The organism is Mycobacterium scrofulaceum (assembly GCF_001667885.1).
GTDB classification, from domain to species: Bacteria; Actinomycetota; Actinomycetes; order Mycobacteriales; family Mycobacteriaceae; genus Mycobacterium; species Mycobacterium scrofulaceum_C.
On the sequence record NZ_LZJW01000177.1, the window covers coordinates 1 to 56,049 of the forward strand.

Sequence of the window (56,049 nt, forward strand, 5' to 3'; positions counted from 1 at the left end):
GCACCCCCCGACGACGACCCCCCACCCTTCTAGGGCGCCGGCGCTGTCAAGGCCTGCGCGGGTTCATCATTCGCCCGCAGCCCATCATGGCGGGCATGCCCTGCTCCACGAAGCCGGTGACCTCGCGCGCATGCGCACGAATGACGTCGGCGAGGGCCGGGTCGTCGGTGGTCTCCTCGGCGATCACACCTTTGGCGGTGAAAGTCAGCTGGCGCCGGTAGCCGCCGGCGCGGCGGAAAAGCGTCGGCAGCGTTTGGCTCATGCAAGTGATTTCGCTTCCCTGGTCCAGGTGGGCGTACATGCTCGAGACGTGCTCCTGCAGCTGGGCGGCCAGGTCCGGGGATGCCGATTCGGTGGTGGTTCGCACGCCACCGGGAATGTCCTCGACCACCCGGCTGATCTCGCTGTGCCGCATGAACATCTCCATGTAGCGGCTCATGTCCATCTGACCAGCGCCCATGAAGCCGCCGCAGTCGGTGAGCCGGATTGCCGTCGCGGGCAAGACACCGCGACGGACGTATCGCAGACCCAAGATGCCGCCCGCGCCCAGCGCGCCGAACGCGGTGAGCGCCGCGCGCCGCGTCCAATTAGCCATCGCCACGTCCCTCCAGGGCAGGTTCCACGCAACAAGCCAAGCTGACCAGACCCGCAAATCCCTTTCTAGGGCCAATGGTCCCTACCCCCGGTGGGTATATCTGTGACATCGTTCGGGGTATGACGGAAACTCCTGAAACCAGCGTGGGAACCGTGGCAGGCCATCACGGGGACCCGTACGCGCGCAGCCGGCTGGCCCACGTGGCCGCTTGGGTGGTCATCGTGGCCGGTGTCGTGTTCGTGGTCGGGGCCATCTTCTTCACCGGGCTGTTCTTGGGCTGGTCCTCGGGTGATCACTACGGCTGGCGCCACGGTTATGGCGGCGGGCGTGCCGGCACCTGCCCGATGATGCAGCCGGGCGGAATGATGGGTCCGGGCATGATGGGCCCGGGCGGAATGATGGGCCCCGGCGGGATTGGCCCCGGCGGGATGGGCCCCGGGGGCACGGTCGGCCCGGTCGGGCCTCAGCAGACGCCCGCACCGACGGCGCCGCGCCCCTAGCGGACAGCGCCTCCGGCGGCGTCGTGGAATTCGCTATTGCCGTGGCACAACCCGTCCGGCGTTTCTCGTTCGGCAACCGGTAAGCCGCGCGCAACCGCGCGCCCACGCGGGCGGCGCGGGCGTCCGACCGGGTTTTCATTCGGCCTGTCATAGTTAGCCGACCGCTCTAGAATGAGACGCTTTGGTCTGCCCTGTAGCCGGTCGGGATGAGGTTGGTATGAAGAGCCGTGCGCGCACTCGACGTCAGCCGGCCGGTGGCCGCCCGCGCAGGGCGGCCGCCTTGCTGAGGGCGGCGTTGGGCTGCGCGGCGGCGGCAATCGTGGTGGCGGGGTGCACATCCTTCGTCGACGGGCGGGCGCTGTCGATGCTCAACGATCCGTTCCGGGTGGGTGGCTTGCCCGCCACCGACGGGCCCAGCGGCATTCGCTCGAACGCACCCGCGGCGACCGGCACGGTGGTCAACACGGACGATGGCGCGATCGACAAGTTGTCGTTGCTGTCCATCAACGACATCGAGGACTATTGGAAGTCGGTGTACGGGCAATCCCTGAAGGGAAGTTTCGTCCCGGTCGGCAAGATGGTGTCGTACAACTCCAAGGATCCGTCCAGCCCCATCGTTTGCCACAACGACACCTACAAGCTCGTCAACGCCTTCTACACCTCGCGCTGCAACCTGATCGCCTGGGACCGCGGGGTGTTCATGCCCGTCGCGCAGCGGTACTTCGGCGACATGTCGGTCAACGGCGTGCTGGCGCACGAATTCGGTCACGCCCTGCAGAACATGGCGCATCTGGTGACCAAACGCGACCCCACGATCGTGCACGAGCAGCAGGCCGACTGCTTCGCGGGCGTGTACCTGTTCTGGGTTGCCGACGGCAAGTCGCCGCGGTTCACGCTGAGCACCGCCGATGGGCTCGACCATGTGCTGGCCGGGATCATCACTACCCGCGACCCCGTGATCGACAGCGAGAGCGAGAACGACGACGAACACGGGTCCGCCCTGGACCGAATCAGCGCCTTCCAAATGGGTTTCATCGACGGAGCCTCGGCATGTGCGGGGATAGACAAGAAGGAAATCGAGCAGCGCCGCGGCGATCTGCCGAACGCGCTGCGCGTCGACAGCAGCACCGGAAACCCCGAGACCGGTGAGGTCCCGATCGACCAGGACACCTTGTCGACATTGATGGAACTGCTCGGAAAGATCTTCTCCCCGAAGAACCCACCGGCGTTGTCCTACCAGCCCGCCGATTGCCCCGACGCCAAGCCCAGCCCGCCGGCGTCCTACTGCCCGGCCACCAACACGATCGTGATCGACCTGCCCAAGCTCGCCACGATGGGCAAGGTCGCCGACGAGAACGAACAAACCCTGCCGCAGGGCGACGACACCGCCCTGTCGGTCGTGATGTCGCGCTACGCGCTCGCCGTGCAGCACGAGCGCGGGCTGGTGATGCAGAGCCCGTGGACCGCGCTGCGCACGGCGTGCCTGACCGGCGTGGTGCACCGCAAGATGGCCGAACCCATCGAGCTGTCGTCGCAGAAGCAGCTGCTGCTGACGGCCGGTGATCTCGACGAGGCGGTAGCCGGGTTGCTCACCAACCACCTCGTCGCCAGCGACGCGGACGGCACCAGCGTGCCCGCCGGTTTCACCCGGATAGCGGCCTTCCGCGGCGGCGTGGCCGGCAACATGGACGCCTGCTACTCCCGCTATCCGGGCTGACCGAAAAGCCTCCGGGGTCAACCGATTTCGGCGAGCCTGGGAATCACCTCGTCGCCGAGGCGGCGGATGAAGCCGACGGGATCGGGATTGCCGGGGAACGGACCGGCGTTGACCAGCTCGACGCCCAGTCCGGCGAAGGCCTCGACCGTCCCGAAGTACCCGTCGAGGTCATCGAACGGATTGACGAAGAGGCCCACGGTCTTGCGGATTTCGCCTGGGTCCCGGCCGACGGTGTCACAGTGCCGGTGTAGCACCTCGATCTTGTGCTGGAGCTCGTCCGGCTCGGTCACGGTGCTGTTCCAGATGTCGGCATACTGCGCGACCAGTCGCAGCGTCTTCTTCTCGCCATCGCCACCGATCAGGATCGGCGGGCGCCGAATCGGTTGCGGCTCACAGATTGTCTCGGCCAGCTGGTAGTGCTTGCCCCGGTACGGCCCGTTGTCCGCGCTCCACATCTGACGGCAGATCTGCAGCGTCTCCTCGAGCATCTCGAAGCGCTGGCTGACGGGCGGATAGGGGAAGCCCAGGGCGGCGTGTTCGCGGTCGTACCAGGCCGCGCCGAGCCCCAGCGCCGAGCGGCCCTGTGACAGCACGTCCAGCGTGGTGACCGCCTTGGCCAGCAGTCCCGGATAGCGATAGGTGACGCCGGTGACCAGCAGGCTCAGGTCGATCTTGGTCGTCTGTCCGGCCAGAAAGCCCAATGACGTGTAGCCCTCGAGGAACGGGTCCTCCGCGCGCCCCACGGCTTCCATCTGAAAGAAGTGGTCGGCGAGTGTGAACAGCGTTGCGCCGCCCTGTTCGGCGGCCTTGGCCGCGTCGGCCAGTGTCGGACCCAGTGCCGCCGGGTTGCCGGGCAGAAAATCGATGAAGTGGATTCCTAGTTCCATTGCAGCTCTTGCCCTTTCATTACTCGGTCAAGCGCTCGAGCAGCGTTAGCGCATCGAGGATGACTCGACGCTCGGGTTCCGAATACCGCTCGTGGATGGCGCGAGCCAGCCACTCCTCACGGACCTGGCGGTTGCTCTCGGCGCGCCGCCGGCCCGCCGCGGTCAACGAAATCAATTGTCGTCGGCCGTCTTCCGGATCGGGCGTGCGCTCGATGAGCCCCCGCTGCTCGAGGGCGGCCACTATCGTGGCCATGGATTGTGGACGCACCCGTTCGGCCGAAGCCAGGACGCTCGCCGATGAGGCCCCCTCCTTCCAGAGCCGGTTCAGCACCGCGGTCTGCGAGGGGGTCAGGTCGTCGTCGGTGGCGAGTTCCCTCAACTGACGCCGCAGCCGGCTGAACATCACCCGCAGGTCGCGGGCCGCCGCCGCCGCGGACTCTGTCACGCCGTCCACAATGACAGTCTAAACTGATCAGTCCAAACTGTCTAATTTCGCCCGAGCAGCTGCAGGGCGGCGTCGACCGCCAGCGCCGCCACGTTGAGGGTCTTGGATCGCAGATCGTGTCGCGCGCCGGCGATCTCGACGACGGCTGTCGTGCCGGTGACCAGCGCGGCGGCGGCACGCAGTTCGTCGGGCGTGCCGAAGGGATCCGAGGTCCCGTGCGTAAAGACGGTCGGCACCCTGATGTCGGGCAGGTGCTCGGTGCGGGCGCGCTCGGGCTTCCCCGGCGGATGCACCGGATACGAGAACAGCGTCAACACGTCCACGGCCACCTCCCGGTCGGCCACCACCATGGACGTCTGCCGGCCGCCGTAGGAATGGCCGCCGGCGATCAACGGACCGTCCACGAGACCCCGGCACAATGTGATCGCCTCGACGATTCCGGCCCGGTCGGCGGCCCCCGAGCCGGACGGCGGTCCGCTGGGGCGCCGCCGCCGGTAGGGCAGGTTGTACCGGACAGCGAGCCAGCCGCGGCGCGCCCACTCGTCGCAAACCTGTTGCAGCAGCGGTGAATCCCGGTTGCCACCCGCGCCGTGGGTGAGGACCACCACCCCGGCGGGCGGCGCGTCGGGTTCGTGCGCCACACCGGCGATCTGGTCCAGGTTCAAACTCATGACAGCCGAAACAGCGGTGAGACGGGGCCGTGCCCATGGCCCAGTGGATAGGAGGCGCGCAGGCACTCGGTGACCCACCGCTTCCCGAAGCCGACCGCGTCGGGCACGGTGTATCCGTGCGCCAGCGCGCACGCGATCGCGGTGGCCAGCGTGTCGCCACCGCCGTGGTCGTTACCGCCGGGCAGTCGCTCGGCATCGAACTCGTAGAAGGACGCACCGTCGTAGAGCAGGTCGCAGCTGCGATCGGAGGACCGCAGGTGGCCGCCCTTGACCAGCGCCCACCGCGGCCCCAGCGCGTGCAACGCCTTGGCCGCCTGGCGCTGCGACCCCGCGTCCACCACGTCGATGCCGACCAGCAGCCGCACCTCGTCGAGGTTCGGCGTCACCAGCGTGGCCAACGGAAACAATTGGCTGCGAAGCGAATCCAGCGCCGATGCGGCGAGCAGCGCGTCGCCGTGCATCGAGGCGCACACCGGATCGACGACGAGCGGCACCGTCAGACCCAGCCGGTGCCAGGTGGCGGCCACCGCCGCGATGATGCCCGACGACGCCAGCATCCCGGTCTTGGCGGCCTGGACGCCGATGTCGGTGACGACGGCTTCGATCTGGGCGGCCACCACGTCGTCGGGCACCTCGTGAAAGCCCTTGACGCCCACGGTGTTCTGCACGGTGACCGCGGACACCGCGACGCAGGCGTGCACGCCCAGCAGTGCCATGGTGCGCATGTCGGCCTGAATGCCGGCGCCGCCCCCCGAGTCGGACCCGGCGATGGACAGCACGCGCAGCGGGGTGGCGCCCGGCGGCGGCACAGGCAGAAACGTCACCGGGGCCGCGTTGCGCTTGCGATCACTGCTGTGCGATCGGCAGGTACACCCGGTTGCCGTGCTCGGCGAACTCGCGCGACTTCTCGGCCATGCCCTCGTTCATGACCGCCTCGATCGCCTCCTCGCTGTCGAGCCCGTGCTCGGCGGCGTAGGCGCGAACGTCGGCGGTGATCCGCATGGAGCAGAACTTGGGCCCGCACATCGAGCAGAAGTGGGCCGTCTTGGCCGGCTCGGCCGGCAGGGTCTCGTCGTGGAATTCCCTTGCGGTGTCGGGGTCCAACGACAGGGCGAACTGGTCGTTCCAGCGGAACTCGAAGCGAGCGGTGCTCAAAGCGTCGTCACGCTCCTGGGCGCGGGGATGACCCTTGGCCAGGTCGGCGGAGTGGGCGGCGATCTTGTACGCGATCACCCCGTCCTTGACGTCCTTGCGGTCCGGCAACCCCAGGTGTTCCTTCGGGGTCACGTAGCACAGCATCGCGGTGCCGGCCTGGGCGATGATCGCCGCGCCGATCGCCGACGTGATGTGGTCGTAGGCCGGCGCGATGTCGGTGGCCAGCGGACCGAGGGTGTAGAACGGCGCCTCCTCGCACAGCTCCTCTTCCAGCCGCACGTTCTCGACGATCTTGTGCATCGGGACGTGCCCCGGCCCCTCGATCATGACCTGCGCGCCATGGGCTTTCGCGATCTTGGTCAGTTCGCCCAGCGTGCGCAGCTCGGCGAACTGCGCCGCGTCGTTGGCGTCGGCGATCGACCCGGGCCGCAGCCCGTCACCGAGCGAGAAGGTGACGTCATAGCGGGCGAAGATGTCGCAGAGCTCCTCGAAGTTGGTGTAGAGGAACGACTCCCGATGATGGGCCAGGCACCAGGCGGCCATGATCGAGCCGCCGCGGGACACGATCCCGGTCACCCGCTTGGCGGTCAGTGGCACATACCGCAGCAGCACGCCGGCGTGCACGGTCATGTAATCCACGCCCTGCTCGCACTGCTCGATCACGGTGTCGCGGTAGATCTCCCACGTCAGCTCGGTCGGGTCGCCCTTCACTTTCTCCAGCGCCTGGTAGATCGGCACGGTGCCGACCGGCACGGGGGAGTTGCGCAGGATCCACTCGCGGGTCTCGTGGATGTTCTTGCCGGTGGACAGGTCCATGATGGTGTCCGCGCCCCAGCGGGTGGCCCACACCATCTTGTCGACCTCCTCGGCGATCGAGGACGTCACCGCGGAGTTGCCGATGTTGGCGTTGACCTTCACCGCGAAGGCCTTGCCGATGATCATCGGCTCGCTCTCGGGGTGGTTGTGGTTCGCCGGGATCACCGCGCGGCCGCGGGCGACCTCGTCGCGCACCAGCTCGGCGGGCATGTCCTCGCGGGCGGCGATGTATGCCATCTCGGCGGTGATCTCGCCGGCCCGGGCCCGCTGCAACTGGGTGCCGCGGTCGCGGACCACCCCGGGCCGCGGCGGCAGCCCCGCCGTCACATCGATCACCGCCTCCGGGTCGGTGTAGGGGCCGGAGGTGTCGTAGAGATCGAAGTGGTCCCCGGTGGACAGGTGCACGCGCCGGAAGGGCACGCGCGCGCCGCCTTCCAGCTCGCGGTAGACCTTGCTGCTGCCCGCGATGGGTCCGGTGGTGACGGACGCGTCGACGGCCTTGGAAAGGACGGGGGTTTTTGCCAAGGTCATTTCTTCATCTCCCTACGCCGGCATTACCCGGTCAGGTTCGTACGGTCGACGGCCGCAAGCCGTCCTCTCAGCGCATTCGACGTGCGCTCCCGCGTATGTGGATGTTCCGCACGCGACGTTACCCCCACCCCGGGCCACTCGGCAGGCGGGCGGCGAATCTCCCGGGCCGGTAGCCGGGTGTATCCCCTGAATGGAAAAATGCAAACGTGCAAGAGCAGGAGGAGATGGACGGGTCGGCACCCGCCGGTGCCCGCGGCCAGACGCTGGGCCCGGTCGAGGCGGTCGCCCGTCATCTCAACGTCGGCGCCTTCCGGTTCTGGTTCATCGGTGAGCGCTGGGAATGGTCCGACGAGGTGGCCAGGATGCATGGCTACGAACCGGGGACCGTCGAGCCGACGACGAAACTGTTGTTGTCGCACAAGCATCCCGAGGACCGTCAGCACGTGCAGGAGGTGCTCGACTACGCCCTGCAGTCGGCGGAGTCGTTCTCCAGCCGGCACCGGTTCGTCGACACCGCGGGCAACGTGCACGACGCGATCGTGGTGGCCGACCGCATGCACGACGAGTCGGGCGCGGTGGTGGGCACGGCCGGCTACTACATCGACCTGACGAACACCTTCGACGAGACCCGGCAGGAGGTGCTCGACGAGGCCCTGCCGGATCTGTTCGAGAGCCGCGCGGCGATCGAGCAGGCCAAGGGGGTGCTGATGTACGTGTACCGGGTCAGCGCCGCGCAGGCTTTCCGGGTGCTGCAGTGGCGGTCGCAGGAGACCAACGTGAAGCTGCGGTCGCTGGCCCGGCAACTACTCGCCGAGGTCACTTCTTTGGACGGCGCCACATCCGCGCTGCAGAGTCAGTTGGATCACGTGCTGCTGACGGTGCATGAACGGATATCCGACGAGTCCTCTGGGTAACCATAGGAATACGCGAACGGGGCAGCCCGCAAACAGTTAGTGTTCCTAGACACTGCGAGCGGCGCGCGCCGCCTCCGGAACGGCTGCGAAAGGCAGAAGGAAGTTGTTGGCGGTGGAACACGAGGCTCTCGATGACGCGGTGGTGGTGCGCGTCAAGGGCGGCGTCGACTCAAGTACCGTCGGTGAGGTCACCGCCCACCTGAACGCCGCGCTCAAGCTGGCCGAGGCCCATCCGGCCCGGTTGGTCGTCATCGACCTGCAAGCGGTCGACTTCTTCGGCAGCGCCGCGCTGAACGCGGTGCTCGAGTGTCACGACGACGGCAAGGAAGCGGGCACCGGCGTCCGGCTGGTCGCGGACCACGACCCCGTGCTCCGCCCGATCCAGGTGACCGAGCTGGACCGCATCTTCGACATCTACCCCACCATGTCCGAGGCGCTGCAAAACAAGCGACAGCAATGAACCCGGCGCTGCCGGCCGACCTCGCGGCTGCGGCCGCGTTGGGCGGGGAGATGGGCCGCCGGTTCGCCGAATTCGACTGGGCCGCCCACCCGTTGGGCTCCCCGCGGGAATGGTCGGTCGAAGTGCGGGCTGCCGTGGCGGTCGCCCTGACCTCGCGGTTCCCCATCGTGCTCTGGTTAGGGCCCGGGAACCTGTTCCTGATGTACAACGACGGCTATGCGCAGATCCTGGGGGACAAACACCCCGCGGCCCTGGGTCGCCCCGCGGAACAGGTGTGGTGGGAGATCTGGGAGCAGATCTCCCCGATGCTCACCAGCGTGATGGAGACCGGCGTCGCCACCTGGTCCGACGACCTGATGCTGCCGCTCATCACCGGCGGTCAGTCCCAGGAGCGGTATTTCACCTTCACCTACAGTCCCATCATCGGCGGCGGCGGTGCGGTCACCGCCGTTTTCTGCGCGGTGATCGAAACGACCGACCGGGTGTTGAGTGAGCGTCGGCTCCACCTGCTCAACGCGGTGGCGACCGCCGTGATGGACACCCACGCCATCGACGACGCGGTGAGCAGCACCATCGCGATATGCGGGGCGCAGCCACTGGACTTGCCGTTCATCGCCGTCTACATGGCGGACGACGAGGCCGCGCGCGACAGCACGTTGCGGGGGGCCACGCCGTCGATCCTGCCGCTGCTGCCCCGCTCGCTGTCCGAACTCAGCGGTTGGGGCACGACGCCACGCGCCCGGACCGCGCGCGTCATCGACCGGCTTGAAGACGTAATCCCTGGCATCACAGAGCGATTCGGCGAGAACTGTCCCCAGCGGGCGCTGGTGTTGCCGCTGGGTGAAACGTCGAACGCCGGGGCGGTGGTGATCGGGGCGAACCCGCGGCGCCCCCTCGATTCGATGTACCGCGGATTCTGCCAACTGCTGGCCGACCAACTGTCCGCCGCGTTCGCCTCCGCCCTCTCCTACGAGCAGCAGCGGCAGCGGGCCGACGCGCTGGCCGAGCTGGACCGGGCGAAGACGGCGTTCCTGACCAACGTCAGCCACGAATTCCGCACGCCCCTGACCCTGCTGCTCGGGCCGCTCGACGACGCGCTCGCCGAAGCGGCGCCGGAAAGCGCGCTGGCGGACCGGCTGAGCACGGCGGCCCGCAACGCGCGGCGCCTGCAGCGCCTGGTCGACTCGCTGCTCGACTTCTCCCGCATCGAAGCGGGCCGAGCGAACGCGAGGTTGGCGTGTACCGACGTCGGCGCGCTGACCGCCCACATCGCCTCATCCTTCACCGAGCTCTGCCGCCGGGCGGGGCTCGAACTCGTTGTGGACTGCTCCCCGGTGCTGGCCGACGTCGACCCCGGCATGTGGGAGACGATCATCCTGAACCTGCTGTCGAACGCGGTGAAATACACGCTGCAGGGCTCGATTTCGGTCGAGGTGCGCGCCGAGCCGGGGTACTGCGTGGTGGCCATGCGCGACACCGGGGTCGGGATCGCCGCCGAGGACCTCGACCGGCTGTTCGACCGCTTCTACCGGGCGGACAACCTGCGCGGCCGCAGCGTGGAGGGCTCCGGCATCGGGCTCTCGCTGGTGCGCGGGCTCGTCGAGCTGCACAACGGGACCGTGGAGATCGACAGCGAACTGGACCGCGGGACGACGGTCACCGTCCGGCTGCCGCAGTCGATCGGCACCGCTGCCGACCAGTCGACCGCCGGCCTGCTGGACGAGACCAACCCGTACGTGGCCGAGGCCCGGCAATGGCTGACGCCCGTCTCGGGCCGCGGCGGGCCGCCCCCCGCGCCCGAGAGATCGCGCCAGCTGGTGCTGATCGCCGACGACAACGCCGACATGCGACACCACCTCGATCGGGTGCTGTCGGCCCATTGGGAGACGGTGCTCGCCGCCGATGGGGAGTCGGCGCTGGCGGCGACCCGACAGCTGCGCCCGGACGCGGTCGTCACCGACGTCATGATGCCCGGCATCGACGGGTTCGCCTTGGTGGCGGCCATCCGCGCCGACCCGGACCTGGCCGCCACGCCGGTCCTCATGCTGTCGGCACGGGCCGGGGCCGAGGCGGTCGACGAGGGCTATGCCGGTGGCGCCGACGATTACCTGCCCAAGCCGTTCCGCTCCCAGGAACTGGTCGACCGGGTCAAGTCGCGGCTGGCCGCGGTGGCCCGCGAGCGCGACCGCCAGCGGCGCGCGGCGGCCTCGGATCTGGTGCTACTCGACTCCGCCCTGCAGGCCACCGACTCGGTCGCCGGGATCCTGGATGCCTTGTTGCAGTCGTCATTCGGCTCCGCGGACGCCGCCACCGTCACGATCGGCGTCTTCGACGGCGAACGCCACATCCGGTTTGAATACGCCGGTCACCTGCCCGGCGAACTGCGCGACCGCTACCACGTGACCACGCTTGACTCGCCGGTCATCGGAGCCGACGTGGTGCGCACCGGCGAGTCGATGGTCGTCACCGACACGTTGGACCTGCCCGCGCGTTATCAGCACGCGGTGCAGGACACCGCGGACAGCGTTCGCGCCTGCGTCGCCCACCCCTTGCGGGATCACTCCGGCCGTGTCGTCGGCGTGCTGCTGCTGCTGTGGCCGACGCCGCGCGAGTTCGACGCCGCCGAACTGGACGCGTTCAGCCGAATGGCCGACCTGACGTCCGCCGCCCTGGACCGGGTCCGCGTCATGGCGCGCGAACACCGGATCGCGGTCGACTTCCAGGAACAGCTGCTGGACCTGGACCGCCACTCGACGGCCGCGGTGGTGGCCGCCGTGTATCAACCCGCGGGTGAGGCGATGCGCGTCGGCGGGGACTGGTACTCGGTCACCCCGCTGGATCGCACCCACCGCCTCGGGATCTCGGTGGGCGACGTCGTCGGGCACGGGCTTGCGGCCGCGATCGTGATGAGCAGGCTGCGCGCCGCGGTGGCGGCCTCGGCCCTGACGGCGGGCGAACCGGGCGCGGTGCTGGGCGCGCTGGACCGCTACGGCGCCAGCGTCGCGGGCGCACGCTGCGCGACGGTGGCCTACGCCCTCGTCGAGACCGAACCGGACACCGGCTGCGCGACCGTCAGCTACAGCTGCGCCGGCCACCCCTACCCGCTGCTGGTGTTTCCCGACCGTCGCGCGGTGTTCCTCACGGCCGGCCGGCGCCTCCCGGTCGCCATCAAGGAACACGACGCCGAGAACTACCCGTCCGACGCCACCGCGACGGCCAATGTGCCACCGGGAACCCTGATCCTGCTGTACACCGACGGACTCATCGAGCGGGCCGGCGAGACGCTGGACGACGGCCTAGCCCGGCTGCAGTCCGCGGCCGCGGAGTGCGTCGACCTTCCGGTCGAGTCGGTCTGCGCCGAGCTGTTGTCCCGAATGGCGCCGCCGGCCGGCTACCGCGACGACGTCGTCCTGCTCGCGCTGCGCGCGAGCCACGAAACCCCGCGCAGCTTCGCCACCGTGGTGACGGCCGCGCCGGGGCAGATCCCCGTCGCCCGCGAACGGCTGCGCAAGTGGCTGGCCGGCATCGCCGTCAACCCGAAGCGCGAGATGGACATCCTGCTGGCGGCCGGCGAGGCCGTGACCAACGCGATCGAGCACGGCAGCGACGGCGAGGCGCGCCGGACGGTGTCCGTGGAGGCCTTCCTGCGCGAGCGGACGGTGGCCGTCACGGTCAGCGACACCGGCCGCTGGGTGGGCGATTCCTCGGCCAGCCTGCGCAGCCGCCGCCGCGGCCGCGGCCTGACCCTGATCGGCGGGCTGGCCGATCACGTCGACACGCTGCGCACCGCGGGAGGGACCCGGGTCACGTTGCGGTTCGAGGGCGTCGTCCCGACGCCCTAGGCGCGGTTAGGCCTCCTCCATCGCCTCGCCGAGCTCTTCCAGCAGCTTGTTGTGGTGGTTGGCCGCCAGGAAGTGCCCCGCGGCGATCACCAGGGCGACCGGCCAGTCGATGAGTTCGAACGCGGCCAGCGCGGCCAGGCCCCCGAAATAGGCCAACTGCTCCGGCCGGGGAATCTCCATCTGGCCGACGACCGGAAGGTTCACGACGAACGTCTCGCCTTCGCGGATCTTTTCCACCGCCTCGCGCTGCGACGTCCCCCTGCGCGACTTCTTTTCCGCCATCATTTGCCTTTCAGTAACGAAGGGTTTGCCGCCTCGCCGGGTGCTGCGGCCACCGTCGGACCTATGTCGACGATGACCGACGCCGGGGGCGATCCGCTAGTTTCCTCTATTGCTCGGGTGCTGAAGGTGCCGTTACAGGAACTCTATGCGCTGCTGTGGCGGGCCGGGGTCGTAGAGGTTCACCCGCCCCGACGGGCGCCGCGCCAGATTTGTCCGGACCCGTCAGCGCACGATTCGCGATCCCGATCGCGACGGTCGCCGCAGCGGCGGATCCCAGCCCCTGCGCCCAGCCGACTGGACCCAGCGGTGTGCATCCCAGCAGTTGGCTGACCACGGGGATGCTGATCAGCGTTCCCATCGCGGCCAGCGAGCCCACCGCGGTGAACACCACCAGCGGGGCGTGTGAATCGAGCAGCGTCTGACCCAGCTCGGCGCCCACCAGGGCGACCAGCGCCACGGTCGACGCGCGCTGCGGGCGGCCGGTGACGCTGCCCATCGCCCACGCCGCCGTCGTCGCGGCGGCGGTGGTGACGCCCCGGATGGCGACGGCGCGCCACAACGCGGGCTGATCCGGGCCCCGGATGCCCGGGTCGACCGGGCCGCTGGGCTTGCTCACCGCCAGGGCCGCTGCGGGCAGCGCGTCGGTCATCATGTTCACCAAGAGCAGCTGGCGGGTGTTCAGCGGCGAGGTCCCGGTGATCGCGCTGCCCACGATGGCAAACAACACCTCGCCGGCGTTGCCGCCGAGTAGCACCGACACCGCCGCCTGCACCCGTTGCCAGAGCTGGCGTCCTTCTTGGATGGCGTGCAGCAGGCCCTCGATGCGCGCGTCGACGAGCACCACGTCGGCGGCCATGTGCGCCGGGTCGCTGCCGCCGGCGACGACACCGATGCCGACCGTGGCGGCCCGAATGGCGGCGGCGTCGTTGGCCCCGTCCCCGACCATCGCGGTGCGCACGCCCGCACTCTCCAGGGTCTGAACGACCTGGACCTTATTCTCCGGCGTCATCCGGGCGAAGATCACCCGCTCGGTCACGACCCGCTCTTGGTCCTTGCGGGACAACGCATCCCACTCGGCGCCGCTGATCACCTGCGCGGCGGTCACGCTCAGCCCGAGCTCCTCGGCGATGGCCTGGGCGGTGATCGGATGGTCACCCGTGATCAGCTTGACGCCCACCGAAAGCCGGCGCAGATCCGCGAGCAGGTCCGCCGCCTCGGCGCGCGGGGTGTCGGAGAGGCCGAGGAACCCGGTCAGCGTCAGCCCGTCGCGGGCGAAGTCGGCGATGTCGTCGGGTTCCTGCCGAATGGCCTGGGCCTGATCGGGACTCAGCTGCCGCCGCGCCACCGCGATCACGCGCAGGCCGCGGCCGGCCATCTGCGCGACCGTCCCCTGAAGGGCGGGCCCCACACCCCCGCACGCGGCCAGCACGACTTCGGGGGCGCCCTTGACGGCCAGCTCGGTGTCCGTCACGGAGGCCGAGAACGACCGGCCGGAGCGGAACGGCAGGTGCGCGACGGGCGCGCTCGCGCTGTGGCCATTAGGGGACGGGACGGACGCGGCTGCCTCGACGATCGCGACGTCGGTGGCGTGCGCGTGTGGGCCGCCGTTGGACGGCGGGGCGGCGTGCGCGGCGCAGCGCAGCACCTCCTCGCGCGAAGTGCCCGGCGCCGCAACCACTTCGGCCACCCGCAACCGGTTCTGGCTGAGCGTTCCGGTCTTGTCGAAGCAGACCACGTCGATGCGGCCGAGGGCCTCGACCGAACGCGGGACGCGCACCAGCGCGCCGAATTTGGTGAGCCGCCGCGCCGACGCGGCCTGCGCCAGGGTCGCCACCAACGGCATGCCCTCGGGCACCGCCGCGACGGCGATGGCGATCCCGCTGGCCACCGCCTGGCGCAACACCGAGCCCCGCAGCAGGGCCAGCACGCTGACCAGCGCGCCGCCGGTCATGCTGACCGGGAAGGCGCGGTTGGTGAGCTGGCTGAGCTGATGCTGCAGGCCGATGTCGGACGGGAGGTCACCGGACACCAGCTCGGCGGCGCGGCGCTCCTGGGTGTCGGCCCCGACCGCGGTCACCACCGCCACCGCGGTGCCCGCCACCACGGTCGTCCCCGCGTACAGCATGCAGCGGCGTTCGGCGAGCGCGGCGCCCGGCGTCGGCTCCACCTGCTTCTCCACCGACAGCGACTCACCGGTCAGCGTCGACTCGTCGACCTCGACGTCGACCTCCTCGATGATTCGGGCGTCGGCAGGCACCACCTCGTGGGTGCGCACCTCGATGACGTCGCCGGGCTGTAGCTGCGCCGCGATGACGTCGGCGTACGCCCGTTCCCCCGCACCGTCGGAGAGGACCTTGCGAGCGGGTGGAATCTGTTGCGCTAGAAGGTGATTCAGGCGGTTTTCGGCCCGCAGCCGCTGGCTGGCCGCCAGCATGGAATTTCCGGCCAGCACGGAGAAGACCAGCACGGCGTCCACCGGCGAGCCGAGCACCGCGCTGGCCGCCGAGCCGAGCGCCAGCACGGGGGTCAGAGGGTCGGTCAGCTCGGCGCGGACGGCGGCCACGAATTGCAGGAAGGCGTGCGCGCGCGACTCGGGCTGCGGGGCGCCCAGGGTGGCCAGGGCCAGGCGCCTCGGGTCGCCGGCCGGCTCCGAGTCGGGCGGCGGCAGCGCCCGCCGGACGTGCTCGACGGCCATCGCATGCCATTCCTGCACGGGCGCCGGGCGGGGGGTGTCCGCCCGGATGATCCCGCGCGCCAACAGGTATCCCGACAGCGCGCCGGCCGCCGCGCCACTGGCCACCGGGCCGCGCCCGATGCCGCGGACGCCGGGGATCATCAGCAGCGAGCCCATCGCCGTTGCGCCGGCCGAGATCCCGACGCCGCGTTGGGCGGCGGCCCGGGCCGCCGGCAGCGCGTGCAGCACCCGCCAGGCCGCGGCCAGGTCGGGCAGGAGCAGGTCGGCGTACCACGGCGGGGGACCGTCGCCGGGCTCGGGCATCATGCCCAGCGCCACGTCGGCCGACCAGATGGCTTGCGCCCCCGGCGACGACAGCACGGCGACGGTGCGGCCCGCCTCTTGCAGGTCCGCCACGGCGCGGCCCAGCGCATCGTCGATGGAACCCCGCCCCAGCGGCCGGATCTCGTCGAAGGCCGGCCGCAGTTCGCCCAGTGAATCGTCCTCGACCGACACCAATTCGGATCCCGTCCGGTGCGCCTCGCCGACCACGGCCGACGCCAGCGGATCGTGCGTGAAGCAGAACAGCGCCTCGACCGCCGTGTTCGGCTTGCTGGGCGATATCGCGGGCACCGGGTGCCAGCCCGGGCGCAGCCCACTCTTTTCCAGCATCAGCTGGGCGCGCGACCACGCGGCGGGCAGCTCGGCTTCCCGCGCGCCGCGAATCAGCGACACCCGCAGGCTTTTGGTGCACAACACCCGGGGATCGATGACGATCGCGTCGACCCGGTCCAGGCGGCGCAGCGCCTCCGGCCGCAGCGACAGGACCGCGTGCCGGTCGGCCAGCCCCTGGCCCAGCGCCGCGGCGAACGCCTCCGGCGTGGTGCGGTTGGCTGCGGGCGTGGTCACCAGGACAGCCAGGGCGGCCTGGTTGAGGTTGCGGGTGGTGGCGCCGACGATCCCGGCGCTGATCGCCTGCACGAGCGCGAACCGGCCGGCGTGGTGGTCGTTCGGCCGGCCGCGCGGCGGCTTGGCCGCCGCCGACGGGTCGACGCGCGGGTGGTCGGCGTGGCCGGCCAGCTGAGGTTCGTGGCGCACCCAGGCGCGGGCTTCCGCGCGGCATTCGGCGGCCTTGAGCGATTGCATCAGCAGGCCCACGGACAACGAGGCGGGGGACTGGGTGACGGTTTCCGCGGCCGTCAGGGCCAGGGTCAGCATCGTGTCGGTCGCGGGTCGGCCGATGCGGTCCTCGAGCACGCGGCGCAGCCACGGTTGATAGTCGACGGCGACCACGCCCGCCAGGACGACGATCGGCATGCGCGGCCAGCGCAGCGCGCGGCCGGTCAACGCGATGCCCAGCCCGGCCGCGCTGGCGGCCGCGGTGGCGGCCCGGGTCGCCAGCACCACGCCGTCGCCCGGCAGGCTCGTCGGGGGCGCCAGTGGCTTCGCGGGTTTGTTTGGCGCGCAACGCTTCTCGGCGGCGTCGACGATGCGGCACAGGTCGCGCAGCGAGGTGTCCGCGCCCCCGACGGTGACCACCACGCGCGACAGCGGGTAGTTCAGCCCGGCGGACGCGACCCCGGGATGGGCCAGCAGCGCGTCGAGCACCGCGCGTCCGAGTTCGTCACCGGACGCGCCGTCGAGCCCCCGCACCTCGATCCAGGCGCGTTCGGCGCCGCGCCAGCACCGTCGGCTCAGTGTCGCCGGGCTCTGCTGGGGCAGTTCGCCCGAGATCGCCCGCGCGCCCTCGCGCAGCGGAATCGCGGCGATGGTGATGCCGGCCTCGACGAGCGAGGTGGTGGCCTGGATGCCCGTCGCGACGGCGCGCAACGGCATAGATCGTTGTATCGCGGTCGCAATGCTCAAAGCGGAGTCGAACAGACCCGTTAGTTGGTGCTGCGCAGCGCGGTGCCGCCGGCCCGGCGCCCCGCGGCCTTCTTGGCCGTCGACTTGCCGGCCGTCTTCTGCGCCGAGGACTTTTGCGGCGCCGGCTTCTGCTCCGCCGGTTCGGCGGGCACGGCCTTGAGGCTGGCCTTCGGCGCCGAAGGGCCCGATCCGTTCCGGTGGCTCAGCCGTTGCAGCAACAGGGAGCCACCGCCGACCGCCAGCAGCACCGGCCACTCGACCAGGCCGGCGACGCCCAGCGCGCCGAGGGCCACCGCGGCCGCCGGCGTCGAGTGGCTGCCCGTGCTGATGCCCTTTTTCACGCCCTCGGCGGCGCCGGTGACGCCGCCGACGACGCCGTTCACCGCCGCGCCACCCACGGCGCCGGCGGCGGCGGTCGTCGCGCTCGCCGCGCGATTCACCGCTTGACCCACCCCTCGGACTGCCCCGCCGATGACACTCATCATGACTCCTTGGCTTTCCTGCCCTTGCCGCGAACCCGCGCCACTAGCGAGGTGTACCCGCTGAACGCGTCGTTAACAGCAAAAAAACAACGTTTGTCGCCTCTGACAAAATCAAAGCCTGCCACCTTGCAAACCCGCAGACAACGAGCAGCCGCATTTAATTTGCCTGAGCTTAACCTGGTAAAGGGTGCGGCGTGAACGAGTCAATCCGATTTAGTCTCGCCTAATGTCGATTTGCACGGGTGCGTGATCGCTGGCGGCCTTTCCCTTGCGCTCGTCTCGGACGATCTGAGCGTCGGTGACGCGGGCGGCCAATTCCGGTGAGGCCAGGATGAAGTCGATGCGCATGCCCTGCCGCTTCGGGAACCGCAACTGGGTGTAGTCCCAGTAGGTGTACACCTCCGGGCCGGGCGCGAAAGGCCTTACCACGTCGGTGAATTGGGCGTCGACGATGGCGCCGAACGCGCGGCGTTCCGGCTCGGAGACGTGGGTGGAGCCGACGTAGAACTCGGTGCTCCAGACGTCGTCGTCGGTCGGGGCGATGTTCCAGTCGCCGGCCAGCGCGATCTGCGCGGCGGGGTCGTCGCGCAACCAGCCGGCCGCCGTATCGCGCAGCGCCGCAAGCCATTCCAGCTTGTAGGTGTAATGCGGATCACCCAGCGCGCGGCCGTTGGGCACATAGAGGCTCCAGACCCGGACGCCGCCGCAGGTGGCGCCGAGCGCGCGGGCCTCGGCCGTCGCGGCCACCTCCGGCTTGCTGCTCCAGCTGGGCTGGCCGTCGAAGCCGATCCGCACGTCGTCGAGGCCGACGCGAGAGGCGATCGCCACGCCGTTCCACTGGTTGAAGCCGACATGCGCCACTTCGTAGCCGAGTTCGAAAAACGGCAGGGCGGGAAATTGGCTGTCCGAACATTTGGTTTCCTGCATGGCCAGCACGTCGACCTCGGCGCGGGCCAGCCAGTCGAGGACCCGGGGCAGGCGGCTGCGAATGGAGTTCACGTTCCAGGTGGCCAGCCGAAGCTGCGGGTCGCCGCCGCCAACCAGCGGCGATCGCGAGCGCGGCGAAGCCGGGCGCTGCGGGTCGCCGCCGTCAATCAGCGGCGATCGCGAGCGCGGCGAAGCCGGGCGCTGCGGGTCGCCGCCATCAAGCATCGCTAGACGGTATCCCAGGCGGGCGAACGGGCAGCAAAGTAGCGGCGGCTGTGGTGCGCCCGGAAACCCAGGGCGTCGGCGAGCGGCAGCACGCCGGTGCCGTCAGCGACCAGATAGGCGCGCGTCGCGCCGCGCGCCGCGGCCCCGGCCAACAGCGCTTCGCACGTGGCCGCCGTGGCCGGGTCGTTCCCGGCGGCCGACAGGCCCACCCAGCGCGTGCCGTCGGGCGCGTCGCTCAGGGCCGCGCGGGCGAGCGTCGTGGGGCAGGGTTCGGGCCCGTCCGGCGCCGGTGCCGCGACATCGCGCACCAAAACCCGTTCCGTGCGTTCGGCGCTCAGCCCCGGCGGCAGCGGCAACAAGCGGTCGGGAATCGCCAGTCGCGGCGTCAGGCCGCGGCGCTCGTACCAGTCCGCGATCGCCGCGACGGTGCCCGCCCGGGCCGAAACGTCCAGCGGGACGGCGTAATCGACCCCGTCCCCGGCCCGCAGCAGCCAACCCTCGAGCCACACCCGTTCGGCGCCGGGGGTCGCCGCCGCGGCCGCGTGCTCGAGGGCCCGGATCTCGGAGGTGCGCACCGGCGCGTCGGTCAAAACGCGCAACGCGACCACGTCTTCGGGTGACACCTCGACGACCGCGCCCGTCTTGGTCCGGACCCGAACCACCGGGTCGACCGCCACCAGGTGTCCCACCGCGTCGGTCAGGGGCGGGACCGAGCCGGGGGGCCGCCGGTAGCGCAGCGTCACCCGCGTGCCCAACTCCGGCCACGAGAACATCAGTGACCGAAGGGGTCCGGCCCTTCGCCCGGCAGCCACGACAGCCCCGGCACACCCCAGCCGTGCGCCTTGACGGCGCGCTTGGCGCTGCGGGCGTGGCGACCGATCAGCCGGTCCAGGTACAGGAAGCCATCCAGGTGCCCGGTCTCGTGCTGCAGCATGCGCGCGAACAGGCCGGTGCCCTCGATCTCGACCGGCTTGCCGTCGGCGTCCACACCCGTGACCCGCGCCCAGGTGGCGCGGCCGGTGGGAAACGACTCGCCGGGAACCGAGAGGCAGCCCTCGTCATCGTTGTCCGGGTCGGGCATGGTCTCCGGTATGTCGGAAGTTTCCAGCACCGGGTTGACGACCACGCCGCGGCGCCGGTCCGTCCTGCCCCGGTCGTCGGCGCAGTCGTAGACGAACACGCGCAAGCCGACGCCGATCTGATTGGCGGCCAGGCCGACTCCGTGCGCGGCGTCCATGGTGTCGTACATGTTGGCGATCAACTCCGCCAGGTCCGCGGGCAGCGAGCCGTCGGCGCCGACGGGCACCGGCTGCGTCGGGGTGTGCAAGACCGGATCACCGACGATCCGGATCGGTACGACTGCCATGGTCGGCTAAGCTACCGCACGCGCCGCGCGCCCAGGCCGGCCATGTTCTCCTCGGGCAATCTGAGCCAATCGGCCGACTCGCGGGTCTGGATGACGGCTTGAGGGTTTGCGCCGTGGTTCAATATTCGCCGAAACACGCCCTCAGGTAAGTCAAGTCATCTACAGCAGCCGAGAATCGCCGGAAGGGTCCAGGGGAAGCTATATGGACAGCGCCATGGCGCGGGCAAATCGATCGGGGGACGATGCCGAGATCGCAGATGGCCTCACCCGCCGCGAACACGACATCCTCGCCTTCGAACGTCAGTGGTGGAAATTCGCGGGCGTAAAAGAAGAAGCGATCAAAGAGCTGTTCTCAATGTCGGCGACGCGCTACTACCAGGTGCTCAACGCGCTCGTCGACCGGCCGGAGGCGCTGGCCGCCGACCCGATGCTGGTGAAGCGCTTGCGCCGGTTGCGGGCCAGCCGCCAGAAGGCGCGGGCGGCGCGGCGCCTCGGCTTCGAGGTGACCTGACTCGCTACAGTGGGCTCGATGAAAGAGCGAGTCCCCGACTCCACGGGGCTGCCCCTGCGGGCGATGGTGATGGTGCTGTTGTTCTTGGGCGTCATCTTCCTGCTGCTCGGCTGGCAGGCGCTGGGCTCGTCCGGCAGCTCCGACGACGACTCCGCGTCGGCGGTCTCCACGTCCACGTCCACCAGCACCTCGGCCACGCCGACGAGCGCTAAGCCCGCGGCCGGCCGGTCCGAGGTGCAGGTCTACAACATCTCGACCAAAGAGGGCGTCGCCTCCCGCACCAAGGACCAGCTGACGGCCGGCGGTTTCAACGTCACCAAGGTCGACAACCTGACCGTGCCCGACGTCTCGGCCACCACGGTGTATTACACCGACGCCGACGACGAGCACGCCACCGCCGACGCGGTCGGCAAAATCCTGGGCGCGCCGGTCGAACCGCGCATCCCGGCCCTGAGCGGACAACCGCCCGGGGTCATTGTCCTCGTTACGGGTTGACCCGTCAGCGGCTAGGCTTCCGCTATGCCTCAGCTCGCTGGTTACCGCACTGCCGCCGTCACCGTTTCCGCGCTCTCCGCAGCAACTTCGGTCGCCCTGCTCGGCGCGTGCTCGTCGCCGCAGCACGCCTCGACCTCGCCGGGCACCACGCCGGCGGTGTGGACCGGTTCGCCGGCGCCGGCGGGAACCGGGACGCCCGAGGGCGGGCCGGTTGCCGCGCCGTCGGGGCCGAGCATCGTCACCCACCTGAAGGCGCCCGACGGCACCCAGGTCGCCACCGCCACGTTCCAGTTCAACAACGGCTACGCCACGGTCACCATCGAGACGACAGCCAACGGCGTGCTCTCGCCCGGCTTCCACGGGGTGCACATCCACAAGGTCGGCAAGTGCGAGCCCAACTCCGTCGCCCCGACCGGTGGCGCGCCGGGCGATTTCCTGTCCGCCGGGGGACACTTCCAGGCGCCGGGGCACGCCGCCGAGCCCGCCAGCGGTGACCTGACCTCGCTGCAGGTGCGCAAGGACGGGTCCGGGATGCTGATGACCACCACGGACGCCTTCGCCATGGACGACCTGCTCAGCGGGCAGAAGACGGCGATCATCATCCACGCCGCCGCGGACAACTTCGCCAACATCCCGCCGGAGCGGTACAACCAGACCAACGGCACCCCCGGCCCCGACCAGATGACGATGAGCACCGGTGACGCCGGCAAGCGGGTCGCGTGCGGTGTGATCGGTGCCGGCTAACAGGGCCAACGCGCGCATCGACTTCGCCCGGTCACCGCGGCCGACCCTCGGTGTGGAGTGGGAGTTCGCGCTCGTCGACGCGCAGACCCGCGACCTGAGCAACGAGGCCACCGCGGTGATCGCCGAGATCGGCGAAAACCCGCGCGTGCACAAGGAGTTGCTGCGCAACACCGTCGAGGTCGTCAGCGGTGTCTGCAGATCCGCGCCCGAGGCGATGGAGGATCTGCGGGAAACGCTCGGCCCGGCGCAGCGCATCGTCCGCGACCGCGGCATGGAATTCTTCAGCGCGGGCGCGCACCCGTTCGCCCAGTGGTCCACCCAGAAGCTCACCGACGCGCCCCGCTACGCCGAACTGATCAAGCGCACGCAGTGGTGGGGCCGGCAGATGTTGATCTGGGGCGTGCACGTGCACGTCGGAATCTCCTCGGCGCACAAGGTGATGCCGATCATGACGTCCCTGCTGAAGTACTACCCACACCTGCTGGCCCTGTCCGCGTCCTCACCGTGGTGGACCGGCGTGGACACCGGCTACGCCAGCAACCGCGCGATGATGTTCCAGCAGTTGCCGACCGCCGGCCTGCCGTTCCAGTTCCAGACCTGGGCGGAGTTCGAGGGCTTCGTCTACGACCAGAAGAAGACCGGCATCATCGACCACGTCGACGAAGTCCGTTGGGACATCAGGCCTTCCCCGCACCTGGGCACCATCGAGGTGCGGATCTGCGACGGCGTGTCCAACCTGCGCGAGCTGGGCGCGTTGGTGGCGCTGACGCACTGCCTGGTGGTGGACCTGGACCGCAGGCTGGAAGCCGACGAGACGTTGCCGACGATGCCGCCGTGGCACAACCAGGAGAACAAGTGGCGCGCCGCCCGCTACGGGCTGGACGCCATCATCATTCAGGACGCCGACAGCAACGAGCGGCTCGTCACCGAGGACCTCGACGAGGTGCTGAATCGGCTTGAGCCCGTGGCGAAATCGTTGAACTGCGTCGACGAGTTGGCCGCGGTGGCCGACATCCCAAGGCTGGGCGCCTCGTACCAGCGGCAGCGCCGGGTGGCCGAAGAAAACGACGGCGACCTGCGGGCCGTGGTCGACGCGCTGGTGGCCGAGCTGGAGATCTGATGGAGTTGGCGATGTTCCCGCTGGAGTCGGCGCTGCTGCCCGACCAGGATCTGCCGTTGCGGATCTTCGAGCCGCGCTACGGCGCGCTGGTCCGGCACTGCCTGGACACCGGCGACCCGTTCGGCGTGGTGCTGATCTCGCGGGGGCGTGAGGTCGGCGGCGGCGAGGGGCGCTGCGACGTCGGGGTGTTGTCGCGGATCACCGAATGCGTCGACCACGGCGCCGGCCGGTACTCCATGCGTTGCCGGACCGGGGAACGGATCCGGGTCTCCGAATGGTTGCCCGACGATCCCTACCCAAGGGCGACGGTGACCACGTGGCCCGACGAGCCGGGCGAAGAGGTCACCGCCGCCCAGCTGATCGAGGTCGAGGACAAGGTGATGGCCCTGTTCGAGCGCATCGCCGACGCGCGCGGCATCGACCTGCCCGACCGGGCGGCGCTGCTGGGCGAGGACCCGGCCGCTGACCCCGGACAACGCCTGTACGTGTTGGCGTCTCGCATCCCGATCGGCACGGCCGACCTCTACGCGGTGCTGTCGGCGCCGTCGGCCGGCGAGCGCCTGGCGGCGCTGCGCGAGGCGGTCGACGCGCTCGCCGAGGTGGTCGAGTTCCAGCTTTCCGAATAGTTCGACAGGGGACCGGATGAAGGTACATCTGCAGGTCAGCGGTTCACCGGTGGACGCGACGGCCAGCGCCGCCGAGATCGCGGCGACGGGTGCCGACGGCCTGTTCACCTTCGAGGGCCAGCACGACGTGTTCTTCCCGCTGGTCCTCGCCGCCGGCACCACCCGCCTGGACCTGATGACCAATGTGGCGATCGCGCCGCCACGCAGCCCGCTGCACCTGGCGCACGCCGCCTACGACCTGCAGCTCTACAGCGGGGGACGATTTCGGCTCGGCCTCGGCTCGCAGGTGAAGGCCCACATCGAAAAGCGTTACGGCAGTAGGTGGGAGCGGCCCGCGGCCCGGATGGCCGAAACGATCGCGGCCATCAAGGCGATCTTCGCGGCCTGGGAAGGCCGCGGCCGCTTGGACTTTCGCGGAGAGTTCTTCACCCACACCATCATGGCGCCCAACTTCAACCCCGGTCCCAACCCGTTCGGGCCGCCGCCGGTGCTGCTGGGAGCGCTGGGCCCGGTGATGACGCGCACCGCCGCGGAGGTGGCCGACGGGCTGCTGGTGATGCCGTTCAACAGCGCCCGCCACTTCGCTGAACGCACCCTCCCCGCCGTGGACGAGGGGCTGCGGCGCTCCGGGCGATCCGCCGAGGACTTCGAGATCATCGTCGCGGCGATGGTGGCCGTCGGCCGCGACGAGGCAGACCTGGCCGCCGCGATCGACGGTGTGGCGTCGCTGATTTCGTTTTACGGCTCCACGCCCGCCTACCTGCCCGTGCTCGAGGCCGAGGGCTGGGCCGACGTCCAGCCCGAGCTCAACGCCCTGTCCAAACAGGGCCGCTTTCCCGAGATGCGCCGGCTGATCAGCGACGACATGGTGGCCCGCATCGGCATCGTCGGCACCCCCGAGGAATGCGCCCGGCAGATCGCCGCCCGGTTCGGGGAGCGCGCCGCCGAGGTGTGCTGCTATTTCCCGGGTTACACGCCGGCCGCCGCGGACATCGCTGACCTGATCGGCGCCCTGCACCGCGTCCCGGCGCTGCGATGAGCCCCGATCTCACCGTCGACGTCGACGCGGGCGTCGCGGTGCTCACGCTCAACCGGCCCGAGCGGCTCAACGCCTACACCGCCGAGATGGGTGCGCTGCTGAGCCGGACGTATTCCGATTGCGACGGTGACGACGACGTCCGGGCCATCGTCGTGACCGGGGCCGGGCGCGCCTTCTGCGCGGGCGCGGATTTCTCCGGCGAGACAAGCCCTTTCGACGCGCCCGGCGAGCAGTTCTCGGCGTCGCCCATCACCCCGGCCGCCTTCGAGCTGCGCAAGCCGGTGATCGCCGCCGTCAACGGCCACGCGATCGGCATCGGCTTGACGATCGCCCTGCAGGCGGACCTGCGCATCGTCGCCGACGACGCGAAATACGGTGTGGTGCAGGTCCGCCGGGGAGTGCTCCCCGACTGCATGGCGCACTGGACGCTGGCGCAGCTGACCACGCTGGGGGTGGCCGCGGACATCCTGCTGACCGGGCGCACCTTCGGCGGGGCGGAGGCGGTGACGCTCGGCATCGCGAACCGGGCCCTGCCCGCCGCCCAGGTGCTCGACCACGCGGTGGCGGTGGCCCGCGACATCGCGGTCAACGTCGCGCCGATGTCGGCGGCGCTGTGCAAGCGGCTGCTCTGGGACACCGCGATCAACGGCTATGCCCCGCGGCAGGTCGCCGCGCTGGAAACCCAGCTGCACCAACGAGTGATGGGCACCGCCGACGCGGCCGAGGGCGTGGCGGCGTTCGTCGAGAAGCGGCCGCCGCGGTTTACCTCGAAGGTGTCCCGCGAGTGGGAGCCGCTGCCGCCGAGCCGGTAAGGGTGGGCGATCAGCTCGCGCACAACCGCTCGGAGAGCGTCCACCAGTCGGCCGCGCGCTCGTCATCGCGGGCGTGTGGGGCGAGCCCGTCGCTGATCCGGCAGTCTTCCAGGTACAGCCCGCCCCGGCCGTCGAGCTCGGGGCCGACCGCGGCCCAGACCTGTGTGGCCGCACCCTGGTCCGGTGTGAGGAAGTGGAGGTGGCCGTCGCTCGGTTCGCCGTGCGCCGCGCTGTTGGCGGCGACGAGCCTGCGCAGGTCGGAAAAATCCTTGCGGGACATGTAGCGCGCCAGCGAGGTGGCCACGGTGCCGGGATGGACGGCGAAGGCGCGAACACCCGCGTCGCGCAGGCGGCGGTCGGCCTCCCGGGCGTGCAGGATGTTGGCCGTCTTGGACGCCCCGTAGGCGACGAACTTGTCGTAGTCGCGGCGCTCCCAGTTGGGATCGTCGAAGTCGACGTCGCCCATGACGTGCCCGCCGGAGGACAGCACCACCAGCCGGGCGCCCTGCGCGGCGGCCAACTGAGGGGTCAGCAGCCGGGTGAGCTCGAAATGGCCGAAATGATTTGTGCCGATCTGGGTTTCGAAGCCGTCCGCCGTCCGCCCGAACGGGGTGAACATCACGCCGGCGTTGTTCATCAAGACGTGGATCGCCGGCGCGACGTCGGCGCTCGCCCTGGCCGCCGCGCGAACGCTCGACAGCGCGGTCAGGTCGAGCCGCACGGTCGACGTGTATGCGCCGGGTACGTCCTGCGCTATCCATCCGACGGATTCGGCCAGGGCGGCATGGTTGCGCGCCGCGAGGACGACGTGCGCGCCGGCGGCGGCCAACGCTCGGGCGGACTCGCGGCCCAGCCCGCTCGACGCGCCGGTGATCACACATGTCTTGCCGGACAGGTCGATTCCTTCGACGACATCGGATGCGGTGCGTCGTTCGATCATGCGGCCAGAGTGTATGCGGTCAGGCCACGCCGACGGCGACTTTGCCGGGGACCTCTTCGACGGGATGGATGCGGCCGGTGACCACTAGGCCGGTCACCAGCGCGCCGACGAAGTACAGGCCGGCGGCGACGTGTAGCAGGCGCGCGAAACTGGCGTCGGTCATGGTGCCGGCCGCGATCAGGCCCACGCAGGCAACGGAACTGAGCGCCGACGTTCTGCCCACGGCGTTTTGCAGCGCCGCCGCGACGCCGCTGCGGGCCGCGTCGACCGAGGACAGATTCAGCGCGGCCAGCGGCGTCAGGGTGAGCACCGAACCGATGGCCACCACGATCGTCCCGGGCAGCAGGTGCGTGAGGATGTTGAACCCGTGACCGGGACGAATGAGCAGCAGCCCCAACCCGGCCAGCAGCGGGCCCGTCGTCAAAAAGATCCGAGGCCCGATGCGCGCGGCCAGCCTGCCGACGCGTTTGGCGAACAGGAACGAGATGATCGGTGTGGGCAATGTGGCCAATCCCGCGACGGTCGCGCAATAACCGGCGACCTCCTGGGTGTACAGAGCGACCGCCAGGGCGCCCATCGTGATGGCGCCGTAGACGAAGCCGGTGGTCACGTTGGCACCCGCGAAATTGCGAATCCGGAACAGCCCGAGCGGCACCAGCGGGTGCGGGGCACGGCGCTGCCAGGCGGCGAACGCGACCAGCGCGGCGACGCCGACACACAGCGAGGTGGCGACGCGGGGATCCGACCAGCCGTGCTCGCGCGATTCGATCAGGGCATACACCGTGGCGGCCAGCCCCACGGCCGACAGGACGACACCGGCGACGTCGAGGCGGACGCGCTGGGCCGGCCGCGGCGTCGAATGCAGCCAGAACGTCAACGCGAAACCGATGACCATCGGAACGGCCGACAAGACGTAGATCCATCGCCAACTGAGCAAGTCCACCGCCAGGCCGCCCAGCAGCGGGCCGAGCGCGAACGCCGTGCCCGTCCAAGCGGTCCAGGTGCCGATGGCCGTCGCGCGCTCCGCGCGATCGAACGTCGAATTGATCAACGCCAGTGACCCGGGCACCAGAAACGCCGCGCCGAGACCCTGGACGACGCGCCCGGCGATCAGCATGACCGGCGTGGGGGCGCCGGCCGCGAGCACCGAACCCGTCCCGAACGCCACCAGTCCCAGGCGGATCACCGGCACCCGCCCGAACAGGTCGGACAGGGAGCCGCCGGGCAGGATCGTGGCCGCCTGCGCCAGCAGATAACCGTCGACGATCCACTGCTGCAGGCAGAGCCCGCCGCCGAGGTCGCGCGCGGTGGCCGGCAGCGCCAGGTTCACCACCGTCGTGTCGAGGAAGGCGACCATCGAGACCATGGTTGCCACGACCATGACCCGGGTCGTCGGAGCGACGTTCCTCAGCTTCGGCAGCGGGGCCGCGGGCGCGGCCAGAACGACCCCAGGAGACGGCTGCATTGCGATCATGTCGGTCTCACGGTGCGGCCGCCGTCGTCGTTCATATGAATCCTCCCTCGACGGCCGCCGAATCCGGTGATCCGGCAACCTTCTTCGAGAAGATGTATTCGACGGGGTTACAACCCGACCGGGAATCAGCTGTGGTGCGCGTGTGCCCGTCGTCCACCGTCGCGGGCGGCCCGTTGCACCAGCTGCGGTGCGATGGCCCTATGCAGGGGACCAACGACGGCCCAGACCGCTCGGCCCGCGAGTCTGCGGTGGTAGTGCACGCGAGTGGTGAGTGTGGCCCGCAGGCCGTCCTCGCGTCGCAGCGCCAGTTCACCTCGCATGAGCGGCCCGCTCGCCGCAAGGACGATCTCGTCGTGATCCGAGCGGGCGACGGACCAGCCGATCGGGTGGTCGGTCGACGGATGCGGCGCGAGGTCGAAACTCAGGACGTGGCGATGGATCCACCGCACGGCGCCTCCGCCGGATTCGCGGCCCAGCGCGTCGCGGAACATCTGCTCGGCCGAGCGCGTGTCGCCGGGCTGGATCGTGGCCTCGAAGACGTCGGTGTAGTCGGACGCTGTCCCGCTGGACCGCTCGTTAAACGCCGCAGCCGCAACGCGTTTCAGCGTCGCGCGGGTCACCACCGCGTGACCGCCGGTGCCGATGACGAGGCGGCGGTAGATCCGTCCGTGCAGGCCGGGAAACGCCGCCCACGTCGTGGCGCGTAGCCGGGTGCGGTCCCGCGATTGTTCATCCAGCTCGAACACCCACCGATACACCGCGAACGGGTGACGGCCTTTCAGCGCGAGCCGCTCCGGCGGCCTTGCCTCGTCGAGGACGAAACCGATTGGCACGGTGGCGGGGTCGTCCGGATTGCGGCACAGCACCCGCAGCAGCGCCGACCACGTGTCGGCGCGATTCGCGTCGATGGTTATGGCATGCTCATCGATATAGGGTAATCGTTCCATATAGAAGGACCATACTAGATCGTGGCACCTCCGCGGAAGCATGAAACCGATGTGATCCTCGACGCCGCCCGGGCGCTGGTGCTCGACGGCGGTCCGCGCGCGGCCAGCGTCGCGGCGATCGCCAAGGCCAGCGGCGCGCCCGCGGGCACCCTGTATCACCGGTTCGGCAACCGCGACGGGATCCTGACGGCGGCGTGGCTGCGCGCGCTCGAACGCTTCCAGGCGCGCGCCCTGGCCGCGGACGGCCCGACGCCCATGGACACCGCCGTCGCAATGGCGGTGTCCGCCGTCGGCTTCGCGCGCGAGCTGCCCGAGGACGCCCGGCTGTTGCTGACGATCCGGCCCGGTGACCTGCTCGACGACGAACCCGACGCGCAGTTCCGGGAGACGCTGGCGACGATGAACGCGCCGCTGACCGAGCGGGTCGCGGCGTTGGCCCGGCAGCTGTACGGCAACAGCAGACCCCGCTCGGTCGACGCCGTCGCGCGGGCCGTCGCGGACCTGCCCTATGCCGTGGTCCGCCGGCACGCCCACGACGATCCGATGCCGCGCTGGCTCGAGGACGACGTCGCCGCGTCGGCGTTGGCGGTGCTACGGAGCTTTGGCGAACGCCCGTAGCGAGTCCACCTGCGCGGGATCCAGTGAGGGGCGCACGATTTGGCGGGCCGCCGCGATGTCGGCGGCCGTCACGTCGGTGGCATCGATCGAGCGCCGCATCGCGGTCAGCGCCGCCTCGCGCAGCAGCGCCACGCAGTCGGCGGCGCTGTAGCCGTCGAGCCCGGCGGCCACCTCGTCGAGGTCGACGTCGTCGCTCAGCGGGACCGATTTGCCCGCGGTGCGCAGGATTTCGCGGCGGGCGGCGGCGTCGGGCGGTTCGATGAAGACGTGCCGCTCCAGCCGGCCCGGGCGCAGCAGCGCCGGGTCGATCAGGTCCGGCCGGTTGGTGGCGCCCAGCACGACGACGTCGCGCAGCGGGTTGACGCCGTCGAGTTCGGTCAGCAGCGCGGCCACCACCCGGTCGGTCACGCCCGAGTCGAAGCTCTGCCCGCGCCGCGGCGCCAGCGCGTCGATCTCGTCGAGGAACACCAGCGACGGCGCGGAGTCGCGGGCGCGCCGAAACAGTTCGCGGACGGCCTTTTCCGAGCTGCCTACCCACTTGTCCATCAGCTCGGAGCCCTTGACCGCGTGCACGGACAGCTGCCCGGTGCTGGCCAGGGCGCGCACGACGAAGGTCTTACCGCAGCCGGGCGGCCCGTAGAGCAGCACCCCGCGGGGCGGTTCGACACCCAACCGGGCGAAGGTGTCGGGGTGCTGCAGCGGCCACAGCACGGCCTCGGTCAGCGCCTGCCTGGCCTCCGCCATGTCGCCGACGTCGTTGAGGGTGATGTTGCCGACGGTCACTTCCTCGCTGGCCGAGCGGGACAGCGGCCGGATGACCGTCAACGCGCCGACGAGGTCCTCCTGGTTCAGCTCGGGCGGGCGCCCGTCGGCGCTGGCCCGCGACGCCGCCCGCAGCGCCGCCTCCCGCAGCAGCGCGGCCAGGTCGGCGACCACGAAACCCGGTGTGCGAGCGGCGATCTCATCGAGGTCGAGGCTGCCCGCGGGCACCGACTTGAGCAGCGACTCCAGCAGCGCCTTGCGGGTGCCGGCGTCGGGCAGCGGCAGGCTGAGCTCCCTATCGCACAGGTCCGGCGCCCGCAGCCGGGCGTCGAGCTGGTCGGGCCGCGCGGAGGTGGCGATCAACGCGACGCCCTCGGTCGCCACGGCGCTGCGCAGCTCACCCAGGATCAGGGCGGCGACCGGCTCGGGGGTGGCCGGGAGCAGCGCGTCGACATCGGTGATCAACAGAACGCCGCCGCCGTCGCGGACCGCCCGCACCGCCGAGCTCACCGTCTTGAGCCGGTCCTCCGGCGTCAGGGCGCCCACCTCCGGGCCGTCCAGCTTGACCATCCTGCGGCCGTCGCACACCGCGCGCACCAGCGTCACCTTGCCCACCCCGGCCGGGCCGGACACCAGCACGCCCAGGTTGGCGCCGGCGCCCAGGGACTTGAGCAGGTGCGGCTCGTCGAGCGCCAGCTTGAGCCATTCGGTGAGCTTGGCGGCCTGCGGCTGCGAGCCCTTCAGTTCCTCGAGGACCGTCTCCGGGCTGGCGACGTCGACCAGGTCGGTCGGCAGTGTCGCGCCGGCGGCCGGCACGCCGGCGCCCCAGGTGACCAGCGAGTTGGGCTGCACGCTGACCGGCCCCGGCGGGTCCACGCCGGTCACCGTCAACAGCTCCGAGGTCCAACTGATGCCCACCGAGGCGGCCAGCGCGCGGGTGGCGGCCGCCGTCGAGAAGCCCGGGCCCAGATCGCGGGGCAGCAGCGACACGGCGTCGCCGACGGTCAGCACCTTGCCGAGCAGGGCCTGCCGCAGGGTCACCGGCGAGATGGACTGGCTGGCCAGCGACGAGCCGGACAGCGTCACCGACCGGGCGCCGTAGACGGTGACCGCGCGAACGATCACCGCGGTGTCCTCGCGCAGCCCGGCGTTGGACAGCGTCACGTCGTCGAGCAACGCGGTGCCGACCGGAGTGTCCGGCCCGGCCAGGCCCGCCACCGCCGCCGTGGTCCGCGAGCCGGTCAGCGACACCGCGTCCCACTCCCGAATGCCAAGGGCCGCAACCACGCTCGGGTGCAGCCGGACGACGCCGCGGCGCGAGTCGACGGCGGAGGTGTTCAACCGCGCGGTGAGCGTGAGCTGACGGGCCGCATCCTCGCCCGGCCGGCTCATGGCAGGCGCCCGCCCGGTTTGCGCAGCCCGAGCCGCGCCATCGACCGGCGGTGCGGCTGCGCCCGGCGGATCGCGCGGCGCGCGGCGCGGCGCTGCTTGGGTTCGTCGGCCCACGCCTCGGGGTGCGCCGCCAGCCAGCGCTGGTTGCGGACCGCGAACGGCACGTGGCACAGGTAGGCGACGATGATGACCCAGATCAGGACGTAGGGGGCCAGCACCGCCGCGGCCGCGCAGATAGCCAGCAGCGCCAGCAGCGGCGCGGCCCAGCTGGGCGGCACCGCCGCGGCGTGCATCTTGCGCATCGGGATCTTGCTGATCATCAGCATCGACGTCCCGGTGATCCAGATGCACAGGAACGTCGTGGACGTCCACCAGCCCTCGCCGAACTGCAGCTTGAGCCCGATCAGCCCGATCATCGACACCGCGCCCGCCGGCGCCGGCATGCCGACGAAGAACTCGTGGGTGTAGGCGGGCTGGCTGCCGTCGCTTTGCAGCGCGTTGTACCGCGCCAGCCGCAGCACGACGCACACCGCGTAGAGCAGGATCACCACCCAACCGGCCGGCGACTTCGTCAGCATCGTCACGTAGAGCACGATCGCCGGCGTCACGCCGAAGTTCACCGCGTCGGCCAGCGAGTCGATCTCCTCGCCCATCCGCGACTGGGCGTCCAGGATGCGGGCCACCCGGCCGTCCAGCCCGTCCAGGATGGCCGCCGCGGCGATCAGCGCCATCGCCGCCTTGGGCTGGTGTTCGAGGGCGAACCGGATCGAGGTCAGGCCCGCGCAGATGGACAGCACCGTCATCGCGCTGGGCAGGATCTGCAGGTTGACCGACGGCCTGCCGCGCGGCTTGCTGATCATGGCAGCTCGGCCAGCACGGTCTCGCCGGCGATCGCCCGCTGGCCCTCGCGGACCAGCGGTTCGGCGCCCGCCGGCAGATAGGTGTCGAGCCGGGAGCCGAACCGGATCAGGCCGTAGGTGTCGCCGATCGTCAGCTTGTCGCCCACGCGCGCGTCGCAGATGATGCGGCGCGCGAGCAACCCGGCGACCTGCACCGCCACCACCTCCGCGCCGGTGGGCGTCCGGATCCGCAGGCTGGTGCGCTCGTTCTCGGTGCTGGCCGCGGTCAGGTCGGCCGAGCCGAACCGGCCGGGCCGGTGCTGCATGGCGATCACCTCGCCGCTCACCGGGGCGCGCTGCACGTGGGCGTCGAGCAGCGAGAGGAAGATGCTGACCCTGGGCAGCGGCGCGTCGCCCATCCCGAGTTCGGCCGGCGGGGCGGCGGCGTCGATCACGCACACCAGCCCGTCGGCGGGTGCGACGATGGCGCCCGGCCGGGTCGGCGGCACGCGCGGCGGGTGGCGGAAGAATCCGGCGCAGGCGCCCGCCGCCAGCAGGCCGGCCCGCCGGATCCACCGGTGGCGGCGGCCGGCCAGCGCGACCGCCAGGCCGCCCGCGATGAACGGACGGCCGGCCGGATGTACCGGCGGAACGGTCGAGCGCACCAACTCCAACGCGTGCTGCGGGCTGAAGGATGGGTCCTCGGCCGTAGGGCCGACAGGGCGGGGGCGTCGTGCCACGCGGCCATCTTACGAAAGCGGCGGCCGGTTGGTTCGGGCCCGCAGCGGGAACGTTCACCTTCGACATGCATCCGAATGAGGACCGGGCGCCGCGGTTGCGCCGCGCGAAGATCGCCGTCACCGCCGTGTTCATCGCCCACGCCGTGGGGTTCTCGTCGTGGGCCGCGCACATTCCGGCGGTCAAGGCCGGGCTCGGCCTGTCCGACGCGGCGCTGGGGTCGGCGTTGTTCGGCGCGCCGCTGGGCTCGGTGTTGGCCACGGTGGCCAGTCACTGGGCGTTGCCGCGCTGGGGGAGTCACCGGCTGATCCCGGTGACGGCCGCCGGCTACGCCCTCGCCGGGACGACGGTCGGGCTGGCCCGCTCCGGGCCGGAGTTGTTCGTGGCGCTCGCGTTGTGGGGGACGTTCCAGGGCGGCCTCGACGTCGCGATGAACACCCAGGCCGCCACGGTCGAGCGGCTGGCGCACGCCCCGATCATGGCCCGCTTCCACGGCATGTGGAGCCTCGGCGCGTTGCTGGGCGCCGTGATCGGCGCGGCGTGCGTCGGGGCCGGCATCGGGCTGACTCCGCAGCTGGCGGTGGTCGGCCTGGTCGTCCTGTTCGTCGTCGGGGCGCTGGCGCGCGGGCTGGTCCCGGACCCGGCGGCCGGCGCCGCGGCGTCGCCCGCCAAAGGGGCGTGGCTGACGCCGACGGTGGCGATCCTGGCGGCGGTGGCCTTCGTGTCGTTCCTGTGCGAGGGCGCCGCCACCGACTGGTCGGCCAACTACCTGCGCAACGTCGTCGGCGCCGGGCCCGGGGTGGCGGCGCTGAGCTATGCGGCCTACACGCTGACGATGGTCCTGACCCGGCTGGGCGCGATACGCCTGCACTCGCGGGTGTCGGCCCGCCGGTTGCTGCCGGCGCTCGCCCTGTTCGCCGCGGCGGGCATGGGTGTGACGCTGGCGACCGCCAATCCCGTTGTCGCCCTGGCCGGTTTCGCCGCCCTGGGGGTCGGCGTGGCGCTGTTGGTGCCGACCGCGTTCAGCGCGGCCTACGGCGCGGGCGGGGCGGGCTCGGCGATCGCGATCGTCGCCGCGACGGGTTGGCTGGGTTACCTGCTGGGGCCGCCGCTGATCGGGCACCTGGCCGACCGGGTCGGCCTGTCGGCCGCCCTGGTGACGATTCCGGTGCTGATGTCGGTCATCGCGGTCGCCATCCGCTGCGCAGCCGCGTTCGACCGGGCCGACGATTTCCATCGGCAGGTCGCCGCCCCCGCCGGCTAGGTCAGGTCCCAGACCTGCAGCTCGGTCCCCTCGGGCACCTCCACCACGTCCTCGGGGATGTCCAGCAGCGCGTTCGCCGACGCCAGCCACCGCAGGTGGTGCGAGGCCGGCGGGCCGTAACTGGTGACGGTGGCGGTGTCGCGGTCCAGCACCGCGCGGCGGAACTGGCGCTTGCCGCGCGGCGAGGTCAACGATTCGGTGAGCACGGCCGCCCGGGGCGGGCGCTCCGGATCGGGCAGGCCCATGGCCCGGCGCAGCGCGGGGCGGATGAACACCTCGAAGGACACCAGGGCGCTGACCGGGTTGCCGGGCAGGGTGACGATCGTCGCGCCGCCCACCCGTCCGATGCCCTGCGGCATGCCGGGCTGCATCGCCACCTTGACGAACTCGACGCCCTGGTCGCCCTCGCGGCCGAAGGCGTCCTTGACCACCTCGTAGGCGCCGGCGCTGACCCCGCCGCTGGTGATGATCAGGTCGCAGTCGGACGCGTAGCGATCGAGGATCGAACTGAACTGCGCCACATCGTCTTCCGCGGTCGCCACCGCGATCACGTCGGCGCCGGCGTCGCGGACGGCCCCGGCCAGCATGATCGAATTCGACTCGTAGATCTGCCCCGGCCGCAGCGGATTGCCGGGCGCCACCAGCTCCGACCCGGTCGACATCACCAGCACCCGCTGGCGGGGCAGCACCGGCAGCTCGGCCATCCCGAGCGCCGCGGCCAGGCCGAGCACGGCCGGCGTCACCACCTGGCCGCGCCGCAACACCGTCGTGCCGGGGGCGACGTCCTCGCCCGCGCGCCGGATGTGCCTGCCGGCCTCGCGGGCCGCGCGGATCGACACGACATCCACGCCGCCGTCGGTGTCTTCGACCGGCACGACGGCCGTCGCACCCGCGGGCAGCGGCGCGCCGGTCATGATGCGGTGCGCGGTGTTGGGTTGCAGCGTCAGCTCGTCGGTGCGCCCGGCCGGAATGTCCTCGGCGACTTTGAGCGTCACCGGGTGCTCGGGTGTGGCGCCGGACGTGTCTTCGGCGCGCACTGCGTATCCGTCCATCGCGGAGTTGTCGAAGACCGGCAGCGCCAGGCGCGCGATGACGTCGTCGGCCAGCACCAGCCCCTGCGCCTCGGCCAGCGCGGCGGTGGCCGCCGGGCGGGCACGGATCAGTTCGGCTACGACGCGCTGATGTTCTTGGACCGACCGCACCGGGCCATTATCGGCCCGCCGACGGTTCGGGCCGACGTAGAGTCGAGAACGTGATTACCGGGATGGCCCACACCGGGGTGTGTGTTCCGGATTGCGAGGCGGCCGTGGCGTTCTACCGCGACGTGTTGGGCCTGCATGTGCTCTCGCCGCCGTACGTCATGACCGGTAACGCCATTCGCGACGACATGGGCGAGCTGGTCGCGGACCCCAGCATGAAGGCGGCCATCGTCGGGCTCGACGGCGACGGCGACCGGGTGCTCGAGGTGATCGAGTACCTCAACGCCGACGGCACCGACCCCGCCGAACGCGCCCTCACCGACCCGGGGCTGTCCCACGTCGGGCTGATCTGCGAGGACCTGGACGCGACTCGGGCGGAACTGGAAAGCAAGGGCGTGCGCTTCCTGGTCAGCGGGATCGCGGAGGTCGCGCGCGTGCGCACCACCTGGTTCGCCGACCCGTGGGGCGTGGTGTTCATCCTGGTGGAGAAGAGCCGGCCGCAGCGACCCTACTTCGCCCAATGGGACTGAAGCCGCGCGTCGGGATCATCGGCGCCGGCGCCGGCGGCATCGCCATGGGCATCCAGCTGGCGCAGGGCGGCTACGACTTCACCATCTTCGACCGGGCCGACGGATTCGGCGGGACCTGGCGCCACAACACCTTTCCGGGCGCGGCGTGCGACGTCCCGTCGCACCTGTACTCCTATTCCTTTGCGCCCAACCCGCGGTGGAGCAAGACGTATGCCAACCAGCCCGAGATCCTGGCCTACCTGGAAAAGGTCGCCAGCGACCACGGGCTGGACGCGCACCTGCGGGCGAACACCGCGGTGGCCGCCGCGCGCTGGTCGGACACCCGACGCCGCTGGACCCTGACCGACGACGGAGGCCGCGAGCACGAGGTCGACGTGGTGGTCAGCGCCGTCGGGATGCTCGACGTGCCCCACGTCCCGGACATCCCCGGCGCGCACCGATTCCGCGGCCGCCAATTCCATTCGTCCCGTTGGGATCACAGCAAGTCCACGGCCGGTGAGCGGGTGGCGTCCATCGGCACGGGCGCCAGCGCCATCCAGTACGTGCCCGCGATCGCGCGGGAAACGGCGCACCTGACCGTGTTTCAGCGCACCCCGATCTGGATCGCGCCCCGCTTCGACTTCCCGTTCACGCCCGAACAGCAGGAGCTGTTCGAACGCCACCCCGAGATGGCGCTCAAGCTGCGCGACGAGGCCTTCGACGTCTACGAGTCGTCCAGCTTCGACGTCGACGCCGCGCAGACGCGGGAAGCGACCGAGCTGGCCCGCAGCTACCTGATGCGCAAGGTCGTCGACCCGGAGTTGCGCGCGAACCTGATGCCGGACTATCCCGCCGGCTGCAAACGGCCGCTGATGTCGCGCGAGTGGTATCCGACGTTCGCGCTGCCCAACGTCACCCTGGAGACGACCGCCATCGCGGAGCTGACCGAGCGCGGCGTGCGCACCGTCGACGGCGTCGAGCACCGCGTCGACACCATCATCTACGGCACCGGGTTCAAGGCCGCCGACTACCTGGCCAGCGTCGACGTCCACGGGTCAGGCGGGCGCCGCCTCGCGGACGACTGGAGCGACGGGGCCGAGGCCTACCTGGGCACACTGGTGGCGGGTTATCCCAACTTCTTCACCCTGTACGGCCCCAACACCAACGGCGTCAACTCGATCATCTACATCCACGAGGCGCAGACCACGTTCGTCCGCCACATCCTCGACGTGATGACCGCCCGCAACGCCCGCACGGTGCAGGTGACCCCCGACGCGCAGCGCCGCTATAACGACGAGATCCAAGCCGCCATGGTGGGCAAGGTCTGGCTCGCGTGCGACAACTACTTCCGCCATCCCAGCGGCAAGGTGGTCACCCAATTGCCGTACAGCGGGCGGACGTTCTTCGAACGCACCCGCGAGCTGGTCGACGCCGACTACCGCTTCGGCCGGTGACCGGTCGGCGGCCGCAGCCGCCGCCCGCGGACCCTGGCGGACGCGCTCGGCACGCGCCTCAGGCCCGGGCGCCTCGGACGTTTGACCCGCTCAGCGGTCCTGACCGGGGCGCTGTACGCCGTCTCGACCTTCATCCGCAACCACGCCGCGGCGCGCTTCGTCCTCACCTGCACCGACAAACCCTACGTCGCGGCCGCGCCGCGCATCGGCGAGCGGCCCGGAATGTTCGTTCACCGTTAACCCGACTGCGGCACCCAATAGTTGTCGTGCCGGACGAACCACTCCCGGCGTTCCTCGTCGGTCATGTCGGCCAGCGCCGCGAAGCCCTCGAAGTAGGCCTCGCGCGGGGCGCCCGGGGCGAACAGCATCAGGATCGACGCCGGCTCGTCGGCGTCGTTGCGGAAGCCGTGCACGCCGCCCGGCGGCACGTAGAGGAAGTCACCCGGATGCCCGTCGGCCCACTGGGTGCCGTCGTAGAGCTTCATGGTCCCGGACAGCACGAAGAACGCCTCGGACATCGCCCGGTGGAAGTGCGGCCCGGGGCCGCCGCCGGCCGGCGGGATGTCGACCCGGTACAGCCCGTAGTCGCCGTCGGTGGCCTGCTGATTGGCGAGGTAGTGATATCGGACGCCCCCGGCCTCGTAGTCCGGAGGCGTGTCGGCGCGTTTGAGCCAGGCGCTGACCTCCGGCTCGTCCTCGGTGTATCGGGGCGGCGGATAGGGCGGCACGACGAGCGACATGGTTTCCAGCCTGCCAGTTAGCATCGCGGGAGTGGAGGCCACGGAGGAGGTTCGCGCGCAACGGCTGCTCGACGCCCAGGACAAGGCGGCGCGGTTGTTCGACGAGGTCGAGCGGCGCGGCGTCGTCCGCCCCGGCGTTTCCGAACGTCAGCTGTCCGACGAGATCAACCGCCTGGCCGCGCAACTGTTCGGCGTGACCCGGCACTGGCATCGGCGTGTCGTGCGGGCCGGCGAGAACACGTTGCAGCCCTTCAGCGAGCGCCCGCCGGACCGGGTGGTGACCGACGGCGACATCGTGTTCCTGGATTTCGGGCCGATCTTCGCCGAGTGGGAGGCCGACTTCGGCCGCACCTTCGTGCTCGGCGACGACCCGGCGAAGGCGGCGCTGCGCGACGCGCTGCCCCGGGTGTGGCGGGCCGGCCGCGAGTACTTCGACGCGCGCCCGGCCGTCACCGGGGCCCAGCTGTTCGACTTCGTCGTCGGCGTGGCCCACGCCGAGGGCTTCGAGTTCGCCAGTCCCATCGCCGGTCACCTGGTGGGGGAGTTCCCGCACAAGAAGATCGCCGGCCCCGGCGTCCAGTGGTACATCGCGCCCGGGTCGAACAAGCCGATGCGGCGCAGGGACCCGGCCGGCCGCCTGTGCCATTGGATCCTGGAAATCCATCTGGCCGACCGGGTCCGCGGCTTCGGCGGTTTCTACGAGCAGCTGCTCGACCTCACGGATACGTGACGCCGGTCAGCTCCTCCGACACCGCCCACAACCGCCGCTGCAGGTCGACGTCGTGCGACTTCGAGCTGGACGACACCAGCTTCGGGTAGCCGCGCGTTTCGGCGAAGCCGTCGGGGCCGTAGTACTGGCCGCCCAGTACCCCGGGATCGGTCGCGGCCCGCAGCGTCGGCAGCGCGCCCATCGCCGCGTCCTGGGCGATGACGTTGAAGAACACGTTGACGAGCGGCCGGAACACCGTGGGCGTGTAGCGGCCCAGCTCGGTGTTCGAGCCGCCGGGGTGGGCGGCGACCGCGATCGTCGTGCCGTGCGAGGCGAGCCTGCGCTGCAGCTCGTAGGTGAACAGCAGGTTGGCCAGCTTGGCCTGCCCATAGGCCGCGACCCGGTTGTAGGAGCGCTCCCACTGCAGGTCGTCGAAGTGGATGTCGGCGAGGATGCGGTGGCCCATGCTGCTCACCGTCACGACCCGCGATCCGGGGACCGGCAACAGCCGCTCCAGTACCAGGCCGGTGAGCGCGAAGTGGCCCAGGTGGTTGGTGCCGAACTGCATCTCGAAGCCGTCTTTGGTGGTTTCCTTCGGCGTGTACATGACGCCCGCGTTGTTGATCAGCAGGTCGATGCGGTCGTAGTCGGCCTTGAGCTGGTCGGCCGCGGCGCGGACGGACTCCAGCGACGTCAGGTCGAGCTCCTGCAGGACGACGTCGGCGTGCGGGCTGGCGGCGGTGATCCGCGCGGCGGCGTCCTTACCCTTGTCGAGGTTGCGCACCGCGAGCACGACGCGCGCCCCGTGCTCGGCCAGCGCGGCGGCGGTCTCGTACCCGAGGCCGGTGTTGGCACCGGTGATGACGGCGACCCGTCCGGCCTGGTCGGGAATGTCTTGTGCGGTCCACTTGGCCTGGGAAGTAGCCATGCGAGCTCCTCGGAGTAGTAAGGTAAACGGGGCGAGCGCTCCGGTTGATTCGACTATACGGAACGTGCGCCCCGTTTTGTCAACCGATGGGTGGTGAACACTTGGCCGGGCCCGCGAGGCCGTTGCGCGCCGACGCCGCGCGTAACCGCGCGCGCGTGCTGGACGTCGCCTACGAGACCTTCGCGGCCGAAGGCCTGTCGGTGCCCATCGACGACGTCGCGCGGCGCGCCGGGGTGGGGGCCGGCACCGTGTACCGGCACTTCCCGACGAAGGAAGCGCTCTTCACGGCCGTGATCGAGGACCGGATGCGGCGCCTCGTCGACGACGGGCACGCCCTGCTGGAGTCCGAGGGACCGGGGGAGGCGCTGTTCGCGTTCCTGCGCTCGATGGTGCTGCAATGGGGCGCCGCGGACCGCGGCCTGGTCGACGCCCTCGCCGGGTACGGGATCGACATCGCCTGCGCCGCTCCCGACGCCGAGGACGCGTTCAAGGCGATGCTGGGCGAGCTGCTGCGCTCCGCGCAGGACGCGGGCACCGCGCGCCGCGACATCGACATGCGGGACCTCAAGGCGATCCTGGTCGGCTGCCAGGCGATGCAGGCCTACGACTCGGCGCTGGCCGCGCGGGCGACCGACGTCGTCATCGACGGTTTACGCGTGCAGCGATAAGGCCTGCCGTGTTCTTGCACTCGGCATAGGCGAGTGCTAAGAATGACGTTGGCACTCGCGACAGGTGAGTGCTAGGTCGGGACGGTGAGACCAGCAGACACCTGGGGTCGTCCGTCGCGGGCACTGCACCCGGCCAGCGTAAGTAATGGGGTGGCCACACGTGGTCACCCGGTGTCATTCCCGATCCGGAGGAATCACTTCGCAATGGCCAAGACAATTGCGTACGACGAAGAGGCCCGTCGCGGCCTCGAGCGGGGGCTCAACGCCCTCGCCGACGCGGTAAAGGTGACGTTGGGTCCCAAGGGCCGCAACGTCGTCCTGGAGAAGAAGTGGGGTGCCCCCACGATCACCAACGATGGTGTGTCCATCGCCAAGGAGATCGAGCTGGAGGACCCGTACGAGAAGATCGGCGCCGAGCTGGTCAAGGAAGTCGCCAAGAAGACCGACGACGTCGCCGGTGACGGCACGACGACGGCCACGGTGCTGGCCCAGGCGCTGGTCCGGGAGGGCCTGCGCAACGTGGCGGCCGGCGCGAACCCGCTAGGCCTCAAGCGCGGCATCGAGAAGGCCGTCGAGAAGGTCACCGAGACCCTGCTGAAGCAGGCCAAGGAGGTCGAGACCAAGGAGCAGATCGCCGCCACCGCAGCGATTTCCGCGGGCGACCAGTCGATCGGCGACCTGATCGCCGAGGCGATGGACAAGGTCGGCAACGAGGGCGTCATCACCGTCGAGGAGTCCAACACCTTCGGCCTGCAGCTCGAGCTCACCGAGGGCATGCGGTTCGACAAGGGCTACATCTCGGGCTACTTCGTCACCGACGCCGAGCGTCAGGAAGCGGTCCTCGAGGACCCGTTCATCCTGCTGGTCAGCTCCAAGGTGTCGACGGTCAAGGACCTGCTCCCGCTGCTGGAGAAGGTCATCCAGGCCGGCAAGCCGCTGCTGATCATCGCCGAGGACGTCGAGGGCGAGGCCCTGTCCACCCTGGTCGTCAACAAGATCCGCGGCACCTTTAAGTCGGTGGCCGTCAAGGCCCCCGGCTTCGGTGACCGCCGCAAGGCGATGCTGCAGGACATGGCGATCCTCACCGGTGGCCAGGTCATCAGCGAGGAGGTCGGCCTGTCGCTGGAGAGCGCCGACGTCAACCTCCTCGGCAAGGCCCGCAAGGTCGTCGTCACCAAGGACGAGACCACGATCGTCGAGGGCGCCGGTGACCCCGACGCCATCGCCGGCCGCGTGGCCCAGATCCGCCAGGAGATCGAGAACAGCGACTCCGACTACGACCGCGAGAAGCTGCAGGAGCGCCTGGCCAAGCTGGCCGGCGGTGTTGCGGTGATCAAGGCCGGGGCGGCCACCGAGGTGGAGCTCAAGGAGCGCAAGCACCGCATCGAGGACGCGGTGCGCAACGCCAAGGCCGCCGTCGAGGAGGGCATCGTCGCCGGTGGTGGCGTGGCCCTGCTGCACGCGACCCCGGCGCTGGACGAGCTGAAGCTCACCGGCGACGAGGCGACCGGCGCGAACATCGTGCGCGTTGCGCTCGAGGCCCCGCTGAAGCAGATCGCCTTCAACTCCGGGCTGGAGCCCGGCGTTGTCGCCGAAAAGGTCCGCAACTCGCCCGCCGGCACCGGCCTGAACGCCGCCACCGGTGAGTACGAGGACCTGCTCAAGGCCGGCGTTGCCGACCCGGTCAAGGTCACCCGCTCGGCGCTGCAGAACGCGGCGTCCATCGCCGGGCTGTTCCTGACGACCGAGGCCGTCGTCGCCGACAAGCCGGAGAAGGCGGCCGCTCCCGCGGGCGACCCGACCGGCGGCATGGGCGGTATGGACTTCTAAGTCCCGTACGAAGAAGCCCGGTCCCCTTGGGGGCCGGGCTTTTTCGTTGCCCGCCGTGTCGAGTGTGGGGGATATGCGCGTCAACACCCGCGAATTCGTCCACATCACCCACGCTCGGCGCATACGCAGATGGGCTGTCGCGGCAAATATGCCGGAATGGAGCCATTCCGGGGCAGCGATGCGCTAAGGAACGGCGCGGTTACCCGCAGTCAATTGCGCACCCGATATCGTGCGGTCTTCCGGGACGTGTACATCGGCAGGGACGCGGACCTGACAGCCGCCGCCAAGGCGCGCGCAGCTTGGCTGGCGACGGGTTCGACTCTGGCCGGACTGTCTGCCGCCGCGGTCCTCGGCACGAAATGGGTCGATGCGTCGGCGCCCGCGGAGATCGTGCGGTTCGACCGGCACAGTCAGCGGGGCATGGTTGTCCGCAGCTATCAGCTCGCCGCTGACGAGGTGCGCGTCATCGCCGGAATGCGCGTGACCACCGCGGCCCGAACAGCTTTCGACATCGGGCGGGGCTCGCCCGCTATCAGGGCCGTCCCCATCCTGGACGCGTTGCTCAACGCGACCGGTATCAAGCCCGCCGAGGTTGTCGCTTTGGTGGACCGCCACCGCGGAGCCCGCGGCAGTGTCCGGTTGCGAGCCGCGCTGGATCTGGTCGACGGCGGGGCGGAATCACCTCAGGAGACCCGGGTGCGGCTGCTTCTGGTGCGAGCTGGTCTGCCAAAGCCGGAGACGCAGATCGAGTTTCCCGACCTACGCATCCGGGTCGACATGGGATGGCGTGTATGGAAGGTCGCGGTCGAGTATGACGGCATCCAGCACTGGGAGGACCGCTATCAACGGTCTTGGGACATCGAGCGAATCGCCTTACTGGAGGCGGCCGGCTGGGCGGTGGTCAGGGTGAGCGCCGAGATGTTGTCTCGACCGCAGGTGATTGTCGAACGCGTCAAAGCGAAGCTCGTCGAGCGTGGGGCCTATGGCCGGATTCCAGGCGTTTCGCGTGCATAGCGCCCACACTCGTCGGCCCAGAGGTCACGGTCCGGGTCAGAAGGCGACGCGGCTCACCGGGAGAACACCACGCAGTCGTGCAGGCACCCCTTCGCCGCGCCGGGGGAGCCGGGGTCGGCCTCGCGATGCAACAGCGCGCGGGTGGGCACGACGGCCAGGCGAACGGCGTCCCCGCCGGGTTCTTCAAGGCTGACCTCGGCCGTGCCGTCGACGATCAGCGAATAGCCGCCCGGCTCGGGTGGGGGCCACAGCAGGGTGACGTCGGGGCGCTGCGCCAGATTCTGCCGAGTGCGGCCGCCGATGAGGCCGACGTCCAGGGTCGCCTCGCGGAGCCGCGGCTCGACCGTGACGGTGTGCACGCGGTAGTCGTCGTCGACGGTGACCAGGTAGGCGTACGGGTAGTCGGGAAGGGCGGCGGCCAGGCGCTCGACGTCCACCTGCTTCTTGGTGCGCATGACCTCAGGATAGGCGCGGGCCTGGCAGCTACAGCGTGCGTGGAACCCGCGCCGCGGGCAGGCCGAACGTGAGCTGACCGCTGCTGCTGAAGTGGAAACCGAGGTTCTGCAGCACCTGCTGCCAGGGCGCCAGTTTCTCGACGGCCGCCGACGCGTCGGCGTGGTAGCCGTACATCGCCTCCACGTCCGACGCCCACATCTGGTCGTAGGCGGCCTCGATGTCGGCGATCGCGGGGGTGTTCTGGCCCAACCAGTTGGTGGCCGACAACGCCTGCGCCAGCGCGCGATTGGCCGCGACCACCGCGGGCTGCACCGTGGCCGCGAGCGCCCCCTCGAACGCAGCCGCCACCGCCGAGGCCTGGCTCGACACCGCTTGGGCCTGGGCCGCCGCCGCGCTCAGCCAGCTGACGTAGTGCGTGGCCAGGGCCATCATCGCCGCCGAGGATGGCCCCTGCCAGGATCCGCTGGCAAGATTTGACGTAACCGAAGAAAACGACGATGCTGACGATGCCAGGTCCTCGGCCAGGCCGTCCCAGGCTTCCGCGGCAGCAAGCAGCGGCCCGGCTCCGGGACCCGAGAAGATTCGTGCCGAGTTGACTTCTGGCGGCAACCACGCAAAATGCGGGCTCGTCACCGGCTCAACTTACCCGGGATTTGGCTGTTTTGGTGGCGTTATTGCGCGGCTACCGGCCGCGGTTGCCGACCACGGACCAACTTGCCTGGACGGGCGTCGGTCGGCACGCCGTTCTCCGCGATCACTTCGCCGGCCACGATCGTCGCGACGTACCCATCGGCGGTCTGGTCCAGGCGGCGGCCCCCGGCCGGCAGATCGTAGGTGATGACCGGTTTGTGCAGGCGCAACGCGGCGTGGTCGATGACGTTGAGGTCGGCCTTGTAGCCGACGCCGATGCGCCCCCGGTCGCCCAGCCCGGCGATGCGGGCCGGCACCGAGGTGAGTTCGCGGACGGCCTCCGGCACGGTGAACCGCCCCGACTTGCGGTCGCGCGCCCAGTGCGTGAGGAAGTACGTCGAGTAGCTGGCGTCGCAGATCATTCCGTAGTGGGCGCCGCCGTCGCCGAGCCCGAGCACCACGTCGTCGCGGTGCAGCAGCTGGCCCACGGTGTCCAGCGAATTGCCCTGCAGGTTGCTGGTCGCCACCAGCAGCATGGCGCGCCCGTCGTCGTCGAGCAGCCGGTCGTAGGCCTCCTCCATCGGGTTCACCCCCCGGGCCCGCGCCCGCGCCCCGATCGAGGTCGACGGGTCCGGCTCGTAGTCGGGGGTGTCGCCCAGCGGGTAGATCCAGTCCCACATCTGGGCCACGTACAGGATCGGGTGCCCCTGGCCGGGCTTGTCGGCCAGGATCCGGGCGCGCACCTCCGGCTTGCGCATCTCGGCAACCCGCTCGGCCAGCGGCAGGTGGGCGATCTCGCGATAGCTCGGGTAGAGCACGAACGGGTTGGCCGACAGCTGCAGCCCGATGATCAGCCCGATCGGGCGCGGCAGCAGCTGGGCGGTGATGTCACCGCCGGCCGCGTTGGCCTTCTCGATCATCGTGATGGCGTCCTCCCACGTCGGGTCGCCCGAGTTGGCCACCACCAGCGTGAAGGTCAGCGGCAGGCCGACGTCCTCGGCCACGTCGAACACCGTCTGCAGCACGTGCTCGTAGCCGCCGGCCGGGATATCCGGCACGAACTGCAGCAGGCCGCCGCCGCCGTCGACCACGCCGCGGGCGATCTCCTCGATCTCCTCCCGGGCGGCGTCGTAACTCGGGATGGGCGAACCGCTTTCGGTCTTGTGGATGGTCAGCCGCGACGACGCGAACCCCAGCGCCCCCACCTCGACCGCCTCCTTGGCCAGCGCCCGCATCTTGGCGAGGTCCTCGGCGGTGGCCGGCTCGCGGTCGGCGCCGCGCTGGCCCATCACGTAGACGCGCAGCGGTGAGTGCGGCAGGTACGCGGCGACGTCGATGTCCCGCTTGCCGGCGTCCAGCGCGTCCAGGTATTCGGGGAACGTCTCCCACGTCCAGGGCAGGCCGTCGGTCATGACGACGCCGGGGATGTCCTCGACCCCGGCCATCACGTCGACCAGGACGTCGTGGTCTTCCTGGCGGCACGGCGCGAAGCCGACGCCGCAGTTGCCCATGACCACCGTGGTCACGCCGTGCGCCGACGACGGCGTCAGGCGTTCCGACCAGATGGACTGGCCGTCGTAGTGGGTGTGCAGATCGACGAAGCCCGGGGTGACCAGGAGGCCGGTGGCGTCGATCTCCCGGTCGGCGCGCTCGCCGTTGACCCGGCCGACGGCCGCGATAACGCCGTCGCGCACCGCGACGTCGCCGACGTACGGCTCACCACCGAGCCCGTCGACGATGGTGCCGTTGCGGATGATCAGGTCGTAGGTCATTCAAATAATCTACGACCGCGCCCGCCGGTCGTGCCAGGATCTAGTGTCGCTGGTATGGCCAACACCTCGAGCCCCGACGCCGCCGTCCAAGAACTGCTCCGCGACGCGTTCACCCGGTTGATCGAACACGTCGACGACATCGCCGACGGCCTGACCGATGCGGTCGCGCAGTACCGGGTGACCCCGAGCGCCAACAGCATCGCCTGGCTGATCTGGCACAGCGCGCGCGTCCAGGACATCCAGCTGGCCGACGTCGCCGGCGTCGAGCAGGTCTGGCTGCGCGACGGCTGGGTGGACCGGTTCGCCCTCGACCTGCCGCGCAACGACACCGGCTACGGGCACGGCCCCGAGCAGGTCGCCAAGGTCAAGGCGCCCGTGGATCTGCTGTCCGGCTACTACCACGCGGTGCACAAGCTCACGCTCGAATACATCGCCGGCGTGACCGCGGCCGAGCTGGAGCGGGTGGTCGACACCAACTGGGACCCGCCGGTGACGGCCAGCGCCCGGTTGGTGAGCATCATCGACGACTGCGCCCAACACCTCGGGCAGGCGGCCTACGTCCGCGGGATCGCGCCCTAAGGGTCTTCCGGCGTGCGAATCCTGGCCGCCGTCTTCAGGGCGGTGCTGTGGCTGGCAACCACCGTCGCGCTGGCCGTGGCGATCCCGGCGGCGTGGCTGCAGCTGAACGTGGTCAGCGAGGGCGGGTACGTGGCGCTGGCCCAGCGGGCCGCCGGCGACCCCGCGCTGCAGTCGGCCGCCGCCGACGAGCTGGCCAACCGCGCGATGGCGCTCATCGCGGAGCACAACGGCGGACGGCAGCCGGTCGAGGGCGCCGAGGTGCACCTGGCCGCCGTCGCGTTCACGGCCGGGCCGGCGTTTCCGGCCCTGTTCGCCCAGGCGAATCGGGCAGCGCACCGCTGGTTGTTCACCGTCGACGGTGCCGGCGAGTCGTGGGCGATCGACGTGGCGCCGATGCTGAACGACGCCTCGATGCAGCGGATCCTGAGCCGGCACAACGTGAAAGTGCCTGCGAGGCTGACGGTTCCGTTGACGGCGTCGCCGCCCTCGGCCCACGGTTCGCTGCGGCCGGGGCGGCTGAGCCCGCTCGCCACGTGGGGCCCGTGGGTGAGCGTCGGCGCGGTCGCCCTCAGCGTCGTCTGCGCCGTGCTGCTGCTGGCCACCGCGCGCCGCCGCGGGAAGGCGCTCACCAGCCTCGGGGTTTCCGCGCTGCTGGTCGGCGCCGCCGGCTGGGCGGCCATCGAGGTCGCCGGCCGCGACGTCGGCGACGCGCTGAACCGCACCACCGACGACATCCGCCGCATCGCCGAGGTGATGGTCGGCCACGCCGAGGCCGGCCTGCACGAATGGCTCAACCTGACGCTGCTCGTCGGCGTCGCGCTGGTGATCGGCGGCGTGGTCGTCGCGGCGTTGGGCAGCCTGCGCAGGAAACCGGCCGGCTAGCCGAAGGTGAACGAAAAGACTTGCAGCCCAGGGCTGACCCGCATGTCGAGTTGGTCGCTGCGCGCCGCCTCATCGGAAACGATCGGGTGCAGTGTGGGCGCCCCGCCGATCGCCGTGGTGGTCGTCTTGCCGTCCCGGGACACGGTGAGGGTGCCCGTGCCGCCGACGACGACGTAGACGTCCTTGGCGGTGTAGTTCAGCCGGATGGCGGCGTCGTCGCCGTCGGCGGTGGCGCCCTGCTCGTCCAGCTTCCACCGGCCGCGCAACGCGAACTTGTCCCCGGGTAACGACGCCGGGTAGTCGAACGTCGCGGCGCCGGCCTTGTAATCGCCTGTGCCGCCGTAGTTTCCGGCCCGTGCGACGCCCAGATAGGTCTCGGGCGTGAGCCGGGTCTGGGGGGTGGTGTCGGGCGACTGCGTCGGCCCGGGCAGCTGGGTGCCGGGGTGGGCGTCCACCAGCAGGTCGCGGATGAGCTTCTCGGTGCCGTCGTAATCGCCCTCGCCGAACTTCGTGTGCCGGACAACGCCGTTCGCGTCGATCAGGTATTCAGCCGGCCAATACAGGTTCGAGAAGTTGTTCCACGTCGTGTAGTCGTTGTCCAACGCGACGGGGTAGCTGATGTGCAGTGCGGCGGCCCCGCTGGCGACGTTGGCGGGGACCCGTTCGAAGGCGTATTCGGGCGTGTGGACCCCGATGACGACCAACCCGGCATCGTGATACCTGCCGTACCAATCGGTTACGTGCGCGATGGCCCGTTGGCAGTTGATGCACGAGTAGGCCCAGAAGTCGATCAGGACCACCTTGCCCCGCACCGCGGCCCGGTCGAGTGGTTTGCCATCCGCGGTGTTGAGCCACCCGGCGATTCCGGCTATGGCGGGGGCCGGGCCGCACTGCTGCAACTGGGTGGCACCGTCCATGCAGTCGGTGAGCGCGCCTTTGACGCTGGCCCCGTCCGGGCCCAGCTGCAGGCCGCTGGCCCCCGGTGGCGCCGCCGGTGCGGGGTTGAGCGTGCGTTGGATGTCGTCGGCGCCGATCTTGTTCTGCATCGCCGTCGTGTAGTCGGGGATGGCGCGCTGCAACATCGCCGGCAGGTTGAAGACCAGCGCCACCGCCAGCACGACCATCATGATCCCGCCGGCGATCTGAATCGCGCGCTGACGGCGGCGGAACGCCGCGACGCGTTCGGCGACGCGCCGCCCGGCCAGCGCGAAAACAAGCAGCGGCAACGCATTGCCCAGGGCGAACGTACCGGTCAACACCAGCGCGCCCGGCCCGATCGACTGCGTGCCACCGGCAACCACGATCGCGGCGAGCACCGGTCCTGCGCACGGCACGTACAGCGCGCCCAGCGTCAGGCCGAGTCCGAAACCGTCTGCGTTGGCGCCGATTTGACGCTGCGGCAGGTAGGCGAACGGCCGCTCGATCAGGTGCTGCAGCGGCGGGAAGATCAACCCGAGGCCGATCAGGACCAACAACACCAGGGCCGTCCACCGGATCGCGTCCTGCGGCAGGTGCAGTGCCGTCAGCAACGCGGAGCCGATCAGCGTCGCCACGGAGAAGCTGCACACCAGGCCGGCGATCACCAGATAGGGCCGCGCCGCGGAACCGATGCCCCGGGAGCTGCTCGCACCGGACAGCAGGATCACCGGAAGCACCGGCAGGATGCACGGCGAGATGCCGGTGATGAGGCCGCCGAGGAATCCGACGAGCGCGATGGTGTGCATAGCTACATACACCTTTACCTGCCCGAGATGGTTCAGGTGACCTGGCACAAATCACGTTCCGTGCGTTATACAAATCACACAATGTGCGTTACGCTCCATCGGTGGCGCAGTTAACCTTCCAACGCGCCCGCACCGAGGAGAAGAAGCGCCAACGTGCGGAGGCGCTCGTGGAAGCCGCGCGTTCGCTGGCGCTCGAGACCGGCGTCGCCTCGGTCACGTTGACCGCCGTCGCCAGCCGGGCCGGCATTCACTACTCCGCCGTCCGTCGCTACTTCACCTCGCACAAGGAAGTGCTGCTGCACCTGTCCGCCGAGGGCTGGGTGCGCTGGTCCAACACGGTGTCGGAAAAGCTGGCCGAACCCGGCCCGAAGTCGCCGTCGCAAATCGCCGAGACGCTGGCCAATGCCCTGGCCGAGGACCCGCTGTTCTGCGACCTGCTGGCCAACCTGCACCTGCACCTCGAACACGAGGTGGACGCCGAGCGCGTGATCGAGGTCAAGCGGATCAGCACCGCGGCCACGCTCTCGCTCGCCGACTCGATCGAGACGGCGCTGCCCGAGCTCGGGCGGTCGGGGTCGCTCGACATCCTGCTGGCTGCGTACTCGCTGGCCGCGACGCTATGGCAGGTCGCCAACCCGCCCGAACGGCTCACCGACGCGTATGCCGAGGAGCCCGAAGTCGTTCCCCCCGAGTGGAACCTGGACTTCACCTTCGCCCTGACTCGCTTGCTGACCGCCACGTGCGTGGGGCTCATCTCGGGATCGCAATGAACGCGGAGAGGAGGCCGGGGGGCTGTGGCTTGGCGAACTGCGACCGGTGAACGGGAAGGACTTGGAGCGCCCATGACGACGACTGAGCCAAGGACGGAGCCGCTGCGCAAGCAGGGCTCCGGCGGCGGGGAGGGCAACATGGTCGCTCCGCAGCGCCCCAAGAAGAAGGGGCTGTTCGCTCGTTATTGGTTGGTGCTCACGATCGCAGCCGTCGTCGCGCTGTCGGGATTCGTCGTATACCGATTGCACGGCGTCTTCGGCGTTCACAAGGGTTCGTTCGGCGGTGGCACCTCGGGCGAGGTCCTCGACGAGTTCAACGCCAAGACGATCACGCTCCAGGTCTGGGGCTCGCCGGGCAGCACGGCAACCATCAACTACCTCGACGAAAACTCCCATCCGCAGCAGGCCCTCAACGTGCCCTTGCCCTGGAGCAAAGTATTGAGTTCAACGAAGCCGGGCATCCCGGCAAACCTGATCGCGCAAGGAGACGGCAGCTGGATCGCCTGCCAGTTCGTCGTCAACAACCACGATGGGCACGGTGACGTGATCAAGGCTCCGAACCGTTCGGACTCCAACGAAACCGTCAACCCCTTCGTCTACTGCCTGGACAAGTCCGCATGAGCGAGCCAGGCGCGGCTCCGCCGCGCGTCGATCAGCCGCTGATCCCGCCGTTCCTGCCGCGGATGATCCACCGGCTGGCCCTGCCGATCGTCCTGATCTGGTTGGGCATCGTGTTCGTCACCAACACCGTGGCCCCCCAGCTGGAGGTCGTCGCCAAAACCCACTCGGTGTCGATGAGTCCGACCGACGCCGCGTCCTTTCAGTCGATGATGAAGGTCGGATCGACGTTCAAAGAGTTCAACTCCGACAACTCGGCCATGATCTTGCTGGAAGGCGACAAGCCACTCGGGGCCGAAGCGCACCGCTACTACGACGAGATCGTCAGGCGCGTCGAGCAGGACAAGAAGCACGTTCAGCACGTGCAGGATTTCTGGAGTGATCCGCTGACAGCGGCGGGTTCCCAGAGCCACGATCAAAAGGCCGCGTACGTCCAGGTCTACCTCGCCGGGAACATGGGCGGCGGGCTGGCGAACGAGTCTGCCCTGGCCGTCCGCAAGATCGTGGACTCGGTGCCCGCGCCGCCGGGAATCAAGGCGTACGTCACCGGCGCGGGTCCGCTGTTCGCCGATCAGTCCCATGCGGGCGAGAAGGGCGTCATGGTCGTCACGCTCATCACGTTCTTGGTGATCGTGGTGATGCTGCTGTTCGTCTACCGCTCGGTCATCACGATGCTGATCATGCTGGCGATGGTCTTCATCGAGTTGGCGGCGGCCCGTGGTGTGGTTGCGACGCTCGGAAACTACGGGATCATGGGGCTCTCGACGTTCGCCAACAACATGCTGGTGCTGATGGCGATCGCCGCCGGGACGGATTATGCGATCTTCGTGGTCGGGCGCTACCACGAGGCCCGCGGTATTGGCGAGACGCGTGAGCAAGCGTTCTACACGATGTTCCACAGCACGGCCCACGTGGTGCTGGGGTCTGGGCTGACCATCGCCGGCGCGATGTACTGCCTGAGCTTCTGCCGGTTGCCGTATTTCTCCTCCCTCGGCATACCGTGCGCGGTCGGCATGCTGGTCGCGGTGTTGGCGGCTTTGACGCTGGGTCCGGCGGTGCTGACGGTGGCTTCGTTCTTCAAGCTCATGGATCCGAAGCGCACGCTGGCGACCCGGGGCTGGCGCCGCATCGGCACCGCGATCGTCCGCTGGCCCGCACCGGTTCTCGCGGTGACCATCGGGGTCGCACTGGTTGGTCTGCTGGCCCTGCCCGGTTACAAGACGGACTACGACAACCGCCACTTCCTGCCGGCGGACACCCCGGCCAACGTCGGGTACGCCGCCGCGGACCGGCATTTCGACCAGGCGCGGCTCAATCCCGAGTTGTTGATGATCGAAACCGACCACGACTTGCGCAACCCGGCCGACTTCCTGGTCCTGGACAAGGTCGCCAAGGCGGTCTTCCACATCCCCGGCATCGGGCGGGTGCAGACCATCACCCGGCCGTTGGGCACGCCGCTCGACCACAGCACCCTAGGTTTTCAGATGAGCGCACAAGCCGCGGGGCGGATCCAGACCCAGCACTATCAGGACGAGCAGGCGGCAAACCTGCTCAAGCAGGCCGACGAGCTGCGCAAGACCATGGCCACCCTGCATGAGCAGATGCAGGTCACCCAGGACCTCAGCAACACGACGCACGAAACCACCAGGCTGACCAAGGAAACCGTGAAGATCACCGAGGCGTTGCGCGACGACATCGCCAACTTCGACGACTTCTTACGGCCGATCCGCAGCTTCTTCTATTGGGAGAGGCACTGCTACGACATTCCGGTCTGCTGGGCGCTGCGGTCGGTGTTCAACGCGCTCGACGGCATCGACCAGGTGGCGCAGAACATCGTGGAACTCAGCGCGAACCTGGACAAGCTGGATCAGATCCAGCCGAAGCTGGTGGCGCTGATACCGCCGCAGATCGAAAGCCAGCAGCGCAACCTTGACACCATCATGTCGAACTACGCGACCACGATGGGTCTCAACGAACAGGCGAAAGCGCAGTCCGACAACGCCACCGCCCAGGGCGATGCCTTCGACAAAGCAAAGAATGACGACACGTTCTACCTTCCGCCCGAGGCGTTCAAGAGCCCGGACTTCGCGCGGGGTCTGAAGAACTTCATCTCGCCGGACGGGCACGCGGTCCGGTTGATCATCTCCCATGAAGGCGACCCGGCGAGCCCCGAAGGCATCAGCCACATCGAACCGATCAAGCAGGCCGTGCACGAGGCGATCAAGGGCACGCCGTGGGAGGGCTCCAAGGTCTACCTCGGCGGTACCGCCGCGACGTATAAGGACATGCACGACGGCTCCAACATCGACCTGCTGATCGCCGGAATCGCCGCGGCCACACTGATTTTCATCATCATGCTGGTGATCACCCGAAGCGTCGTGGCGGCCTTCGTGATCGTCGGCACGGTGTTGCTGTCACTGGGCGCCTCATTCGGACTCTCCGTGCTCCTGTGGCAGTACATCCTGGGCATGAAGTTGCACTGGATGGTGCTGGCGATGGCCATCATCCTGCTGCTGGCGGTGGGCTCCGACTACAACCTGCTGTTGATTTCGCGGTTCAAGGAGGAGATCTACGCCGGGCTCAGGACGGGGACGATCCGCGCGATGGCCGGTTCGGGCTCGGTGGTGACGTCCGCGGGTCTGGTGTTCGCCGCGACCATGGCGACGTTCATGTTCAGCCCGCTGTTGGTGATGGCCCAGGTGGGTACGACGATCGCGCTGGGTCTGCTGTTCGACACCCTGATTGTGCGGTCGTTCATGACGCCGTCGCTGGCCACCTTGCTCGGGCGCTGGTTCTGGTGGCCGCAGCACGTGCGGCCACGGCCGGCGAGCACCATGCTGCGGCCGTACGGACCGCGTCCCGCCGTGCGCGAGTTGCTCCTCAAGAACGTCGAGGAACACCCGGCGGGCGGTGTGGTGCAGCCGCGCTGATCCCGCGAGGCCGCCTGCGGCGGGGCGGCCAACACGGGTCGGTTACCGGCGCTACCGAGACCGCTTGCGGGCCAAAAAAATCCGCGCGTCCCATTCGGACGCGCGGACTTTTTAGAGGCGTTAGGCCCAGTTCCACACCGACATGTCGCCGGGCGGGTATTGGGCGCACGCGTCGGTCGCCTTGGCGACGACGCCCTTGTTGTTGAAGAAGAGCTTCATGTGGTTGGGCCACGCGTACCACAGCGGGTCGTTGTTGTAGAAGTTCTCGGAGTAGGTGCGGCGGTCCTCCGGTGACAGCGAGTAGAACCAGTGCACCTTGTCGATCGTCGCCTGCTGGACGTTCGGGTGGTTGTTGAAGTCGATCATGTAGCGCTGGTAGTACACCGGGCTGGTATCGCGGGTGGCCGCCATGATCTGCTCGGCGTCGCAGGTGGTGTTGATCATCCTGCGCGGGATCGGGAAGTCCTCCGTGGAATCGGCGACGGCGGTCTTCGGGAAGACGGCCGCGGCGATGCCGAGGGCGAGGAAGGCGGCGCCTGCGCGCAAGCCAGTGTTCAGCCGAGACATAGATGTAACGGTAACACTTTTCCAGCGGCGGCGGCCAGGTTCCTAGTTTGTCTCAGCATTGGTCCCGATCAGGCACGATGACGTGCGTGGGGTCGGGCCGCAGCTCCGGCGGCGCCTGGCTGTAGTCGCCGAAGGGGCCGTCGCGGCGCTCGACGGCCGCCCGCACGCCCTGGGTCTCGGCGGTCTTGATGAAGTCGAGGCCGTCGGGGGTGTTGCGCATCAGGCCGTCGAGGATGCCGCCGAGCGTCTGGGTGGACGCCAGCCCCATGTTCTCGTAGGCCTGGTTGACGATCAGCTTCTGCGCCCGCAGCTGCGACAGCGGGATGCGGGCCAGCTCGGCGGCGATCTCGGCGACCCGGGCCTCCAGGCGCTCGAACGGCACCGCCTCGTTGATCAGCTCGACCTCGGCCGCCTGGACGCCGGTCAGCGGCCGGCCGGTCAGCGAATGCCACTTGACCTTGGCGAAGCTGAGCCGGTAGAGCCACATCCCGCTCAGGTACGCGCCCCACATCCGGCTGTACGGGGTGCCGATCACCGCGTCGTCGCTGGCGATGACCAGATCGGCGCACAACGCGTAGTCACTGGCACCGCCGACGCACCAGCCGTGCACCTGGGCGATGACCGGCTTGGACGCCCGCCAGATGGCCATGAACTTCTGCGTCGGCGCCGTCTCCCGCGCGGTGACCATCGCGAAGTCCTTGCCGGGGTCCCAGCGGCCGTCGGTCATCATGGCCTCGCCCCACTGTTGAAAGCCGCCGCCGAAGTCGTAGCCACCGGAGAAGGCGCGACCCGCGCCGCGCAGCACGATGACCTTGATCTGCGGGTCGCGCTCGGCCAGCCCGACGGCCGCCTCGATCTCGTCGGGCATGGGCGGCACGATGGTGTTCAGCTGGTCCGGACGGTTGAGCGTGATGGTGGCCACCGGGCCCGCCGTCGTGTACAGCAGCGTCTCGAAGTCGCTACCTGGCATGGCTTCCTTAGGGGTCGGGCTGGCGGTTTTCCGGTGACGACGCGTAGATGCGGTCACCGATCTTGAGATACGGCGTCGTCAGGTACGCCGACATGACGACCAGGCCGGTGAAGATCACCGCCACGCAGACCGCGTTGGGCCAGAGCTTGCCGGTGCCGATCGCGAAACACACGGTGCCGATGGCCGCGGTCGCCCAGTAGAACCGCCGGCCCGCCCGGCGGTCACCGATGAACCGGTAGCGCGCCTGCGCCGCCGAAACGAGCACGAAGATCAATCCGGTCGCCAGCAGGGTCAGTTCGATGCGTTGGGCCGCGGACACGTCGACGATCTTATGACCCGGTCAAAGGGCCTGCCAGCATCCGCCACAGGAACGAATAGGTGAGCGCCGACTTGAACGCCACCTGCTGGTTGTCGGCCGCTCCCG

The 56,049-nt window shown here is 69.9% G+C and carries 55 protein-coding genes, 1 pseudogene and 1 riboswitch (1 of these 57 only partly in view); of the genes and pseudogenes, 27 read left to right on the forward strand and 29 right to left on the reverse strand.

Annotated elements, in window-relative coordinates:
* Positions 1–46: 46 nt before the first annotated feature.
* Positions 47–595 (reverse strand): hypothetical protein, encoded by a 549-nt coding sequence (locus tag A5681_RS24590; RefSeq protein ID WP_067282358.1) that lies wholly within the window; start codon positions 593–595, stop codon positions 47–49.
* A gap of 119 nt (positions 596–714) precedes the next feature.
* Here A5681_RS24590 and A5681_RS24595 point away from each other — a divergent pair, with 119 nt between their 5' ends.
* Positions 715–1,095 (forward strand): hypothetical protein, encoded by a 381-nt coding sequence (locus A5681_RS24595; protein ID WP_067282024.1) that lies wholly within the window; start codon positions 715–717, stop codon positions 1,093–1,095.
* Positions 1,096–1,312: 217 nt separating this feature from the next.
* Positions 1,313–2,812, forward strand: coding sequence for a peptidase (locus A5681_RS24600; RefSeq protein WP_156738142.1), 1,500 nt, complete (start codon positions 1,313–1,315; stop codon positions 2,810–2,812).
* A 17-nt stretch (positions 2,813–2,829) separates the two neighbouring features.
* Here A5681_RS24600 and A5681_RS24605 read toward each other — a convergent pair whose 3' ends face one another.
* From A5681_RS24605 to thiC, 5 genes are all read right to left on the reverse strand, one after another.
* Positions 2,830–3,699, reverse strand: a complete 870-nt coding sequence (locus tag A5681_RS24605) for an LLM class F420-dependent oxidoreductase (protein WP_067282031.1) — start codon at positions 3,697–3,699, stop codon at positions 2,830–2,832.
* A gap of 19 nt (positions 3,700–3,718) precedes the next feature.
* Positions 3,719–4,153, reverse strand: a complete 435-nt coding sequence (locus tag A5681_RS24610) for a MarR family winged helix-turn-helix transcriptional regulator (protein ID WP_067282035.1) — start codon at positions 4,151–4,153, stop codon at positions 3,719–3,721.
* Between the two features lie 32 nt (positions 4,154–4,185).
* Positions 4,186–4,809, reverse strand: a complete 624-nt coding sequence (locus A5681_RS24615) for an alpha/beta family hydrolase (RefSeq protein ID WP_067282039.1) — start codon at positions 4,807–4,809, stop codon at positions 4,186–4,188.
* A 2-nt stretch (positions 4,810–4,811) separates the two neighbouring features.
* A complete protein-coding gene (gene thiD / locus A5681_RS24620; protein ID WP_067282043.1) occupies positions 4,812–5,639 on the reverse strand; it encodes a bifunctional hydroxymethylpyrimidine kinase/phosphomethylpyrimidine kinase in 828 nt (275 codons plus the stop codon).
* A gap of 22 nt (positions 5,640–5,661) precedes the next feature.
* Positions 5,662–7,317, reverse strand: coding sequence for a phosphomethylpyrimidine synthase ThiC (gene thiC / locus A5681_RS24625; protein ID WP_067282361.1), 1,656 nt, complete (start codon positions 7,315–7,317; stop codon positions 5,662–5,664).
* Positions 7,311–7,420: riboswitch (TPP riboswitch) on the reverse strand. (Overlaps the previous gene by 7 nt.)
* Before the next feature lie 121 nt (positions 7,421–7,541).
* On the opposite strand from thiC, the gene A5681_RS24630 reads away from it, so the two are divergent.
* From A5681_RS24630 to A5681_RS24640, 3 genes are all read left to right on the forward strand, one after another.
* Positions 7,542–8,231: a PAS and ANTAR domain-containing protein gene (locus tag A5681_RS24630; protein WP_067282048.1), complete on the forward strand. Its 690-nt coding sequence runs from the start codon at positions 7,542–7,544 to the stop codon at positions 8,229–8,231.
* A gap of 103 nt (positions 8,232–8,334) precedes the next feature.
* Complete coding sequence (locus A5681_RS24635; RefSeq protein WP_067282050.1) at positions 8,335–8,691, forward strand: STAS domain-containing protein; 357 nt, start codon at positions 8,335–8,337, stop codon at positions 8,689–8,691.
* Positions 8,688–12,533, forward strand: a complete 3,846-nt coding sequence (locus tag A5681_RS24640; protein ID WP_067282052.1) for a SpoIIE family protein phosphatase — start codon at positions 8,688–8,690, stop codon at positions 12,531–12,533. The genes A5681_RS24635 and A5681_RS24640 overlap by 4 nt, the downstream gene beginning before the upstream one ends.
* A 6-nt stretch (positions 12,534–12,539) precedes the next feature.
* Here the strand turns inward: A5681_RS24640 and A5681_RS24645 are convergent, their stop codons facing one another.
* Complete coding sequence (locus A5681_RS24645) at positions 12,540–12,815, reverse strand: hypothetical protein (RefSeq protein ID WP_156738143.1); 276 nt, start codon at positions 12,813–12,815, stop codon at positions 12,540–12,542.
* Between the two features lie 63 nt (positions 12,816–12,878).
* Here A5681_RS24645 and A5681_RS28010 point away from each other — a divergent pair.
* Positions 12,879–12,956, forward strand: a pseudogene (locus A5681_RS28010) (hypothetical protein); the annotation flags it as partial.
* Here A5681_RS28010 and A5681_RS24650 read toward each other — a convergent pair.
* From A5681_RS24650 to A5681_RS24670, 5 genes are all read right to left on the reverse strand, one after another.
* Complete coding sequence (locus A5681_RS24650; RefSeq protein WP_156738144.1) at positions 12,922–17,325, reverse strand: cation-translocating P-type ATPase; 4,404 nt, start codon at positions 17,323–17,325, stop codon at positions 12,922–12,924. The pseudogene A5681_RS28010 and the gene A5681_RS24650 sit on opposite strands and share 35 nt — an antisense overlap.
* A 50-nt stretch (positions 17,326–17,375) precedes the next feature.
* Entirely contained in the window at positions 17,376–17,837 is a 462-nt protein-coding gene (locus tag A5681_RS24655) for a hypothetical protein (RefSeq protein WP_067282366.1), read from the reverse strand.
* 213 nt (positions 17,838–18,050) lie between these two features.
* Entirely contained in the window at positions 18,051–18,989 is a 939-nt protein-coding gene (locus A5681_RS24660; RefSeq protein ID WP_156738145.1) for an exodeoxyribonuclease III, read from the reverse strand.
* A 2-nt stretch (positions 18,990–18,991) separates the two neighbouring features.
* Positions 18,992–19,762, reverse strand: a complete 771-nt coding sequence (locus tag A5681_RS24665; protein WP_067282059.1) for a GCN5 family acetyltransferase — start codon at positions 19,760–19,762, stop codon at positions 18,992–18,994.
* Positions 19,762–20,355, reverse strand: a complete 594-nt coding sequence (locus A5681_RS24670) for a peptide deformylase (protein ID WP_067282062.1) — start codon at positions 20,353–20,355, stop codon at positions 19,762–19,764. The genes A5681_RS24665 and A5681_RS24670 overlap by 1 nt, the downstream gene beginning before the upstream one ends.
* 202 nt (positions 20,356–20,557) lie before the next feature.
* Here A5681_RS24670 and A5681_RS24675 point away from each other — a divergent pair, with 202 nt between their 5' ends.
* From A5681_RS24675 to A5681_RS24705, 7 genes are read left to right on the forward strand one after another with little or no spacing between them, the layout of a single operon-like run.
* Positions 20,558–20,866, forward strand: coding sequence for a DUF3263 domain-containing protein (locus A5681_RS24675; protein ID WP_007167558.1), 309 nt, complete (start codon positions 20,558–20,560; stop codon positions 20,864–20,866).
* A gap of 18 nt (positions 20,867–20,884) precedes the next feature.
* Positions 20,885–21,361, forward strand: coding sequence for a LytR C-terminal domain-containing protein (locus A5681_RS24680; RefSeq protein ID WP_067282066.1), 477 nt, complete (start codon positions 20,885–20,887; stop codon positions 21,359–21,361).
* 24 nt (positions 21,362–21,385) lie between these two features.
* The gene (gene sodC, locus A5681_RS24685; RefSeq protein WP_067282069.1) at positions 21,386–22,105 is read left to right on the forward strand and encodes a superoxide dismutase[Cu-Zn]; all 720 of its coding nucleotides are present in this window, start codon (positions 21,386–21,388) and stop codon (positions 22,103–22,105) included.
* Positions 22,095–23,225, forward strand: coding sequence for a glutamate--cysteine ligase (locus A5681_RS24690; protein WP_067282072.1), 1,131 nt, complete (start codon positions 22,095–22,097; stop codon positions 23,223–23,225). The genes sodC and A5681_RS24690 overlap by 11 nt, the downstream gene beginning before the upstream one ends.
* Positions 23,225–23,851, forward strand: a complete 627-nt coding sequence (locus A5681_RS24695) for an LON peptidase substrate-binding domain-containing protein (protein WP_067282074.1) — start codon at positions 23,225–23,227, stop codon at positions 23,849–23,851. The genes A5681_RS24690 and A5681_RS24695 overlap by 1 nt, the downstream gene beginning before the upstream one ends.
* Before the next feature lie 16 nt (positions 23,852–23,867).
* Entirely contained in the window at positions 23,868–24,890 is a 1,023-nt protein-coding gene (locus A5681_RS24700) for a TIGR03617 family F420-dependent LLM class oxidoreductase (protein ID WP_067282077.1), read from the forward strand.
* Positions 24,887–25,702, forward strand: a complete 816-nt coding sequence (locus tag A5681_RS24705) for an enoyl-CoA hydratase/isomerase family protein (protein WP_067282081.1) — start codon at positions 24,887–24,889, stop codon at positions 25,700–25,702. Before A5681_RS24700 ends, A5681_RS24705 begins: the two co-directional genes overlap by 4 nt.
* A gap of 10 nt (positions 25,703–25,712) precedes the next feature.
* On the opposite strand, the gene A5681_RS24710 is transcribed toward A5681_RS24705, so the two are convergent.
* From A5681_RS24710 to A5681_RS24720, 3 genes are all read right to left on the reverse strand, one after another.
* On the reverse strand, positions 25,713–26,642 hold the full coding sequence (locus A5681_RS24710) for an SDR family NAD(P)-dependent oxidoreductase (protein ID WP_067282084.1): 930 nt from the start codon (positions 26,640–26,642) through the stop codon (positions 25,713–25,715).
* 19 nt (positions 26,643–26,661) lie between these two features.
* Complete coding sequence (locus A5681_RS24715) at positions 26,662–28,023, reverse strand: MFS transporter (protein ID WP_067282385.1); 1,362 nt, start codon at positions 28,021–28,023, stop codon at positions 26,662–26,664.
* A gap of 218 nt (positions 28,024–28,241) precedes the next feature.
* Positions 28,242–29,063 carry a DUF2867 domain-containing protein gene (locus A5681_RS24720; RefSeq protein ID WP_067282088.1) on the reverse strand — a complete coding sequence of 274 codons (822 nt, stop codon included), beginning with the start codon at positions 29,061–29,063 and terminating at the stop codon, positions 28,242–28,244.
* Positions 29,064–29,084: 21 nt separating this feature from the next.
* Here A5681_RS24720 and A5681_RS24725 point away from each other — a divergent pair, with 21 nt between their 5' ends.
* Positions 29,085–29,681 carry a TetR/AcrR family transcriptional regulator gene (locus A5681_RS24725; protein WP_067282091.1) on the forward strand — a complete coding sequence of 199 codons (597 nt, stop codon included), beginning with the start codon at positions 29,085–29,087 and terminating at the stop codon, positions 29,679–29,681.
* Here A5681_RS24725 and A5681_RS24730 read toward each other — a convergent pair.
* The 3 genes from A5681_RS24730 to A5681_RS24740 are packed head-to-tail and all read right to left on the reverse strand — an operon-like array spanning position 29,655 to position 33,414.
* A complete protein-coding gene (locus A5681_RS24730) occupies positions 29,655–31,835 on the reverse strand; it encodes an AAA family ATPase (RefSeq protein ID WP_067282096.1) in 2,181 nt (726 codons plus the stop codon). The genes A5681_RS24725 and A5681_RS24730 overlap by 27 nt on opposite strands.
* Positions 31,832–32,695, reverse strand: a complete 864-nt coding sequence (gene pssA / locus A5681_RS24735; RefSeq protein WP_067282099.1) for a CDP-diacylglycerol--serine O-phosphatidyltransferase — start codon at positions 32,693–32,695, stop codon at positions 31,832–31,834. Before pssA ends, A5681_RS24730 begins: the two co-directional genes overlap by 4 nt.
* A complete protein-coding gene (locus A5681_RS24740; protein ID WP_067282102.1) occupies positions 32,692–33,414 on the reverse strand; it encodes a phosphatidylserine decarboxylase in 723 nt (240 codons plus the stop codon). The genes pssA and A5681_RS24740 overlap by 4 nt, the downstream gene beginning before the upstream one ends.
* A gap of 65 nt (positions 33,415–33,479) precedes the next feature.
* Between A5681_RS24740 and A5681_RS24745 the strand changes: the two genes are divergently transcribed.
* A complete protein-coding gene (locus A5681_RS24745) occupies positions 33,480–34,676 on the forward strand; it encodes an MFS transporter (RefSeq protein ID WP_067282107.1) in 1,197 nt (398 codons plus the stop codon).
* Here A5681_RS24745 and glp read toward each other — a convergent pair.
* Positions 34,673–35,878, reverse strand: coding sequence for a gephyrin-like molybdotransferase Glp (glp, locus tag A5681_RS24750; protein WP_067282112.1), 1,206 nt, complete (start codon positions 35,876–35,878; stop codon positions 34,673–34,675). The genes A5681_RS24745 and glp overlap by 4 nt on opposite strands.
* A gap of 50 nt (positions 35,879–35,928) precedes the next feature.
* Between glp and A5681_RS24755 the strand changes: the two genes are divergently transcribed.
* From A5681_RS24755 to A5681_RS27310, 3 genes are all read left to right on the forward strand, one after another.
* Complete coding sequence (locus A5681_RS24755) at positions 35,929–36,405, forward strand: VOC family protein (RefSeq protein ID WP_067282115.1); 477 nt, start codon at positions 35,929–35,931, stop codon at positions 36,403–36,405.
* Positions 36,396–37,838, forward strand: a complete 1,443-nt coding sequence (locus A5681_RS24760) for a flavin-containing monooxygenase (protein WP_067282119.1) — start codon at positions 36,396–36,398, stop codon at positions 37,836–37,838. The genes A5681_RS24755 and A5681_RS24760 overlap by 10 nt, the downstream gene beginning before the upstream one ends.
* Positions 37,839–37,919: 81 nt before the next feature.
* Positions 37,920–38,078, forward strand: a complete 159-nt coding sequence (locus A5681_RS27310; protein WP_156738146.1) for a hypothetical protein — start codon at positions 37,920–37,922, stop codon at positions 38,076–38,078.
* Here the strand turns inward: A5681_RS27310 and A5681_RS24765 are convergent.
* Complete coding sequence (locus A5681_RS24765; RefSeq protein WP_067282122.1) at positions 38,075–38,578, reverse strand: cupin domain-containing protein; 504 nt, start codon at positions 38,576–38,578, stop codon at positions 38,075–38,077. The two genes, A5681_RS27310 and A5681_RS24765, sit on opposite strands and share 4 nt — an antisense overlap.
* Positions 38,579–38,609: 31 nt before the next feature.
* Between A5681_RS24765 and A5681_RS24770 the strand changes: the two genes are divergently transcribed.
* Positions 38,610–39,308: a M24 family metallopeptidase gene (locus A5681_RS24770; RefSeq protein ID WP_067282126.1), complete on the forward strand. Its 699-nt coding sequence runs from the start codon at positions 38,610–38,612 to the stop codon at positions 39,306–39,308.
* On the opposite strand, the gene A5681_RS24775 is transcribed toward A5681_RS24770, so the two are convergent.
* The gene (locus A5681_RS24775; protein WP_067282129.1) at positions 39,295–40,215 is read right to left on the reverse strand and encodes an SDR family NAD(P)-dependent oxidoreductase; all 921 of its coding nucleotides are present in this window, start codon (positions 40,213–40,215) and stop codon (positions 39,295–39,297) included. The genes A5681_RS24770 and A5681_RS24775 overlap by 14 nt on opposite strands.
* An 86-nt stretch (positions 40,216–40,301) precedes the next feature.
* On the opposite strand from A5681_RS24775, the gene A5681_RS24780 reads away from it, so the two are divergent.
* The 3 genes from A5681_RS24780 to A5681_RS24790 all read left to right on the forward strand — a co-directional run bounded on the left by A5681_RS24780 (position 40,302) and on the right by A5681_RS24790 (position 43,727).
* Complete coding sequence (locus A5681_RS24780; protein ID WP_067282133.1) at positions 40,302–40,883, forward strand: TetR/AcrR family transcriptional regulator; 582 nt, start codon at positions 40,302–40,304, stop codon at positions 40,881–40,883.
* A gap of 204 nt (positions 40,884–41,087) precedes the next feature.
* A complete protein-coding gene (groL, locus tag A5681_RS24785; RefSeq protein WP_067282136.1) occupies positions 41,088–42,713 on the forward strand; it encodes a chaperonin GroEL in 1,626 nt (541 codons plus the stop codon).
* A gap of 156 nt (positions 42,714–42,869) precedes the next feature.
* Complete coding sequence (locus A5681_RS24790) at positions 42,870–43,727, forward strand: endonuclease domain-containing protein (protein ID WP_067282139.1); 858 nt, start codon at positions 42,870–42,872, stop codon at positions 43,725–43,727.
* 53 nt (positions 43,728–43,780) lie between these two features.
* Here A5681_RS24790 and A5681_RS24795 read toward each other — a convergent pair whose 3' ends face one another.
* From A5681_RS24795 to A5681_RS24805, 3 genes are read right to left on the reverse strand one after another with little or no spacing between them, the layout of a single operon-like run.
* Positions 43,781–44,182, reverse strand: coding sequence for a pyridoxamine 5'-phosphate oxidase family protein (locus tag A5681_RS24795; protein WP_067282142.1), 402 nt, complete (start codon positions 44,180–44,182; stop codon positions 43,781–43,783).
* Positions 44,183–44,210: 28 nt separating this feature from the next.
* Positions 44,211–44,816 carry a PPE family protein gene (locus A5681_RS24800; RefSeq protein ID WP_082946117.1) on the reverse strand — a complete coding sequence of 202 codons (606 nt, stop codon included), beginning with the start codon at positions 44,814–44,816 and terminating at the stop codon, positions 44,211–44,213.
* Positions 44,817–44,854: 38 nt separating this feature from the next.
* On the reverse strand, positions 44,855–46,585 hold the full coding sequence (locus tag A5681_RS24805; protein ID WP_067282145.1) for an N-acyl-D-amino-acid deacylase family protein: 1,731 nt from the start codon (positions 46,583–46,585) through the stop codon (positions 44,855–44,857).
* A gap of 54 nt (positions 46,586–46,639) precedes the next feature.
* Here A5681_RS24805 and A5681_RS24810 point away from each other — a divergent pair, with 54 nt between their 5' ends.
* Together A5681_RS24810 and A5681_RS24815 are read left to right on the forward strand one after the other, a co-directional pair.
* Positions 46,640–47,164, forward strand: coding sequence for a mycothiol transferase (locus A5681_RS24810; RefSeq protein ID WP_067282148.1), 525 nt, complete (start codon positions 46,640–46,642; stop codon positions 47,162–47,164).
* Positions 47,165–47,176: 12 nt separating this feature from the next.
* Positions 47,177–48,046, forward strand: a complete 870-nt coding sequence (locus A5681_RS24815; protein ID WP_067282152.1) for a hypothetical protein — start codon at positions 47,177–47,179, stop codon at positions 48,044–48,046.
* Here A5681_RS24815 and A5681_RS24820 read toward each other — a convergent pair.
* A complete protein-coding gene (locus A5681_RS24820) occupies positions 48,043–49,770 on the reverse strand; it encodes a cytochrome c biogenesis protein DipZ (RefSeq protein WP_067282158.1) in 1,728 nt (575 codons plus the stop codon). The two genes, A5681_RS24815 and A5681_RS24820, sit on opposite strands and share 4 nt — an antisense overlap.
* Positions 49,771–49,853: 83 nt before the next feature.
* Between A5681_RS24820 and A5681_RS24825 the strand changes: the two genes are divergently transcribed.
* From A5681_RS24825 to A5681_RS24835, 3 genes are all read left to right on the forward strand, one after another.
* Entirely contained in the window at positions 49,854–50,540 is a 687-nt protein-coding gene (locus tag A5681_RS24825) for a TetR family transcriptional regulator (RefSeq protein WP_156738147.1), read from the forward strand.
* A 72-nt stretch (positions 50,541–50,612) separates the two neighbouring features.
* Positions 50,613–51,161: an MmpS family transport accessory protein gene (locus tag A5681_RS24830; protein WP_067282162.1), complete on the forward strand. Its 549-nt coding sequence runs from the start codon at positions 50,613–50,615 to the stop codon at positions 51,159–51,161.
* Complete coding sequence (locus tag A5681_RS24835; protein ID WP_067282164.1) at positions 51,158–54,088, forward strand: RND family transporter; 2,931 nt, start codon at positions 51,158–51,160, stop codon at positions 54,086–54,088. Before A5681_RS24830 ends, A5681_RS24835 begins: the two co-directional genes overlap by 4 nt.
* Before the next feature lie 120 nt (positions 54,089–54,208).
* Here A5681_RS24835 and A5681_RS24840 read toward each other — a convergent pair whose 3' ends face one another.
* The 4 genes in view from A5681_RS24840 to A5681_RS24855 are tightly spaced (at most 52 nt apart) and all read right to left on the reverse strand, a layout consistent with a single transcriptional unit that may run on beyond the window.
* On the reverse strand, positions 54,209–54,655 hold the full coding sequence (locus A5681_RS24840; RefSeq protein WP_067282166.1) for a DUF5078 domain-containing protein: 447 nt from the start codon (positions 54,653–54,655) through the stop codon (positions 54,209–54,211).
* Positions 54,656–54,707: 52 nt separating this feature from the next.
* Entirely contained in the window at positions 54,708–55,625 is a 918-nt protein-coding gene (locus A5681_RS24845; RefSeq protein WP_067282169.1) for a crotonase/enoyl-CoA hydratase family protein, read from the reverse strand.
* Between the two features lie 7 nt (positions 55,626–55,632).
* Positions 55,633–55,944, reverse strand: coding sequence for a hypothetical protein (locus A5681_RS24850; RefSeq protein WP_067282171.1), 312 nt, complete (start codon positions 55,942–55,944; stop codon positions 55,633–55,635).
* A gap of 10 nt (positions 55,945–55,954) precedes the next feature.
* Positions 55,955–56,049 carry the 3' end of a prolyl oligopeptidase family serine peptidase gene (locus tag A5681_RS24855; RefSeq protein WP_067282388.1) on the reverse strand. Its footprint extends 1,972 nt past the window's final position, so 95 of the gene's 2,067 nt are visible here — the last part of the coding sequence; the start codon falls outside the window, past its right edge; it ends in the stop codon at positions 55,955–55,957.

Coding starts and splice junctions, on each gene's coding strand:
- A5681_RS24705 (WP_067282081.1), top strand. CDS start 24,887: ATGAGCCCCGATCTCACCGTCGACGTCGACGCGGGCGTCGCGGTGCTC.
- A5681_RS24650 (WP_156738144.1), bottom strand. CDS start 17,325: ATGCCGTTGCGCGCCGTCGCGACGGGCATCCAGGCCACCACCTCGCTC.
- A5681_RS24695 (WP_067282074.1), top strand. CDS start 23,225: ATGGAGTTGGCGATGTTCCCGCTGGAGTCGGCGCTGCTGCCCGACCAG.
- A5681_RS24835 (WP_067282164.1), top strand. CDS start 51,158: ATGAGCGAGCCAGGCGCGGCTCCGCCGCGCGTCGATCAGCCGCTGATC.
- A5681_RS24845 (WP_067282169.1), bottom strand. CDS start 55,625: ATGCCAGGTAGCGACTTCGAGACGCTGCTGTACACGACGGCGGGCCCG.
- sodC (WP_067282069.1), top strand. CDS start 21,386: ATGCCTCAGCTCGCTGGTTACCGCACTGCCGCCGTCACCGTTTCCGCG.
- A5681_RS24720 (WP_067282088.1), bottom strand. CDS start 29,063: ATGGAACGATTACCCTATATCGATGAGCATGCCATAACCATCGACGCG.
- A5681_RS24590 (WP_067282358.1), bottom strand. CDS start 595: ATGGCTAATTGGACGCGGCGCGCGGCGCTCACCGCGTTCGGCGCGCTG.
- A5681_RS24840 (WP_067282166.1), bottom strand. CDS start 54,655: ATGTCTCGGCTGAACACTGGCTTGCGCGCAGGCGCCGCCTTCCTCGCC.
- A5681_RS24680 (WP_067282066.1), top strand. CDS start 20,885: ATGAAAGAGCGAGTCCCCGACTCCACGGGGCTGCCCCTGCGGGCGATG.
- A5681_RS24595 (WP_067282024.1), top strand. CDS start 715: ATGACGGAAACTCCTGAAACCAGCGTGGGAACCGTGGCAGGCCATCAC.
- A5681_RS24660 (WP_156738145.1), bottom strand. CDS start 18,989: ATGCTTGATGGCGGCGACCCGCAGCGCCCGGCTTCGCCGCGCTCGCGA.
- A5681_RS24730 (WP_067282096.1), bottom strand. CDS start 31,835: ATGAGCCGGCCGGGCGAGGATGCGGCCCGTCAGCTCACGCTCACCGCG.
- pssA (WP_067282099.1), bottom strand. CDS start 32,695: ATGATCAGCAAGCCGCGCGGCAGGCCGTCGGTCAACCTGCAGATCCTG.
- A5681_RS24645 (WP_156738143.1), bottom strand. CDS start 12,815: ATGGCGGAAAAGAAGTCGCGCAGGGGGACGTCGCAGCGCGAGGCGGTG.
- A5681_RS24820 (WP_067282158.1), bottom strand. CDS start 49,770: ATGCACACCATCGCGCTCGTCGGATTCCTCGGCGGCCTCATCACCGGC.
- A5681_RS24600 (WP_156738142.1), top strand. CDS start 1,313: ATGAAGAGCCGTGCGCGCACTCGACGTCAGCCGGCCGGTGGCCGCCCG.
- A5681_RS24630 (WP_067282048.1), top strand. CDS start 7,542: ATGGACGGGTCGGCACCCGCCGGTGCCCGCGGCCAGACGCTGGGCCCG.
- A5681_RS24780 (WP_067282133.1), top strand. CDS start 40,302: ATGGGTGGTGAACACTTGGCCGGGCCCGCGAGGCCGTTGCGCGCCGAC.
- A5681_RS24640 (WP_067282052.1), top strand. CDS start 8,688: ATGAACCCGGCGCTGCCGGCCGACCTCGCGGCTGCGGCCGCGTTGGGC.
- A5681_RS24830 (WP_067282162.1), top strand. CDS start 50,613: ATGACGACGACTGAGCCAAGGACGGAGCCGCTGCGCAAGCAGGGCTCC.
- A5681_RS24805 (WP_067282145.1), bottom strand. CDS start 46,585: ATGACCTACGACCTGATCATCCGCAACGGCACCATCGTCGACGGGCTC.
- A5681_RS24760 (WP_067282119.1), top strand. CDS start 36,396: ATGGGACTGAAGCCGCGCGTCGGGATCATCGGCGCCGGCGCCGGCGGC.
- A5681_RS24795 (WP_067282142.1), bottom strand. CDS start 44,182: ATGCGCACCAAGAAGCAGGTGGACGTCGAGCGCCTGGCCGCCGCCCTT.
- A5681_RS24745 (WP_067282107.1), top strand. CDS start 33,480: ATGCATCCGAATGAGGACCGGGCGCCGCGGTTGCGCCGCGCGAAGATC.
- A5681_RS24665 (WP_067282059.1), bottom strand. CDS start 19,762: ATGTTCTCGTGGCCGGAGTTGGGCACGCGGGTGACGCTGCGCTACCGG.
- A5681_RS24765 (WP_067282122.1), bottom strand. CDS start 38,578: ATGTCGCTCGTCGTGCCGCCCTATCCGCCGCCCCGATACACCGAGGAC.
- A5681_RS24790 (WP_067282139.1), top strand. CDS start 42,870: ATGGAGCCATTCCGGGGCAGCGATGCGCTAAGGAACGGCGCGGTTACC.
- A5681_RS24605 (WP_067282031.1), bottom strand. CDS start 3,699: ATGGAACTAGGAATCCACTTCATCGATTTTCTGCCCGGCAACCCGGCG.
- A5681_RS24810 (WP_067282148.1), top strand. CDS start 46,640: ATGGCCAACACCTCGAGCCCCGACGCCGCCGTCCAAGAACTGCTCCGC.
- A5681_RS24710 (WP_067282084.1), bottom strand. CDS start 26,642: ATGATCGAACGACGCACCGCATCCGATGTCGTCGAAGGAATCGACCTG.
- A5681_RS24775 (WP_067282129.1), bottom strand. CDS start 40,215: ATGGCTACTTCCCAGGCCAAGTGGACCGCACAAGACATTCCCGACCAG.
- thiC (WP_067282361.1), bottom strand. CDS start 7,317: ATGACCTTGGCAAAAACCCCCGTCCTTTCCAAGGCCGTCGACGCGTCC.
- A5681_RS24715 (WP_067282385.1), bottom strand. CDS start 28,023: ATGGTCGTGGCAACCATGGTCTCGATGGTCGCCTTCCTCGACACGACG.
- groL (WP_067282136.1), top strand. CDS start 41,088: ATGGCCAAGACAATTGCGTACGACGAAGAGGCCCGTCGCGGCCTCGAG.
- A5681_RS24655 (WP_067282366.1), bottom strand. CDS start 17,837: ATGAGTGTCATCGGCGGGGCAGTCCGAGGGGTGGGTCAAGCGGTGAAT.
- A5681_RS24675 (WP_007167558.1), top strand. CDS start 20,558: ATGGACAGCGCCATGGCGCGGGCAAATCGATCGGGGGACGATGCCGAG.
- A5681_RS24670 (WP_067282062.1), bottom strand. CDS start 20,355: ATGGCAGTCGTACCGATCCGGATCGTCGGTGATCCGGTCTTGCACACC.
- A5681_RS24700 (WP_067282077.1), top strand. CDS start 23,868: ATGAAGGTACATCTGCAGGTCAGCGGTTCACCGGTGGACGCGACGGCC.